58 protein-coding genes, 1 pseudogene and 1 riboswitch (2 of these 60 cut by a window edge) are annotated in these 55,923 nt (G+C 54.9%); of the genes and pseudogenes, 32 read left to right on the top strand and 27 right to left on the bottom strand.

The window, feature by feature from the left end:
* From zwf to kdgA, 3 genes are all read left to right on the top strand, one after another.
* Positions 1–497 carry the 3' portion of a glucose-6-phosphate dehydrogenase gene (gene zwf / locus ACOTYN_RS12275; RefSeq protein ID WP_332956923.1) on the top strand. It extends 979 nt beyond the left edge of the window, so only the last 497 of its 1,476 coding nucleotides appear in the window; its start codon lies beyond the left edge, outside the window; its stop codon occupies positions 495–497.
* Between the two features lie 234 nt (positions 498–731).
* Positions 732–2,543: a phosphogluconate dehydratase gene (gene edd, locus ACOTYN_RS12270; protein WP_063666335.1), complete on the top strand. Its 1,812-nt coding sequence runs from the start codon at positions 732–734 to the stop codon at positions 2,541–2,543.
* A 39-nt stretch (positions 2,544–2,582) separates the two neighbouring features.
* Positions 2,583–3,224: a bifunctional 4-hydroxy-2-oxoglutarate aldolase/2-dehydro-3-deoxy-phosphogluconate aldolase gene (kdgA, locus tag ACOTYN_RS12265; protein WP_014884307.1), complete on the top strand. Its 642-nt coding sequence runs from the start codon at positions 2,583–2,585 to the stop codon at positions 3,222–3,224.
* 43 nt (positions 3,225–3,267) lie between these two features.
* Here kdgA and purT read toward each other — a convergent pair whose 3' ends face one another.
* A complete protein-coding gene (purT, locus tag ACOTYN_RS12260) occupies positions 3,268–4,446 on the bottom strand; it encodes a formate-dependent phosphoribosylglycinamide formyltransferase (protein ID WP_063666336.1) in 1,179 nt (392 codons plus the stop codon).
* Between the two features lie 169 nt (positions 4,447–4,615).
* On the opposite strand from purT, the gene ACOTYN_RS12255 reads away from it, so the two are divergent.
* On the top strand, positions 4,616–5,266 hold the full coding sequence (locus ACOTYN_RS12255; protein WP_023338434.1) for a tellurite resistance TerB family protein: 651 nt from the start codon (positions 4,616–4,618) through the stop codon (positions 5,264–5,266).
* An 85-nt stretch (positions 5,267–5,351) separates the two neighbouring features.
* On the top strand, positions 5,352–7,412 hold the full coding sequence (gene ptrB / locus ACOTYN_RS12250; protein ID WP_032636201.1) for an oligopeptidase B: 2,061 nt from the start codon (positions 5,352–5,354) through the stop codon (positions 7,410–7,412).
* On the opposite strand, the gene exoX is transcribed toward ptrB, so the two are convergent.
* From exoX to ACOTYN_RS12235, 3 genes are all read right to left on the bottom strand, one after another.
* The gene (gene exoX, locus ACOTYN_RS12245) at positions 7,409–8,071 is read right to left on the bottom strand and encodes an exodeoxyribonuclease X (protein WP_014884303.1); all 663 of its coding nucleotides are present in this window, start codon (positions 8,069–8,071) and stop codon (positions 7,409–7,411) included. The genes ptrB and exoX overlap by 4 nt on opposite strands.
* Before the next feature lie 24 nt (positions 8,072–8,095).
* Positions 8,096–8,746 carry a carbon-nitrogen hydrolase family protein gene (locus ACOTYN_RS12240; RefSeq protein ID WP_014884302.1) on the bottom strand — a complete coding sequence of 217 codons (651 nt, stop codon included), beginning with the start codon at positions 8,744–8,746 and terminating at the stop codon, positions 8,096–8,098.
* A 110-nt stretch (positions 8,747–8,856) separates the two neighbouring features.
* Complete coding sequence (locus ACOTYN_RS12235) at positions 8,857–9,087, bottom strand: DNA polymerase III subunit theta (RefSeq protein ID WP_013096102.1); 231 nt, start codon at positions 9,085–9,087, stop codon at positions 8,857–8,859.
* A 137-nt stretch (positions 9,088–9,224) separates the two neighbouring features.
* Between ACOTYN_RS12235 and yobA the strand changes: the two genes are divergently transcribed.
* The 3 genes from yobA to ACOTYN_RS12220 are packed head-to-tail and all read left to right on the top strand — an operon-like array spanning position 9,225 to position 10,822.
* Complete coding sequence (gene yobA / locus ACOTYN_RS12230; protein WP_032636204.1) at positions 9,225–9,596, top strand: CopC domain-containing protein YobA; 372 nt, start codon at positions 9,225–9,227, stop codon at positions 9,594–9,596.
* Between the two features lies 1 nt (position 9,597).
* The gene (gene copD, locus ACOTYN_RS12225) at positions 9,598–10,467 is read left to right on the top strand and encodes a copper homeostasis membrane protein CopD (RefSeq protein WP_023330712.1); all 870 of its coding nucleotides are present in this window, start codon (positions 9,598–9,600) and stop codon (positions 10,465–10,467) included.
* A 16-nt stretch (positions 10,468–10,483) separates the two neighbouring features.
* Complete coding sequence (locus ACOTYN_RS12220) at positions 10,484–10,822, top strand: YebY family protein (protein ID WP_071922110.1); 339 nt, start codon at positions 10,484–10,486, stop codon at positions 10,820–10,822.
* A 405-nt stretch (positions 10,823–11,227) separates the two neighbouring features.
* Here the strand turns inward: ACOTYN_RS12220 and ACOTYN_RS12215 are convergent, their stop codons facing one another.
* Complete coding sequence (locus ACOTYN_RS12215) at positions 11,228–12,169, bottom strand: VirK/YbjX family protein (RefSeq protein WP_071922111.1); 942 nt, start codon at positions 12,167–12,169, stop codon at positions 11,228–11,230.
* Between the two features lie 167 nt (positions 12,170–12,336).
* Here ACOTYN_RS12215 and pphA point away from each other — a divergent pair, with 167 nt between their 5' ends.
* Entirely contained in the window at positions 12,337–12,981 is a 645-nt protein-coding gene (pphA, locus tag ACOTYN_RS12210) for a protein-serine/threonine phosphatase (protein ID WP_014884297.1), read from the top strand.
* A gap of 34 nt (positions 12,982–13,015) precedes the next feature.
* Here the strand turns inward: pphA and ACOTYN_RS12205 are convergent, their stop codons facing one another.
* From ACOTYN_RS12205 to yebS, 4 genes are all read right to left on the bottom strand, one after another.
* Complete coding sequence (locus tag ACOTYN_RS12205) at positions 13,016–13,255, bottom strand: YebV family protein (protein WP_008500472.1); 240 nt, start codon at positions 13,253–13,255, stop codon at positions 13,016–13,018.
* Positions 13,256–13,361: 106 nt separating this feature from the next.
* Positions 13,362–14,804 (bottom strand): 16S rRNA (cytosine(1407)-C(5))-methyltransferase RsmF, encoded by a 1,443-nt coding sequence (rsmF, locus tag ACOTYN_RS12200; RefSeq protein ID WP_045134186.1) that lies wholly within the window; start codon positions 14,802–14,804, stop codon positions 13,362–13,364.
* Positions 14,805–14,881: 77 nt separating this feature from the next.
* Positions 14,882–17,515 carry a PqiB family protein gene (locus tag ACOTYN_RS12195; protein ID WP_014884295.1) on the bottom strand — a complete coding sequence of 878 codons (2,634 nt, stop codon included), beginning with the start codon at positions 17,513–17,515 and terminating at the stop codon, positions 14,882–14,884.
* Entirely contained in the window at positions 17,484–18,767 is a 1,284-nt protein-coding gene (gene yebS, locus ACOTYN_RS12190; protein ID WP_023330643.1) for a membrane integrity lipid transport subunit YebS, read from the bottom strand. Before yebS ends, ACOTYN_RS12195 begins: the two co-directional genes overlap by 32 nt.
* Before the next feature lie 132 nt (positions 18,768–18,899).
* Between yebS and ACOTYN_RS12185 the strand changes: the two genes are divergently transcribed.
* The 4 genes from ACOTYN_RS12185 (at position 18,900) to htpX (ending at position 23,323) form a co-directional block, all read left to right on the top strand.
* Positions 18,900–19,397, top strand: coding sequence for a GAF domain-containing protein (locus tag ACOTYN_RS12185; protein ID WP_014884293.1), 498 nt, complete (start codon positions 18,900–18,902; stop codon positions 19,395–19,397).
* Positions 19,398–19,493: 96 nt separating this feature from the next.
* Entirely contained in the window at positions 19,494–20,180 is a 687-nt protein-coding gene (gene proQ / locus ACOTYN_RS12180; RefSeq protein WP_332956928.1) for an RNA chaperone ProQ, read from the top strand.
* 19 nt (positions 20,181–20,199) lie between these two features.
* Positions 20,200–22,248, top strand: a complete 2,049-nt coding sequence (prc, locus tag ACOTYN_RS12175; RefSeq protein ID WP_014884291.1) for a carboxy terminal-processing peptidase — start codon at positions 20,200–20,202, stop codon at positions 22,246–22,248.
* Positions 22,249–22,441: 193 nt separating this feature from the next.
* Positions 22,442–23,323, top strand: coding sequence for a protease HtpX (gene htpX, locus ACOTYN_RS12170; protein ID WP_014884290.1), 882 nt, complete (start codon positions 22,442–22,444; stop codon positions 23,321–23,323).
* Between the two features lie 50 nt (positions 23,324–23,373).
* On the opposite strand, the gene ACOTYN_RS12165 is transcribed toward htpX, so the two are convergent.
* The gene (locus tag ACOTYN_RS12165) at positions 23,374–24,747 is read right to left on the bottom strand and encodes an MFS transporter (RefSeq protein WP_014884289.1); all 1,374 of its coding nucleotides are present in this window, start codon (positions 24,745–24,747) and stop codon (positions 23,374–23,376) included.
* A 178-nt stretch (positions 24,748–24,925) separates the two neighbouring features.
* On the opposite strand from ACOTYN_RS12165, the gene kdgR reads away from it, so the two are divergent.
* Positions 24,926–25,717, top strand: a complete 792-nt coding sequence (kdgR, locus tag ACOTYN_RS12160) for a DNA-binding transcriptional regulator KdgR (RefSeq protein ID WP_014884288.1) — start codon at positions 24,926–24,928, stop codon at positions 25,715–25,717.
* Between the two features lie 66 nt (positions 25,718–25,783).
* Here the strand turns inward: kdgR and ACOTYN_RS12155 are convergent, their stop codons facing one another.
* Positions 25,784–26,023, bottom strand: a complete 240-nt coding sequence (locus tag ACOTYN_RS12155) for a YobH family protein (protein WP_014884287.1) — start codon at positions 26,021–26,023, stop codon at positions 25,784–25,786.
* A gap of 160 nt (positions 26,024–26,183) precedes the next feature.
* On the opposite strand from ACOTYN_RS12155, the gene mgrB reads away from it, so the two are divergent.
* From mgrB to rlmA, 6 genes and pseudogenes are all read left to right on the top strand, one after another.
* Complete coding sequence (gene mgrB, locus ACOTYN_RS12150) at positions 26,184–26,327, top strand: PhoP/PhoQ regulator MgrB (RefSeq protein ID WP_014884286.1); 144 nt, start codon at positions 26,184–26,186, stop codon at positions 26,325–26,327.
* 74 nt (positions 26,328–26,401) lie between these two features.
* Entirely contained in the window at positions 26,402–26,692 is a 291-nt protein-coding gene (locus ACOTYN_RS12145; protein WP_014884285.1) for a YebO family protein, read from the top strand.
* A 671-nt stretch (positions 26,693–27,363) separates the two neighbouring features.
* A pseudogene (locus tag ACOTYN_RS12140) lies at positions 27,364–27,508 on the top strand (DUF2627 domain-containing protein).
* Positions 27,509–27,520: 12 nt separating this feature from the next.
* Complete coding sequence (gene cspE / locus ACOTYN_RS12135; RefSeq protein WP_001062678.1) at positions 27,521–27,730, top strand: transcription antiterminator/RNA stability regulator CspE; 210 nt, start codon at positions 27,521–27,523, stop codon at positions 27,728–27,730.
* Between the two features lie 218 nt (positions 27,731–27,948).
* Complete coding sequence (ftsI, locus tag ACOTYN_RS12130) at positions 27,949–29,667, top strand: peptidoglycan glycosyltransferase FtsI (protein WP_332956931.1); 1,719 nt, start codon at positions 27,949–27,951, stop codon at positions 29,665–29,667.
* Positions 29,668–29,734: 67 nt separating this feature from the next.
* On the top strand, positions 29,735–30,550 hold the full coding sequence (gene rlmA / locus ACOTYN_RS12125; RefSeq protein WP_058690978.1) for a 23S rRNA (guanine(745)-N(1))-methyltransferase: 816 nt from the start codon (positions 29,735–29,737) through the stop codon (positions 30,548–30,550).
* Here the strand turns inward: rlmA and mntP are convergent.
* From mntP to manX, 5 genes are all read right to left on the bottom strand, one after another.
* Positions 30,547–31,113 carry a manganese efflux pump MntP gene (gene mntP, locus ACOTYN_RS12120; RefSeq protein WP_332956933.1) on the bottom strand — a complete coding sequence of 189 codons (567 nt, stop codon included), beginning with the start codon at positions 31,111–31,113 and terminating at the stop codon, positions 30,547–30,549. The genes rlmA and mntP overlap by 4 nt on opposite strands.
* 10 nt (positions 31,114–31,123) lie before the next feature.
* Positions 31,124–31,314, bottom strand: a riboswitch (yybP-ykoY riboswitch).
* 199 nt (positions 31,315–31,513) lie between these two features.
* Complete coding sequence (locus ACOTYN_RS12115) at positions 31,514–31,972, bottom strand: DUF986 family protein (protein WP_332956935.1); 459 nt, start codon at positions 31,970–31,972, stop codon at positions 31,514–31,516.
* Between the two features lie 61 nt (positions 31,973–32,033).
* On the bottom strand, positions 32,034–32,885 hold the full coding sequence (locus tag ACOTYN_RS12110) for a PTS mannose transporter subunit IID (protein ID WP_006810994.1): 852 nt from the start codon (positions 32,883–32,885) through the stop codon (positions 32,034–32,036).
* Between the two features lie 12 nt (positions 32,886–32,897).
* Positions 32,898–33,698 (bottom strand): PTS mannose transporter subunit IIC, encoded by an 801-nt coding sequence (gene manY / locus ACOTYN_RS12105; RefSeq protein ID WP_008500490.1) that lies wholly within the window; start codon positions 33,696–33,698, stop codon positions 32,898–32,900.
* A 47-nt stretch (positions 33,699–33,745) separates the two neighbouring features.
* Positions 33,746–34,708, bottom strand: a complete 963-nt coding sequence (manX, locus tag ACOTYN_RS12100) for a PTS mannose transporter subunit IIAB (protein WP_014884279.1) — start codon at positions 34,706–34,708, stop codon at positions 33,746–33,748.
* Between the two features lie 264 nt (positions 34,709–34,972).
* Between manX and ACOTYN_RS12095 the strand changes: the two genes are divergently transcribed.
* On the top strand, positions 34,973–35,182 hold the full coding sequence (locus ACOTYN_RS12095; RefSeq protein WP_370991304.1) for a protein YoaL: 210 nt from the start codon (positions 34,973–34,975) through the stop codon (positions 35,180–35,182).
* On the top strand, positions 35,170–36,729 hold the full coding sequence (yoaE, locus tag ACOTYN_RS12090; RefSeq protein WP_014884278.1) for a CNNM family cation transport protein YoaE: 1,560 nt from the start codon (positions 35,170–35,172) through the stop codon (positions 36,727–36,729). Before ACOTYN_RS12095 ends, yoaE begins: the two co-directional genes overlap by 13 nt.
* Positions 36,730–36,735: 6 nt before the next feature.
* Here the strand turns inward: yoaE and ACOTYN_RS12085 are convergent, their stop codons facing one another.
* The 4 genes from ACOTYN_RS12085 to pabB all read right to left on the bottom strand — a co-directional run bounded on the left by ACOTYN_RS12085 (position 36,736) and on the right by pabB (position 41,923).
* A complete protein-coding gene (locus ACOTYN_RS12085; protein WP_332956938.1) occupies positions 36,736–38,334 on the bottom strand; it encodes a cyclic diguanylate phosphodiesterase in 1,599 nt (532 codons plus the stop codon).
* Between the two features lie 130 nt (positions 38,335–38,464).
* Positions 38,465–39,829 (bottom strand): L-serine ammonia-lyase, encoded by a 1,365-nt coding sequence (gene sdaA, locus ACOTYN_RS12080; protein ID WP_023330634.1) that lies wholly within the window; start codon positions 39,827–39,829, stop codon positions 38,465–38,467.
* 184 nt (positions 39,830–40,013) lie between these two features.
* Positions 40,014–40,592, bottom strand: coding sequence for a CoA pyrophosphatase (locus ACOTYN_RS12075; protein WP_193970483.1), 579 nt, complete (start codon positions 40,590–40,592; stop codon positions 40,014–40,016).
* 2 nt (positions 40,593–40,594) lie between these two features.
* A complete protein-coding gene (gene pabB / locus ACOTYN_RS12070) occupies positions 40,595–41,923 on the bottom strand; it encodes an aminodeoxychorismate synthase component 1 (protein WP_213782715.1) in 1,329 nt (442 codons plus the stop codon).
* A gap of 61 nt (positions 41,924–41,984) precedes the next feature.
* On the opposite strand from pabB, the gene ACOTYN_RS12065 reads away from it, so the two are divergent.
* Positions 41,985–42,179: a YoaH family protein gene (locus ACOTYN_RS12065; protein ID WP_014884273.1), complete on the top strand. Its 195-nt coding sequence runs from the start codon at positions 41,985–41,987 to the stop codon at positions 42,177–42,179.
* Positions 42,180–42,185: 6 nt separating this feature from the next.
* Here ACOTYN_RS12065 and ACOTYN_RS12060 read toward each other — a convergent pair whose 3' ends face one another.
* Entirely contained in the window at positions 42,186–42,530 is a 345-nt protein-coding gene (locus ACOTYN_RS12060; protein WP_014884272.1) for a RidA family protein, read from the bottom strand.
* Between the two features lie 133 nt (positions 42,531–42,663).
* Here ACOTYN_RS12060 and ACOTYN_RS12055 point away from each other — a divergent pair, with 133 nt between their 5' ends.
* The 5 genes from ACOTYN_RS12055 to rnd all read left to right on the top strand — a co-directional run bounded on the left by ACOTYN_RS12055 (position 42,664) and on the right by rnd (position 49,043).
* Positions 42,664–44,574, top strand: a complete 1,911-nt coding sequence (locus ACOTYN_RS12055) for an ATP-dependent DNA helicase (RefSeq protein ID WP_232932658.1) — start codon at positions 42,664–42,666, stop codon at positions 44,572–44,574.
* Positions 44,575–44,640: 66 nt separating this feature from the next.
* Entirely contained in the window at positions 44,641–45,336 is a 696-nt protein-coding gene (gene tsaB, locus ACOTYN_RS12050; RefSeq protein ID WP_014884270.1) for a tRNA (adenosine(37)-N6)-threonylcarbamoyltransferase complex dimerization subunit type 1 TsaB, read from the top strand.
* A 37-nt stretch (positions 45,337–45,373) separates the two neighbouring features.
* Positions 45,374–45,955, top strand: coding sequence for a Slp family lipoprotein (locus tag ACOTYN_RS12045; protein WP_332956940.1), 582 nt, complete (start codon positions 45,374–45,376; stop codon positions 45,953–45,955).
* Positions 45,956–46,158: 203 nt separating this feature from the next.
* Positions 46,159–47,844, top strand: coding sequence for a long-chain-fatty-acid--CoA ligase FadD (gene fadD / locus ACOTYN_RS12040; RefSeq protein ID WP_014884268.1), 1,686 nt, complete (start codon positions 46,159–46,161; stop codon positions 47,842–47,844).
* Between the two features lie 83 nt (positions 47,845–47,927).
* The gene (gene rnd / locus ACOTYN_RS12035) at positions 47,928–49,043 is read left to right on the top strand and encodes a ribonuclease D (protein ID WP_162184518.1); all 1,116 of its coding nucleotides are present in this window, start codon (positions 47,928–47,930) and stop codon (positions 49,041–49,043) included.
* A 74-nt stretch (positions 49,044–49,117) separates the two neighbouring features.
* Here rnd and minE read toward each other — a convergent pair whose 3' ends face one another.
* The 3 genes from minE to minC are packed head-to-tail and all read right to left on the bottom strand — an operon-like array spanning position 49,118 to position 50,934.
* On the bottom strand, positions 49,118–49,387 hold the full coding sequence (minE, locus tag ACOTYN_RS12030) for a cell division topological specificity factor MinE (protein WP_008500504.1): 270 nt from the start codon (positions 49,385–49,387) through the stop codon (positions 49,118–49,120).
* A 3-nt stretch (positions 49,388–49,390) separates the two neighbouring features.
* Entirely contained in the window at positions 49,391–50,203 is an 813-nt protein-coding gene (gene minD, locus ACOTYN_RS12025) for a septum site-determining protein MinD (RefSeq protein WP_014884266.1), read from the bottom strand.
* A gap of 23 nt (positions 50,204–50,226) precedes the next feature.
* The gene (gene minC / locus ACOTYN_RS12020) at positions 50,227–50,934 is read right to left on the bottom strand and encodes a septum site-determining protein MinC (RefSeq protein WP_023330629.1); all 708 of its coding nucleotides are present in this window, start codon (positions 50,932–50,934) and stop codon (positions 50,227–50,229) included.
* 123 nt (positions 50,935–51,057) lie between these two features.
* On the opposite strand from minC, the gene ACOTYN_RS12015 reads away from it, so the two are divergent.
* The 3 genes from ACOTYN_RS12015 to ACOTYN_RS12005 all read left to right on the top strand — a co-directional run bounded on the left by ACOTYN_RS12015 (position 51,058) and on the right by ACOTYN_RS12005 (position 52,573).
* Positions 51,058–51,333: a YcgL domain-containing protein gene (locus tag ACOTYN_RS12015; RefSeq protein ID WP_014884264.1), complete on the top strand. Its 276-nt coding sequence runs from the start codon at positions 51,058–51,060 to the stop codon at positions 51,331–51,333.
* A 46-nt stretch (positions 51,334–51,379) separates the two neighbouring features.
* Entirely contained in the window at positions 51,380–52,039 is a 660-nt protein-coding gene (locus ACOTYN_RS12010) for a fumarylacetoacetate hydrolase family protein (protein ID WP_332956942.1), read from the top strand.
* 93 nt (positions 52,040–52,132) lie between these two features.
* Positions 52,133–52,573 (top strand): YcgN family cysteine cluster protein, encoded by a 441-nt coding sequence (locus ACOTYN_RS12005; RefSeq protein ID WP_332956944.1) that lies wholly within the window; start codon positions 52,133–52,135, stop codon positions 52,571–52,573.
* 99 nt (positions 52,574–52,672) lie between these two features.
* On the opposite strand, the gene dsbB is transcribed toward ACOTYN_RS12005, so the two are convergent.
* Complete coding sequence (gene dsbB / locus ACOTYN_RS12000; RefSeq protein WP_032641201.1) at positions 52,673–53,203, bottom strand: disulfide bond formation protein DsbB; 531 nt, start codon at positions 53,201–53,203, stop codon at positions 52,673–52,675.
* A 143-nt stretch (positions 53,204–53,346) separates the two neighbouring features.
* The gene (gene nhaB / locus ACOTYN_RS11995; protein WP_023330627.1) at positions 53,347–54,885 is read right to left on the bottom strand and encodes a Na(+)/H(+) antiporter NhaB; all 1,539 of its coding nucleotides are present in this window, start codon (positions 54,883–54,885) and stop codon (positions 53,347–53,349) included.
* Between the two features lie 200 nt (positions 54,886–55,085).
* On the opposite strand from nhaB, the gene fadR reads away from it, so the two are divergent.
* Entirely contained in the window at positions 55,086–55,805 is a 720-nt protein-coding gene (gene fadR / locus ACOTYN_RS11990) for a fatty acid metabolism transcriptional regulator FadR (RefSeq protein WP_014884259.1), read from the top strand.
* Between the two features lie 110 nt (positions 55,806–55,915).
* Here the strand turns inward: fadR and ACOTYN_RS11985 are convergent, their stop codons facing one another.
* On the bottom strand, positions 55,916–55,923 hold the 3' portion of the coding sequence (locus ACOTYN_RS11985; RefSeq protein ID WP_014884258.1) for a SpoVR family protein. 1,525 nt of this gene lie beyond the right edge of the window; only the last 8 of its 1,533 coding nucleotides appear in the window; its start codon lies off the right edge, out of view — the gene reads right to left on this strand; it ends in the stop codon at positions 55,916–55,918.

Raw genomic sequence — 55,923 nt, 5'->3', positions numbered from 1 at the left:
GCTGGGCGGGCGTGCCGTTCTACCTGCGTACCGGTAAACGTCTGCCAACCAAATGTTCCGAAGTCGTCGTCTACTTCAAAAACCCGGAACTGAACCTGTTCAAAGAGTCCTGGCAGGAGCTGCCGCAGAACAAACTGACCATTCGTTTGCAGCCGGACGAAGGGGTTGATATCCAGATCCTCAACAAAGTGCCGGGCCTGGATCACAAGCATAACCTGCAGACCACCAAACTGGATCTGAGCTACTCCGAAACCTTTAACCAGACGCACCTCGCGGATGCTTATGAGCGTCTGCTGCTGGAAACCATGCGTGGTATCCAGGCGCTGTTCGTGCGTCGCGATGAAGTGGAAGAGGCGTGGAAATGGGTCGATTCCATTACCGAAGCCTGGGCAGCCGATCAGGATGCGCCAAAACCGTATCAGGCGGGCACCTGGGGGCCGGTTGCATCGGTGGCCATGATCACCCGTGATGGCCGCTCCTGGAACGAGTTTGAGTAGGATAATCCACTAGCCCGAAAGTGTTATTTTACCGGTAACATGATCTAACACAGCTAGTGGCACAATTTTTATTCTTTTAAGCGCCGCGTGGATTTCCCCGCGGCGCTTTTTTTATTACACTGCCGGAAGTGATTTTGACCCAGAGCTCCGGACGGCAAGCGTTTCAGCGGTGTTAACAACTGCCAGCGACGTTGTAAACTCCTGAGCCCGGACAGATAAATTAGAGGAGCTTTTATGAATCCGACATTGTTACGCGTAACACAACGCATTATTGAGCGCTCGAAGGAGACCCGTTCGGCCTACCTCGCCCGGATTGAACAGGCAAAGAGCAATACCGTCCATCGCTCCCAGCTGGCCTGTGGTAACCTGGCGCACGGCTTCGCGGCCTGCCAGCCCGATGATAAAGCCTCCCTGAAAAGCATGTTGCGTAACAATATCGCCATTATTACCTCCTATAACGACATGCTCTCCGCCCACCAACCGTATGAGGTCTATCCCAATATCATTCGTAACGCGCTGCACAGCGTGAATGCGGTAGGTCAGGTCGCGGGTGGCGTGCCGGCAATGTGCGACGGTGTGACCCAGGGGCAGGATGGTATGGAGCTGTCGCTGCTCAGCCGCGAAGTGATTGCGATGTCTGCTGCAGTAGGCCTGTCACACAACATGTTTGATGGCGCACTGTACCTGGGCGTGTGCGACAAGATCGTTCCGGGACTGGTGATGGCGGCGCTGTCGTTTGGCCATCTGCCCGCGATCTTTGTGCCGTCTGGCCCGATGGCAAGCGGCCTGCCGAACAAAGAAAAAGTGCGTATTCGCCAGCTGTATGCGGAAGGAAAAGCAGACCGTCAGGCGCTGCTGGAGGCGGAAGCCGCGTCCTACCATGCGCCGGGTACCTGTACATTCTACGGCACGGCCAACACCAACCAGATGGTGGTGGAATTTATGGGCATGCAACTGCCGGGCTCGTCCTTTATCCAGCCGGATGCACCACTGCGTCAGGTCTTGACTGAGGCCGCAGCACGTCAGGTGACGCGTCTGACCGGAAACGGCAATGAATGGATGCCGATGGGCAAAATGGTCGACGAAAAAGTGATCGTCAACGGCATCGTGGCTCTGCTGGCCACCGGCGGTTCGACCAACCACACCATGCACCTGGTTGCCATGGCGCGCGCGGCGGGCATTCTGATCAACTGGGATGATTTCTCTGAGATCTCTTCCGTGGTGCCGCTGATGGCACGTCTTTACCCGAACGGTCCGGCGGACATCAACCACTTCCAGGCTGCGGGTGGCGTACCGCTGCTGATGCGCGAGCTGCTGAAAGGCGGTTTGCTGCATGAAGACGTCAACACCGTGGCAGGCTTTGGCCTGCAGCGCTATACCCAGGAGCCGTGGCTGAACAATGGCGAGCTGGACTGGCGCGACGGGGCGACCGCCTCTCTCGATGCGCAGGTGATTGCCACCATCGACAAACCGTTCTCTCCTCATGGTGGCACCAAAGTGCTGAGCGGCAACCTCGGTCGTGCGGTGATGAAAACGTCTGCTGTACCGGAAGAGAACCAGGTTATTGAAGCGCCGGCTGTGGTGTTTGAAAGCCAGCACGACGTATTACCCGCTTTTGACGCGGGTCTGCTTGATAAAGACTGTGTGGTGGTAGTGCGTCATCAGGGGCCAAAAGCGAACGGCATGCCAGAATTACATAAACTTATGCCACCACTTGGTGTATTATTGGACCGCTGTTTCAAAATTGCATTAGTGACCGATGGCCGCCTCTCCGGTGCATCCGGCAAAGTGCCTTCAGCCATCCACGTCACGCCGGAAGCTTATGACGGCGGTTTGCTGGCGAAAGTGCGCGACGGTGACATGATCCGCGTGAACGGTCAGACAGGTGAGTTAACCCTGCTGGTGGATGAAGCAGAGCTGGCAGCACGTCAGCCACATATTCCTGACCTGAGCGCATCGCGCGTGGGAACCGGACGCGAAATGTTCAGCGCGCTGCGTGAGAAACTCTCCGGTGCGGAGCAGGGCGCAACCTGTATTACGTTTTAAGACGACTTGATTTTAACGATCTGGCGAGAGAAAACTCTGATGAAAAACTGGAAAACAAGTGCAGAAGCAATCCTGACCACTGGCCCTGTCGTGCCGGTTATCGTGGTAAACAAGCTGGAGCACGCTGTGCCAATGGCGAAAGCGCTGGTTGCGGGTGGCGTTCGTGTTCTGGAAGTGACCCTGCGTACCGCCTGCGCGATGGATGCGATTCGCGCTATCGCCAAAGAAGTGCCGGACGCCATCATCGGTGCGGGCACTGTTCTCAACGCACAACAGCTGGCAGAAGTCACGGAGGCCGGAGCTCAGTTCGCTATCAGCCCTGGCCTGACCGAGCCGCTGCTGAAAGCAGCGACCGAAGGCACTATTCCTTTGATCCCGGGTATCAGCACCGTGTCTGAACTGATGCTGGGCATGGACTACGGCCTGAAAGAGTTCAAATTCTTCCCGGCAGAAGCCAACGGTGGCACCAAAGCGCTGCAGGCGATTGCAGGTCCATTCTCTCAGGTGCGTTTCTGCCCGACGGGCGGTATCTCTCCGGCGAACTACCGTGACTACCTGGCGCTGAAAAGCGTGCTGTGCATCGGGGGTTCATGGCTGGTGCCAGCGGATGCGCTGGAAGCGGGCGACTGGGATCGCATCACGAAACTGGCTCGCGAAGCGGTTGAAGGCGCGAAGCAATAAGTTTTTTTATCGTATGAAAAACGGGCCTTTCGGCCCGTTTTTTTTATCCTGCTACCTTAACGTTCGCTGCCGCCGCTTTTGCGCGTGCGATGGCCTCGTCGACGTTATTCCCGGTTGCTAACGCCACGCCCAGACGACGGGTGCCGTCGATCTCCGGCTTACCGAACAAACGTACCTGTAACCCGGCGCCCGTTGCGCCCTCGACGTTATCAAACGTCACGTTCTGACTGGTCAGCTGCGGCAGGATCACCGACGAGGCCGCCGGGCCGTACTGACGAATACCGCCAACCGGCAGGCCAAGGAAGGCGCGAACATGCAGGGCGAACTCGGAGAGATCCTGCGATATCAACGTCACCATCCCGGTGTCATGCGGGCGAGGGGAGACTTCGCTGAAAATCACCTCGTCGCCGCAGACAAACAGCTCCACGCCGAACAGACCGTAACCACCTAACGCCAGAACGGTTTTACGGGCGATATCCTGGGCACGTTCCAGCGCCAGGGCGCTCATCTGCTGTGGCTGCCAGGATTCGCGGTAATCGCCATCCTCCTGGCGGTGACCGATCGGGTCGCAGAAATGGACGCCATCCACGGCGCTGACGGTAAGCAGGGTGATTTCGAAATCAAACTTCACCACCCCCTCGACGATCACGCGGCCAGCTCCGGCACGGCCACCCTGTTGCGCATAATCCCAGGCTTTGTCCAGCGTGCTGCTGTCGCGGATAAAACTCTGCCCTTTTCCGGAGGAGCTCATCACCGGCTTAATGATGCACGGGTAACCCATCTCATTGACGGCCTGCAGGAATGCGGTTTTATCGCCCGCAAAACGGTAGCTTGAAGTGGGCAGCCCCAGCTCCTCTGCCGCCAGGCGGCGAATGCCTTCGCGGTTCATGGTCAGTTTCGCTGCGTTGGCGCAAGGCACCACGCGCTGACCTTCCTGCTCAAGCGCGATCAGCGTATCGGTCGCGATAGCTTCAATCTCCGGCACCACAAAATCCGGTTTCTCCTGCGTGATGAGTGTCCGCAGAGTTTCTCCGTCCAGCATGTTAATCACATAAGAACGATGGGCAACATGCATGGCGGGCGCGTCGGCGTAGCGGTCTACGGCAATCACTTCTACCCCTAAACGCTGGCACTCAATGGCGACTTCTTTCCCCAGCTCGCCCGATCCTAACAGCATCACACGCGTCGCCGCAGGTCGCAGCGCGGTTCCTAAACGAGTCATAACATTCCCCCTGAAAAAGATGCGCGCAGTATAAACGAAAACGTTTGCGTCTGTCTTGCGCAGGGCAAAAGGGCCGACGAGAAATTTGCGCTTCTTTAGCCTCGACGGACATTTCCTGACGCCTGCTCGCTTACGCTGTGGAAATGTTAACCGTTAAGTGAGGGAAACCATGTCAGGCTGGTTAAATCAACTGCAATCCATGTTAGGGCAGAAAACATCAGGTTCCGGCGACCAGGGGCTCAGCAAACTGCTGGTACCGGGGGCGCTCGGAGGGCTGGCAGGGCTGCTGGTCGCCAATAAATCCTCACGTAAGCTGCTGGCAAAGTACGGTACCGGCGCGTTGCTGGCCGGTGGCGGCGCTATCGCCGGTACCGTGCTGTGGAACAAGTACAAGGACAGGGTACGCGCGGCGCACCAGGATGAACCCCACTTTGGGGAGGAGACTTCGCCGCTGGATCTGCGTACGGAGCGGCTCATTCTTGCGCTGGTGTTTGCCGCAAAAAGCGACGGGCATATTGATGATAAAGAACGAGCGGCTATCGAGCAGCAGATGCGAGAAGCCGGCGTGGAGGAGCAGGGCAGAACGCTGGTGGCGCAGGCCATTGAGCAGCCGCTCGATCCGCAGCGTCTGGCGCAAAGCGTACAGAATGAGGAAGAGGCGCTGGAACTCTATTTCCTGAGCTGTGCCGCCATTGATATTGACCACTTTATGGAACGCAGCTATCTCAACGCCCTGGGCGATGCGTTGAAAATTCCTCAGGATGTTCGCGAGGGGATCGAGCAGGATATCCGGGAGCAAAAACAGACGCTACAGGGCTAGCTATCGCTGATGTAGCCATGTTTCGCTTGCATCATGCGCGGGTTTTGCCAACCTTATAGGGTGTAAAACTTAAAAGAATGATGTCATGCCACCGAAAGCCCGACGTACTCCGTATGCGATCACCACCCATGGCGATACGCGTATAGATAACTATTACTGGCTACGGGACGATTCACGTTCCCGCCCAGAGGTACTCGACTACCTGCATGAAGAAAACGATTACGGTCGCAAGGTCATGTCCAGCCAGCAGGCGCTTCAGGACCAGCTGCTGAACGAAATGGTGCAGCGCATTCCTCAGCGCGATATCTCCGCGCCCTGGACCAAAAACGGCTATCGTTATCGGCATATCTACGAGCCCGGCAGTGAATATCCCATCTATCAGCGACAGTCGGTATTAAGCGCCGAGTGGGATGAATGGGATATTCTGCTGGATGCCAACCAGCGTGCCGCCCACAGCGAGTTTTATACGCTGGGCGGTATGTCCATCTCCCCGGATAACACCATTATGGCGCTGGCGGAGGATTATCTCTCCCGTCGTCAGTATGGCCTGCGATTCCGCAATCTGGAAACCGGTAACTGGTATCCGGAAATGCTGGAAAACGTCTCCCCGGATTTTGTCTGGGCGAACGATTCCGAGACGGTCTACTACGTTAAAAAGCACGCCGCCACGCTGCTGCCTTATCAGGTGTGGCGCCACAGTGTAGGCACGGACTCTGCCGATGACGAACTGGTGTATGAGGAGAAAGACGAAACGTTTTATGTCAGCCTGCATAAAACGTCCTCGCGCCACTATGTGATTATCTTTCTTGCCAGCGCAACCACCTCAGAGGTGCTACTGCTGGATGCCGAGCTGCCTGATGCCCAGCCGCTCTGCTTTCTGCCACGCCGAAAAGACCATGAGTACAGTCTGGATCACTTCCAGCACAGCTTTTATCTGCGCTCAAACCGCGAGGGGAAAAACTTTGGCCTGTATAAGACCAAGGTGCGCGACGAGCGCAAGTGGGAGGTGCTTATTCCCGCGCGGGAGCAGGTGATGCTCGAAGGGTTCACGCTGTTTACCGACTGGCTGGTGGTGGAAGAGCGTCAGCGGGGGTTGACCAGTATCCGGCAAATCAACCGCAAAACGCGCGAGGTGATAGGGATCGCGTTTGACGACCCGGCCTACGTCACCTGGATTGGTTTTAATCCTGAGCCTGAATCGTCCCGGCTGCGCTATGGCTACTCGTCGATGACCACGCCGGATACGCTGTTCGAACTGGATATGGATACCGGCCAGCGCCAGGTGTTGAAGCAAACAGAAGTGAAGGGATTTGAATCCGACAATTATCGTAGCGAACACCTGTGGGTTACCGCGCGCGATGGTGTCGAGGTGCCGGTTTCGCTCGTGTATCACAAGGCGCATTTTCAGAAAGGTAAAAACCCTATCCTGGTTTACGGCTACGGCTCCTATGGTTCCAGCATGGATGCCGACTTCAGCAGCAGCAGATTAAGTCTGCTCGATCGCGGCTTTGTTTTTGCCATCGCTCATATTCGCGGCGGCGGTGAGCTGGGCCAGCACTGGTATGAAGACGGGAAGTTCCTGAAAAAGCAAAACACGTTCAATGATTATCTCGACGTTTGCGACGCCTTAATTGAACAAGGCTATGGCGATCCGCAGCTCTGCTTTGGCATGGGCGGCAGCGCGGGCGGCATGCTGATGGGCGCTGTGATCAATCAGCGTCCCGAGCGTTTTAAGGGCATCGTTGCGCAGGTACCGTTTGTTGATGTGGTCACCACCATGCTCGACGAATCTATTCCGCTGACGACCGGGGAGTTTGAAGAGTGGGGGAATCCACAGGATGAAACCTATTATCGCTATATGAAAGCGTACAGCCCGTACGATAACGTGGAAGCGAAAGCCTACCCGCACATGCTGGTGACCACCGGTTTGCACGATTCACAGGTGCAGTACTGGGAACCGGCGAAATGGGTGGCGAAGCTGCGGGAACTGAAAACCGACGACAACCTGCTGCTGCTCTGTACCGATATGGACTCCGGGCACGGAGGGAAGTCGGGGCGGTTTAAATCTTATGAAGGGGTGGCGCTGGAATACGCCTTTTTGATCGGCCTGGCGCAGGATACGCTTCCAGGCCAGGCTGAACGTTAAGCTTCACCCAGATAATGCTTCAGGGTTAAGCGTAGCTCCGGGCTCATCTTGTCGAGGTTGTTATACAGCCAGCGCAGATAGCCCGGATCTTTATCCGCAATATCCGATACTGCTCTCCCGCGGTATTTTCCGAAGGTGAACGTCGTCAGCAGTGCAGGACGGCCGGTAATCGTCGCCATATCATCCGGTGTCCAGCCGGAAGTATTCATAATATCGATCAGCAGCGCAGCGGTGATATAGCAGTCATACAGCGCGCGGTGATGGTGAAGCCCTTCAGGCGTTCTGACGCTGAGCTTGCGGGATTTATACAGCGCCATATTGCTGTATTTGATCCCCGGCCACAGGCGACGCGCCAGCTTCATGGTGCAAATCCACTCCCCGGGCATGTCGGGGAGAACCCGACGGTCGAAGCTGGCGTTGTGGGCGACATACCACGGGCTGCCATAGTAGTGCGGGATAATGTCTTCTATCCAGGGTTTATCCGCCACCATTGATTCAGTGATGCGATGGATAGCCATGGCCTGCGGGCTAATAGGGCGATCGGGCCGCACCAGATGGCTCATCGGGTTGACTATTTTTCCGTCAACGACGTCGACCGAGGCCACCTCCACAATTCCGCCCTGAAGATCGCAAGTTTCGGTATCAATGACGCGCAGCATGAAAATCTCCTGAGCTTAAAACGCTTAGCCTAAAGGAATGATATCGCCTTGCCAACCCTGTCGGTTAAGCGTGCCGGTTAACAGCAGCTCGCCTTTATCCGCCCGCACGATCAACTGGCCTTTTTCATCCCATAATGCGCTGCCGGTGCTGGCGTTCGCCATTAATACCGCAATGGCATATTTGTGTGCAAAGCGTTGCAGGGTGCTGATGGACTGCCGCCAGCGGTTGTCCCTTACCGACTGGCTGCTGGTGAACAGCGTTGCTTGCGGATCGAGATTGGGGGAATCGCCCTGCGCATCAATGATGGTGAGCTGTTTATCCCCCGGAACCAGGCTCGCACCGCCGCCTTGCGGATAGCGCACGATGCTCGGCCGAGAGGGCGTAAAGAGCACGAGACCTTTCTGACGCTGGCCATTCCGCTCAAGGGGAAGCCCGGCAATAACGCTAATCTGGTAAAAATGTGCCGCATCAAGCAAGGGTTCCAGCTGTGCGTCGCACGGTGGGGGAGGTAACGTCGTTGTGCCTGAGCCGGTTAAGGAGAGTTCCGGGAAGACCAGCAGATCGCACTGCTGCTGTGCCGCTTCGGCAATGAAGCGTAGGTGGTGGGTAACGTGTTCATCAACACTGTGATACTGCCCGCCATACTGGGCTGCCGCTATATTCCATTGTGACATCGTGACTTCCTTATACACTGAGTCGCAGGGATTTAAGAATACACCTAATTTAATCAGGGTTTTCTTATCCTGCCAGATTTCGCGTAAGGAAGTGTAACGACTCGTTAAGCTTATTTAACTTTAGGCTCGTACGGCAGACGAGAGAGGTTGACCGAAGCGAGACGGTGAGCAATTAATCTTTCCCGGAACCAGTCGCGCAAATGGGCGGGTTGTTCCCGTTCCACAACTTCAGCCACGATGGGCATGTTGTAACGCTCTTTGAACGCAACGCCAGCGGCTGCGAGATCGACATTCACTTTATCCATCTCGTCCTGAGGAAGGGCGGCCAGATTGATTTTCATTTCCTTCTCCTGTTTATGCGGCGGCAACGTTACCGCGATTGCGCGACGATGACAAGCGGAGGTGGGATGATCCTCGACTCGTCTATTATACAGCGTTATTCTTTAGCATACAGACATAACAAAAAGGAATGATCGCGATGGGATTATCCACTTCACGCACGGTATGCGCGCTGGTTTTTCTGGCATCAGTCGTTATCTCACCTACTGTGCTGGCGCATGCGCATCTTAAACAGCAGAGCCCGGCAGCAGACAGCGTGGTGAGCGCTCCGCAGTCACTGACGCTGAATTTTTCGGAAGGTATCGAACCGGGATTTAGCGGTGTGGTGGTGACGGATGCGCACAAGCAGGTCGTCAAAACGGGAGCCGTAACGCGAGACGAAAAGAACAAGGCTCAACTGATCGTTCCGCTGGCGCAAACGCTGGCGACCGGAACCTACCGGGTGGACTGGCATGTGGTTTCCGTCGACGGCCACAAAACCAAAGGCAGCTATCACTTTAGCGTGAAATAGCATGCTGGCACTGGTCTATGTTGGGTTGCGCTTTATCCATTTCGCGGCGCTGATGCTCGTTTTTGGTAATGCGCTATACAGCGTCTGGTTGGCGCCTTCCTCTCTCCACCGTCTGATGGCTCTGCGTTTCGCGCTACAGCAGCGGGTGGCATCTTTAATCAGCCTGGCCGCTGCGCTTCTGATGTTCATGCTTCAGGGCGGATTAATGGGCGATGGCTGGGGAGATGTGTTTAACCCGCAAGTCTGGCACGGCGTACTGGGGACGCAGTTTGGCAGCGTCTGGCTGTGGCAAATTATCCTGGCTTCCATTACGGTTGCTGCCGCGTGGCTTGCGCCGCTGAAAGGCTCCCGGCTGCTACTGCTCGCAATGGGGCAGTTTGTCCTGCTGGCAGGGGTAGGCCACGCGACGATGAACGAAGGTCCGTTGGGGGCTGTGCAGCGTCTCAATCATGCCGTTCATCTGTTATGTGCCGCAACCTGGCTCGGCGGATTACTGCCGCTGCTGTTCTGCATGCATCTGGCAAAAGGGCGCTGGCAGAACGCGGCCATCTACACCATGATGCGTTTCTCGCGCGTAGGCCACTATGCCGTCGCGGGCGTGCTGCTCACAGGGACGATCAATTCGCTCTTGATTCTGGGCGTCCATATTCCCTGGCAGGCTGGCTACGTGCAGCTTTTATTGTTCAAATGTGCGCTGGTGGCGTTGATGGTGGCAATTGCGCTGGCAAATCGGTATTTTCTGGTGCCACGGTTTCGTCCGGATTCCGGGTGGGCACAACAGCTTTTTATCAGGATGACACAGGCAGAAGTGGTGCTGGGAGCGCTGGTTCTGGCAGCGGTCAGCCTGTTCGCCACCTGGGAACCCTTCTGACAAGGTTAACTAACATATGAAAAAAACAGTACTTTCGCTCTTATTGCTGGCCTGCACGGGGAGCGCTCTGGCCGCGCCGCAGGTGATCACCGTCAGCCGTTTTGAAGTGGGTAAAGACAAGTGGGCGTTTAATCGCGAAGAGGTGATGCTGACCTGTCGTCCGGGCCATGCGTTATACGCGATCAACCCGAGTACGCTGGTGCAATACCCGTTGAATGAGGTTGCAGAGCAGCAGGTGGCCAGCGGCAAGAGCAGCGGCCAGCCCATCAGCGTGATCCAGATTGATGACCCGGCTCACCCGGGGCAGAAGATGAGCCTGGCACCGTTTATCGAACGCGCTGACAAGCTCTGCTAGCGTTCAGGTTTCTAATAAAAAACCGCAGATGCTCGCGAAAGCACTGCGGTTTTTTGTTTTTGATGATGATTTAACGCTTTTTTTCTGGCCGCTTTAACTGTGGACTGGAAAACCTGGCGTCGTCATCTATTCTTAAAAGGCAAGGCGACTTAGCCTGCATTAATGCCAACTTTTAGCGCACGGCTCTCTCCCAAGAGCCATTTCCCTGGACCGAATACAGGAATCGTATTCGGTCTCTTTTTATCTGTATGAAAGACAATACGTTACGCCTTTTATCATCTTTATGCAGCGGATGCATCCTGTGCGACTTCGTAAAACATATCACAACACCGCAGGCGGAAGTCCAGCCCTTTTTGCCTGTTTTGTTAAATTTTTGTGAGCAATTAAGGAAAGTCAGCGCCGTGCTTAAAAGCGGGATTTTACCGACGCCTCAATTTCATCAAGCAATTCAAAACGACGGCGGTATTCCGCACGCTTCTTGCTCGCGATCTCGTCGAGAGATTTGCGTTCCATCTGCAGCGGGAGTTGCCAGCAGAAGCCGGAGACCTTTTTACCGCCCAGAGAATCCCAGAATTCGTCATAGCTGGCGTGGAAATGGCGGCCTTTGCTGAGGCGATAGCGCAATGCGCGGAAAACGTGTCCCTCGTCGCTGACGGCAAAAATCGCCTTAACAGATGACTGTAAGGCCAGCTGGAAAAGAACTTCCATCAGCACGCGTTTTGGGAACAGGCCGTGACAGGCGCGGGTGGATTGTTTAATGACGTCCCGCGACACGCAGCGGCGGGGGCCCTGAAGCCCGCCAATCACTATTACGCGTTGTCCGTTGCTGCGGGCTACGCTAAAGGTCAGGCTGGCAAGCAGCGTATCCTCGTTATCGCGCAGCCACAGCGTGCTCTCACCTTCGCGCTCGGCTTTCCCGGCAGAGGATGCATTAACCGTATAGATCACCCCCTCTTTTGCATGGAACTGAACAACGGTTTGTTCCTGCGGGCTGGTCAGCGCCTGGGCGAGGGCGCGCTCTTTCAGGCTATCGATCCAGTAATAATGGTTAACGATAGCGTCGGCGCGATCGTTCGCGGTCAGGCCACGCATCAGATACTGCCGATGGGTCTTGCTGGGCAATGTAATTTGAGCGGAGAGCAGTTTGTCGAAATCGTCACGCCCTGAAAGGGCTTCCAGCATGCGACGGGTGGAAGACCAGAACAGAAGCGAACGTAAAAGGAACTTCAGCCGATAATCGCGTTTCCGCCAGATGGGTCCCGGGACACGTTCGCCGTTCACCAGCTCGGAAATTATATTTGTGCGATGTGGGTAGAACACATCGTTATGCAGGTGTGTATTAGACACGTGAAGATCCCTCGTTTTTTTCTGCCTCTATTCTAAGGAGCCAGGAATAAGGGATTAATAGCGTGAGGATCTTTATTTCTGGTTGGTTTACCGTTTGTTTGACTTTGTCAGGACCGCTCCCGTCTTTTGCTTTTTATACGGCGGCTATACTGTTTAAAGGAGGCCTTATGTATCAGCGAATAGAGGGTGGGATGTGGCGTCACGTCTGGGTTGTCAGCGATATACATGGCTGTTATCAGTGGCTTATGGACGAACTGAAACGCCGCCATTTTAATCCGTATGAGGATTTGCTTATTTCCGTTGGCGATTTGATCGATCGCGGTCCTGACAGCGTAAAAACACTGCAGCTCATCAATGAGAAATGGTTCAGAGCCGTGCGGGGTAACCATGAGCAAATGGCAATGGATAGTCTGGACAATAATGATTCTGCGCTGTGGGCGATGAATGGTGGAGTGTGGTTTACGCGCCTTGATCGCGAGCAGCAGGCGCTGGCGCGAACGTTACTAAACGCCTGCCGCGAATTGCCGCATATTATCGAGATAACCTGCGCAAACGGCCTCAATGTTATTGCGCACGCAGATTACCCCGCCGCGGAATACCGCTGGCAAAAACCGGTGAGCGCCCAGCGCGTGCTGTGGGATCGCGACAGGTTGATGGGCTTTATGGTGGGCAAAGGGCAGGGGATTAGCGGTGCGGATCATTTCTGGTTCGGGCATACGCCCGTCGACAGGCGGTATGATTTTGATAACCTGCACTATATTGATACCGGAGCGGTGTTCGACGGTTACTTCACGCTGGCACAGCTACAGTAATAAATAACCCGCCTTCGGGCGGGTTCTCTTTAGGTCAGGCAAGGCGCATGACCCAGGCATCGGTTTTGCTATCGTAATGCTCACGGTAAAGAACAGAGTGTTCGCCATCAAGTATCGCCGGGACGCTGGTATCCGCATCCCATGCGTCGAGTTGCATGCACAAATCCGGGTCGGACTTGCAGGGAATACTTAACGTTCGATCGCCTTGTGCTTCGCCGCGAAGCTCTGCGTCGTCGATCTCAAAAGCGCCAATACGCACGCTGGTTTTCGTCATAGTGCTCTCCGGGTCGGTTTTCAGAATCTGGTATGACCAGTATGGGCATCCATTTTTGATCGTAGACAAGGAGAGCAAAATCGCCAGTAAAAAAATGCGCTTTTTTTTAGTCGGTGGGACTGTTACCCGTAAACAACCGGCCATCGCGGACCAACTCCCGCGGATAACTATTTTTCAGCCGCGAGCCGACCTTTTTCGCCAGGCCCAACGGGAAGCCCTGATACGTCACAATAACCTCATCCTGAGACGGGGTGGTTTCCGGGTAAACGTCGCGACCACGATACCACTCTTCGGCTTCCTGATGCGTCAATTCAAACGTGTTATCGCTGTCCGCCAGGGCGATGACCGCTTCGTGCTGCCAGCGGTAACCTTTATTATGCACTTCCGCCAGGCGGATCCCGATACGTGAAAAACGGACTTTGCCAATAAGCGGCTCAATGGGTGCCGGGAACAGCCATATCTCTTTATCACGCATCCAGAGGTGCAGATTCTCATCCCAGATCAGCCCAACCTTGTTGGCGGCGGCTTTAAGTTGCACAGCATCGCGGCCTTTCAGCGGGGCGAACGGGAAATTGCCGACCTTGAATTTCGGGGCTGGCAGGGGAGCCACCGCCTGAGTTTTGCGCAGACGAGCCACAAAGAACCCTTCGCAGTCGTAAATCTGCGGGAACACGTGCAGGAAACCTTCCGGCGTGGCGGCCTCATCTGCCGTGGCAAACAGATCGTTAAGTGGCAGGAACTCAACGGCATCCGGGTATTGCGCTTTCAACCACAGACAGACGTCTTCGTTTTCATCGCGGTTGAGGGTACAGGTGGAGTACACCAGCGTGCCGCCGGGGCGCAGGGCGTGAAAGGCGCTGTCGATCAGTTCGCGCTGCGTGGCAGCGATCTCAAGATTGCTTTCCACAGACCAGTTCTTTAACGCATCGGGATCTTTACGCACCACCCCCTCGCCGGAGCAGGGGGCGTCGAGCAGAATGGCATCGAACGCTTCCGGCAAGGCGGCGCCAAACACGCGTCCGTCAAAATGCGTCAGGGCGACATTCTGGATACCGCAGCGGCTGATGTTGGCATGCAAGACTTTCACGCGGCTGGCGGAAAATTCGTTGGCAAGAATCGCCCCGTGATTACCCATCCGGGCGGCAATTTGTGTTGTTTTGGAGCCGGGCGCGGCGGCAACGTCCATCACGCGTTCAGGTGCGTTGCCTTCTGCGAACAGGGCGGCAACCGGCAGCATCGAACTGGCTTCCTGAATATAAAACAGACCGCTCAGATGTTCTGCGGTACTTCCCAGCGGCACGGCATCTTCGTCATCGCGCTCGATCCAAAACCCCTCTGCACACCAGGGCACCGGCGTAAGCTGCCAGTTGTAGGGGGAAACCAGCGTCAGAAAATCATCGACGCTGATTTTCAGCGTGTTGACGCGAATGCTCCGGCGTAACGGACGCTGGCAGGCGGCGATAAAATCATCTAACGACAGATGAGAGGGGAGCGCCTCGCGCATTTGCGCAAGGAATTGTTCAGGAAGAAATACGGAGTTTTGAGCCACGTGCACACCACAGGGAAAAGTTCAGGTCCGCAGTGTAACATAAAGGCTCCGGCGCGTTGACACCGGAGCCTTTCAGATTAACGCGGCAGGGCCGTTCCCCATTCACGCCACTCTTTCGGTTCGCTTTCGAGCAGCAGGAAGTGTTTCCCTGACTGCGCTTTTGGCGCCAGTGGCGTGCCCGGCGGGGTGGCAAACGCAATACCGCCACGGATGAACTGGTTGAAGGTACCGGTTTTAACCACGCCCCCCGTCAGGCCGAAGTCCAGTGAGTAGCCAGAGGCCAGCCAGAATACCGAGTTATTTCGTACCAGGTGCTGGTAACGATCGCTGATACGTAACGCCACCATCACGCGATCGGAGAGCGTACCAAGCGTCAGACCCGTTACCGTACCCACCTCAATACCGCGGAACAGAACCGGCGTGCCGATGCCTAGTGAGCCTGCTTCCGGGACTTCCACCACAATGCTCAGGCCACCGAGGTAGCGCGAATCGGTGATGGTGGCTTCCTGCAGTTCGAAATCACGCCGTGCATTGCCCTGGCCGGGTTCGACGTTGATATAGGGCTGCAGAATAGTGTCGAGATGTTCAACGCCTGCGGCCGAAATCTGCGGCGTCACCACCGAGAAGCGGGAACCGGTGCGGGCGAAGGTCTGCACATATTCCGGGTAGAGCACCGCGGTGGCCTGTACCTCGTTGCGGGAGGTGATCAGCGTCAGCTTCTGGATCTGGCCGATATCAATGCCCAGGTAGCGAATCGGCATGCCTTCCGCCAGCTTACCGGCATCAAACGCATGCAGGGTAATCTGCCCACCCACGGCACGCGCGGCGGTTTCGGACGGGAAGAGAATACGCTTATCGCCCTTACGCAGGTTTGCGCCTGCACCGCTGAGGTTATCGAAGCTAATGGCGCCGCGCAGCGCGCGTGAGAGCGGGGAGGCCTGCACGGTCAGCCCGTTACCGTTAAGCTGAACTTTCGCGCCGCCTTCGGCCCAGAAGACGCTGTTTGGCGTCAGCAGCTTGCGATACTCCGGCTTGATATGCAGTTCGATATCAAACGCGTCCGCACGCGGGCGAACGGCGATCACTTCCCCGACTTCAAACTTGCGATACAGCACCACAGAACCCGCCTGGACGTCCGGTAGCGTCTCGGCGCTCAAGGTCAGCGTGGTCGTCGGCAGATCGCTCAGGCTGTTTTCAATCGCTTTGTCCAGGTTGGCATACAGCGGGTAATTTTCGCGGATGGGGCCTTTATCGCCCGGCAAAATGCGAATGCCGCCGTTAACCCATTCGCTGGCACTGGCACCAAGGAACTCTACGCCGTCCAGGCCTACCTTCACATCGACGCGGCTGTTTACCACGAATTTACTGTCGCCATGGACAAGGTTGCTGTATTGCGGATCGATCGCTACCGAGAAGCTCACGCCGTTTTCGGAAAGCGTTCGCTCCAGAACCTGACCCACCTGGACACCGTGGAGGATTAGCGGCTGACCGGCTTCAATACCATAACTTTCGGGTGCATTTAGCGTAACCGTCACAACGCCCGGTTTTTGCAGCAGGGCTTTATCCGCCGGGGCGATCACGAAGTTGTTGCTTGGCTTTCCTTCTCCGGGGATCAGTTCAAACGTGTTGCCGGTCAGCAAAGTGCTGAGACTGGCATCGTTCAGAGAGAGCTTCGGACTGCGCATCTCGATACGCGTTTTCTCGCGCAGGAGATCGACCACGCTGGGGTCGACGGTCATTTCGCCCGTCACCGAGCCGCCAGGGTTGAGCGTCATTTTGGTGAGCTGACCTACCTGCAGACCCTGATACATCAGCGGTGTTGATCCGGCTTTCAGACCTTTCGCATCGGGCAGAACAAGTTTGACGATCACCCCTCGCTGGCTGTGCGCCAGATCAGCGTACAACCCGAACGTATCATCGGCAGCAGCAGGGCTGGAGTTCTCCGGGGAGTCAAAGGCAATCGCCCCGTTTACCAGCGCGGCCAGGCTCTCCAGCTTCACTTTAGCACCGCTCAGGCTGAGGTCGGCATCTACGCCAGACACGTTCCAGAAGCGGCTGCCTTTTTTCACAAGGTTGGTGAATCGGCGTTCGATCAGCACATCGATGGTCACGCCCTGTTTGTTCGGATTGATGGCGTAATCGTAAACGCGACCCACCGGAATTTTTCGGAAATAGACCAGCGAGCCACTGTTCAGTGAGCCGAGATCCGGCGCCTGCAGATGGATCATCAGATCGCCGTTATTGAGACGGTATTTTGGCTGCGTATCCAGCGCGACAAAGTGATCCTGCGGTTCGCCCTTGCCTGGCATCATACCGATGTAGTTACCGCCAACCAGCGCATCCAGCCCCGAGACACCCGCCAGAGACGCCTTCGGCGTGACCAGCCAGAACTGCGTTTCGCTGCGCAGCGCGTCCTGCATGTCCGATTTAATGCTGACCCGCACCTGAATTTTGTTCAGCCCTTTTCCGAGTGAGATGTCCTGAACCGTACCGACTTCAACCCCCTGAAAACGAACGGGGGTTCGTCCGGCGACGATGCCGTCGGCGGTCTGGAAATCAATGGTGACGGTACTTCCGCGATCTTCATAGCTCGTCCAGATAAGCCAGCCTGCAATCATCAGGGCGATGACAGGCAGCAACCAGAATGGCGAAATGCGGCGTTTAGTTTTAATTCTCGCTTCAGTCGGCGAAGCGGGGGTTTCCTGACTCATGTGCATCCCAAAGTAAGCGGCTATCCAGCCATTCCACAGCAAGAATAGTCAATATCACCGCAGAGCCGAAATAAAAAGCTGCGGGTCCCATAGTAAAAGCAAGTAACTGGTCGCGGTTGATCAGCGACATCATCAGCGAAATCACAAACAGATCCAACATGGACCAGCGGCCAATCCAGGTGACAAATCGCAGAAGCAGTATTCGGGTTCGTAATCCTTGTTCACACTTAAAGTGAATGCTGATGAGCAGGGTGAACATCACCACGACTTTGGTAAAAGGAACCAGGATACTGGCGATAAAGACGATGGCCGCCACCCCAACGTTGCTGTGCGCCAGGGAGATAATGCCGGAGAGGATTGTATCCTCCTGACGGGCACCATTCACGTAAATGATGGAAATCGGCAGCATATTGGCGGGGATCAAGAACACCAGGGAGGCAATCAGCGCCGCCCAGCATTTTTGCAGACTGTTATTGCGTCGATGCAGCAAGGGTATGTGGCAGCGCGGACAGCGCCCACGGGGATCGGGCAACCCGGTGTAATGGCATCCCAGACAGACGCGGAGATTCTCATCCGGACGGGTGGCAGGGCGCTGAGGGTAAAAACGCTCCCAGAGTTGCTCAACGTTCAGGTGGATCAGCGTCAGGATGCTGAGCAGCACCAGGCAAATAAAGGCAAAAAGCCCGACGCCCGGCTGCAGAAAAGCATAATCCTGCACTTTAATTGATGCCACGCCCACACCGACCAGATAGATATCCAGCATCACCCACTCTTTGAGTTTATCCAGCATCAGCAGCACCGGGCGAAGATTCATCCCCAGGATGTTGCCAAACCACAGATAGGCAATGGCTGCAACCAGCACCAGTGGCGCGCCAACGGCGCAAAACAGCACCATGGCAGCGGTAATCGGATCGCCCTGGCGGGTCATCTGCCAGATCCCCTGCAGCACGTTGGCATCAATGCGTACGCCAAGCAGGTAGAGCTTCAGCAGGGGCTCGGTCCAGGCGAAGGGCATCAGCAGCAGCATGGTGACGGCCATGGCGGCCAGACGGGTTAACGACCAGTCTCGGCCGTCACGAATTTTCGCGTCACATCGGGGGCAAAAGGCACTTTGGTGCGATTTCATCTTCGGCAACATAAAAAGCGTATCGCACTGGGGGCAACGCTGATAATGTGCACGAGGCAAAGCGTCTCTTACAGTATGGACCGTTATCTTTTTTGTCGGCGTAATTTTGGTTGTTTTTAAGGCCATCAGCTGCGCACAAATAAGTATTGTTGAACGTTATATTAACTCATGAACGGATTCATCTTGAGCATGAGCGCATTTAATGCTTATTTTAATAGGCTATGCGGTAATTTTGTAAGACAACTAAGTGATTGAATAATGAACAAAACAGAATTCTACGCGGATCTGAACCGCGATTTTAAGGCATTGATGGCGGGTGAGACCAGCTTCTTAGCCACTCTGGCAAATACTAGCGCATTGTTGTTCGAACGTCTCTCTGACGTGAACTGGGCTGGCTTTTACCTCCTGGAAGGTGACACGCTGGTACTTGGCCCGTTCCAGGGAAAACTGGCTTGCGTGCGTATTCCGGTCGGGCGCGGTGTATGCGGTACTGCGGTGGCCGAGAATCAGGTACAGCGTGTGGAAGATGTTCATGCGTTTGACGGGCATATCGCCTGTGATGCCGCCAGTAATTCTGAGATCGTACTGCCGCTGGTGGTAAGAAATCAGATTATTGGCGTTTTGGATATCGACAGCACCGTCTTCAGTCGCTTCACAACCGAGGACGAGCAAGGGCTGCGCGAGCTGGTGGCGAATCTGGAAAACGTCCTTGCCGGCACCGATTATCAAAAATTCTTTGCGAGCGTCGCAGGATAATCAACGGATAACGTAGCATTTACTGATAGCGTCATTATAATGACGCCTGTTCATGCCTGCGCTTGTTGGCAACGTCCGTTGTAATCAGGAAATTTCATGGAAAATCAACCTAAGTTGAATAGCAGTAAAGAAGTTATCGCATTTCTGGCCGAGCGTTTCCCGCAGTGCTTCAGCGCGGAAGGTGAAGCTCGTCCCCTGAAAGTCGGTATTTTTCAGGATCTGGTAGCGCGCGTTGAGGGGGAAATGAACCTCAGCAAAACTCAGTTGCGTTCTGCCTTACGTCTTTATACTTCGAGCTGGCGTTACCTGTACGGTATCAAACCGGGCGCGACTCGCGTGGATCTCGACGGCAACCCTTGTGGTGAGCTGGACGAGCAGCACGTTGAACACGCACGCAAGCAGCTTGAAGAAGCCAAAGCACGCGTTCAGGCACAACGTGCAGAACAGCAAGCGAAAAAACGCGAAGCCGCAGCGGCAAACGGCCAGGAAGAAGCGCCTCGTCGTGAGCGTAAACCGCGCCCTGCGCTGCGTCGTCACGATAATAACGATCGCAAACCGCGTGCAGACAAACCAGCAGCCAAAGCCCCACGTGCGCCTCGTGAAGAGCCGCGCCATACCCCGGTTTCTGACATCAACGCGCTGAGCGTGGGTCAGGCGCTGAAGGTCAAAGCGGGCAACAATGCTATGGACGCCACCGTACTGGAAATCACCAAAGATGGCGTTCGTGTACAGCTGACTTCTGGTATGTCAATGATTGTACGCGCAGAACACTTGTTGTTCTGAAACGGAGGCCAAGCCTGGCATGAACACTTTTTTTAAGCTCACCGCGCTGGCGGGTCTGTTTGCTATAACAGGCCATGCTTTCGCAGTGGACGATATCACGCGTGTTGATCAAATTCCGGTACTCAAGGAAGAGACGCAGCACGCGACGGTGAGCGAGCGCGTGACGTCTCGTTTCACCCGCTCGCACTATCGTCAGTTCGATCTCGATCAGGCCTTTTCGGCCAAAATCTTTGACCGCTATCTGAACTTGCTGGATTACAGCCATAACGTTTTGCTCGCCAGTGATGTCGAGCAGTTCGCTAAGCGCAAATCCGAAGTGGGTGATGAGTTGCGGTCAGGCAAGCTGGATCTTTTCTACGACCTCTACAACCTGTCGCAAAAGCGCCGCTTTGAACGCTATCAGTACGCCCTGAAAGTGCTCGAACGTCCGATGGACTTCACCGGCAACGACAATTTTAATCTTGATCGCAGCAAAGCGCCGTGGCCGAAAGATGAAGCCGAGTTGAATGCGCTGTGGGACGGAAAGGTCAAATACGACGAACTGAGTCTCAAGCTGACCGGCAAAGATGAAAAAGAGATCCGTGACACGCTGACGCGTCGTTACAAATTTGCCATTCGTCGTCTGGCGCAGACCAACAGTGAGGATGTCTTCTCTCTGGCAATGACGGCCTTTGCGCACGAAATCGATCCGCACACCAACTATCTCTCCCCGCGCAACACCGAACAGTTCAATACCGAAATGAGCCTGTCTCTGGAAGGTATCGGTGCGGTACTGCAGATGGACGATGATTACACCGTGATCAATTCCATGGTGGCGGGTGGCCCGGCCTCCAAAAGCAAAGCGATCAGCGTAGGTGACCGCATTGTCGGGGTCGGACAAACCGGTAAAGGCATGGTCGATGTCATTGGCTGGCGTCTTGACGACGTGGTTGCGCTGATTAAAGGTCCGAAAGGCAGCAAAGTTCGTCTGGAAATTCTACCAGCGGGTAAAGGCACTAAAACCCGTATCGTTACCCTGACCCGTGAGCGTATCCGTCTGGAAGACCGCGCGGTGAAAATGTCGGTGAAAACCGTGGGTAAAGAGAAGGTGGGTGTCCTGGATATCCCTGGCTTCTACGTAGGGCTGACCGACGATGTGAAGGTTCAGCTGCAGAAACTTGAGAAACAGAACGTCAGCAGCGTCATCATTGACCTGCGCAGCAACGGCGGTGGTGCGCTGACAGAAGCGGTATCGCTCTCTGGCCTCTTCATCCCGTCTGGCCCTGTGGTTCAGGTGCGTGATAACAACGGTAAAGTCCGTGAAGATGCCGACAACGACGGTGTGGTCTACTACAAAGGCCCGCTGGTCGTGCTGGTCGACCGCTTCAGTGCGTCTGCGTCTGAGATCTTTGCCGCGGCAATGCAGGACTACGGCCGTGCGCTGATCGTGGGTGAGCCAACCTTTGGTAAAGGCACCGTTCAGCAGTATCGATCGCTGAACCGTATCTACGATCAGATGCTGCGTCCGGAATGGCCTGCGCTGGGTTCAGTGCAGTACACCATTCAGAAGTTCTACCGCGTCAACGGCGGCAGTACGCAGCGTAAAGGCGTCACGCCGGATATCATGATGCCGACAGGTACGGAAGAGACCGAAACGGGCGAGAAGTTTGAAGATAACGCGTTACCGTGGGACAGCATCAATGCTGCGACCTACGTGAAAGCGGGTGATATGACGCAATTTGGCCCTGAACTGCTGAAAGCGCATAACGACCGCATCGCGAAAGATCCGGAATTCCAGTACATCATGAAGGACATTGCGCGTTTCAATGCCCTGAAGGATAAACGGAATATTGTTTCTCTGAACTACGCCCAGCGTGAGAAAGAGAACAACGAAGACGATGCCACGCGTCTGGCCCGTATCAACGACCGCTTCAAGCGTGAAGGTAAGCCTCTGCTCAAGAAACTGGACGATCTGCCAAAAGATTACCAGGAGCCGGATCCTTACCTGGACGAGACGGTGCATATTGCCCTCGACCTGGCGAATCTGGAAAAAGATAAGCCTGCCGAGCAACCCGCTCCGGCGAAATAATCCCCCAACAGGCACAAGAAATTGTGCCTGTTTCTTTTTGTTCCGCATCCTTCCGTCAGGCAGATTTCCAATTGTGTAAAGTTGTGTCTTTCTGGTGACTTACGCCCTCCGGATGCTTGAAAATAGCCGCAATACCCATACGATGTGGGTAATCGCATAGTGCGCTTTGTTAAACTGAGGTTAAAAGAAAATTATGATGCGAATCGCGCTCTTCCTGCTCACCAACCTGGCGGTGATGGTGGTTTTCGGGCTCGTGCTAAGCCTGACAGGAATTCAGTCGAGCAGCGTTCAGGGTCTGTTGATTATGGCGCTGCTGTTTGGTTTTGGTGGCTCGTTCATTTCCCTGCTGATGTCAAAGTGGATGGCGCTGAAATCCGTCGGCGGTGAGGTGATTGAGCAGCCGCGTAACGATATGGAACAGTGGCTGATGAATACGGTGGCTCAGCAATCCCGTCAGGCCGGGATCGCCATGCCGCAGGTGGCCATTTATCATGCGCCCGATATTAACGCGTTTGCCACGGGTGCCCGTCGTGATGCATCGCTGGTTGCTGTCAGCACCGGGTTGCTGCAAAACATGAGCCGTGACGAAGCCGAAGCGGTCATCGCTCACGAAATCAGCCATATTGCCAACGGCGACATGGTGACCATGACGCTGATTCAGGGCGTGGTGAACACCTTCGTTATCTTTATCTCCCGTATCCTGGCGCAGATTGCGGCGGGCTTTATGGGCGGCAACCGTGATGAAGGTGAAGAGAGCAACGGTAACCCGCTGATCTACTTCGCCGTGTCGATGGTGCTGGAACTGGTGTTCGGTATTCTGGCGAGTATTATCACCATGTGGTTCTCGCGCCACCGTGAATTCCACGCGGATGCCGGCTCTGCGAAACTGGTGGGACGCGAGAAGATGATTGCTGCCCTGCAGCGCCTGAAAACCAGCTACGAGCCGCAGGAAGCGAACAGCATGATGGCCTTCTGCATCAACGGTAAATCAAAGTCGCTCAGTGAGCTGTTTATGTCTCACCCGCCGCTGGATAAACGTATTGAAGCGCTGCGCAGTGGGGAATACCTGAAGTAACGCGAAGCGTCACAATAAGCCGGGCAGGCGTATTCTCCGCCCGGCTTTTTTTATGCCTGAACCCTGGGCTGGGTAACGCGCAGACCGCTGACGATGGCCGCGAGGGTGGCAAGCGCGCCGGCGGTGAGCAGCGCAACGTGGTTACCGTTTTGCCCGGCAAGGTTAAACATCAGGGCAACCAGCGCCGCGCCGCTGCTTTGCCCCAGAAGGCGCGCAGTTCCCAACATCCCGCTGGCGCCGCCACTGCGGTGACGGGGCGCAGAGGTGATGATGGTGTGATTATTGGGGGACTGAAACAGGCCGAACCCCGCACCACAGAGGATCATGCGCCAGACGATGTCCAGATCGCTGGGTGATGACGGTAACAGTGCCAGCGCGAAAAGGCCGGTTGCCATGACGGCCAGTCCCACCGCACCCAACAAACCGGCATGGATACGTTCAATTAAGTAACCCGCCAGCGGCGCCATCACCATCGTCGCCAGTGGCCAGGGCGTTAGCAGCAGCCCGGTCTCCACCTCCGAACGTCCTACCACGCTTTGCAGAAAGAAGGGCAGAGAAACCAGCGCCAGCATCTGAGCGCAGAACGAGCAAATGGACGTACAGATGGAGAGCGAAAAGAGGGGGATACGCAGCAGATCTACCGGCAGCAAAGGAACGGGCAGGGCGAGCTGACGGCGAACAAAGAAGAATCCTGTTACCAGCAGGGCGATAAGCTCGATGCCGGTAAGCGCCATGGATTGCCCCTGAGCAAAGCCGCTCAGGGCTGTAATCAGCAGACCAAAGGTCAGTGCATTCATCACTGCGCTGGGGACGTCAAAACGCGGCATGGTACTTTTGGGGCCGTTAGCAGGAAGAAAACGCAGGGCAAAGAAGATAGCCACGATACCCAGCGGCACGTTTATGGCAAAGAGCCATTGCCATGAGGCGACAGAAAGTATGGCTGCTGCAATTGTTGGTCCGGCGGCGGAGGAAACCGCGACAATAAACGAGTTTATCCCCATCCCGCGTCCAAGGTGGCGCTGCGGATAGATCAAGCGGATCAATGCCGTATTTACACTCATCAGCGCCGCACCGCCAAAGCCCTGCGCTATGCGCGCCAGCGTCAGCGTGTGCAATGAGTCAGACAGGGCGCATAACAGCGAGGTAAAGGTGAACACCACCAGGCCGCACTGATAGACCCGACGGTGGCCGAACATGTCGCCGAGGAAAGAGAAGGAGAGCAGGGAAATCACAATCGCAATCTGATAGGCGTTAACAATCCATATCGAGCTGGCCGGGGAGGCCTGCAGGTCGCTGGCGATAGTGGGCAGGGCAACGTTCGCAATCGCGCCATCGAGGACGGCCATTGAGATCCCAATAATAATCGTAGCAATGGCGCCGTACCGCAAGGGCAAAGGCAGACCATCGGAAAGGTTCTTTTCCATTGGGGATAAAAAGCTCAGGGTGAAATTATTCTCAGGGTAATGATTCTAGCACTGTCAACGCCGTTATATGTCGCAGATTTGTAACGAAACAAACGCGCATTGATTGCAGGTAACATCACAGGAATTTATAATAAAAACCGGTTCTGATTTTTATAAAACACTCTCTATGAGGTGGTAAATGGCAATTGCGGATTTGGATAAACAGCCAGATTCTGTTTCTTCCGTGCTGAAGGTGTTTGGCATCTTACAGGCGCTCGGAGAAGAGCGTGAAATTGGTATTACAGAGTTGTCGCAGCGTGTGATGATGTCGAAAAGCACCGTTTACCGCTTTTTGCAAACCATGAAGTCACTGGGTTATGTAGCGCAGGAAGGAGAGTCTGAAAAATACTCTCTGACGCTAAAGCTGTTCGAACTGGGTGCCCGGGCGCTGCAAAACGTTGATTTGATCCGCAGCGCGGACATTCAGATGCGTGAGATCTCCCGTCTGACCAAAGAGACCATCCACCTGGGTGCACTGGATGAAGACAGCATTGTTTACATCCATAAAATCGACTCCATGTACAACCTGCGTATGTATTCGCGCATTGGCCGCCGCAACCCGCTTTATAGCACGGCAATTGGCAAGGTTCTGCTGGCGTGGCGCGATCGCGAAGAGGTGAAGCAGATCCTTGATGGTGTGGAATATAAACGCAGTACGGAACGAACCATTACCAATACTGATGAACTGTTAACGGTACTCGACAAGGTGCGTGAACAAGGATACGGCGAAGATAACGAAGAGCAGGAAGAAGGGCTGCGCTGCATCGGCGTTCCGGTGTTTGACCGTTTTGGCGTGGTGATCGCGGGTTTAAGTATCTCTTTCCCAACCCTGCGCTTCTCAGAAGAGCGTCTGCACGAGTATGTGGCTATTCTGCACACTGCCGCGCGTAAGATTTCCGAGCAGATGGGCTATCACGACTATCCCTTTTAACGCGTTTTAGCATAAAAAAACGCCGCATTTTCTGCGGCGTTTTTCGTCAGTGGTTAACCAGGCCAGTTAGCCATTATCAACCACGACGGACATCTTTCTCAGTACCGGGCAGTTGGTTAAACCAATGATGCCGCTATCAGAATGGAGATACTGCGCCGTGCTTACGCCTTGTGCTGTTACGTACTTACACTGAATACCTAAGCCTGCTGCATTTTCGGTGCTTCCCACAAGCACACCGTAGCCGGTTAACAAAAGTCCAATCCAGAGTATCGCCAGTACTATAATCGTTCGAATGATTACGCGCATTGTTACCTCTTTTATCGTTGTTATCATGAGGCTAGCCTAAACGGTTTACGTAATGAAACAAGTGCAGGATTCTGAAAAAGACCTGATGTTGGTACAGTTAGTCCTTGTTTAAGGTCACCGTGATAACCTGGCTGTATCAGGTCTTTAGACGGAGTGTGGAGTGAAAAAAATACGCTGGGTGATTCTGATTGTCGTACTGATAGCGTGCGTGGTGTTATGGACGCAGACGATCAATGTGATGTGCGATCAGGATGTACAGTTTTTTAGCGGCGTTTGCGCAATCAATAAGTTTATCCCGTGGTAGCACGCATTTTTTCTTAAGGTGATTTCCTTCCTTCGCACCAGTGGTAAAATAGGCGTTTTTATTGAGGTGGTGAAATGGGTGAGTTACTGAACTCAGGGTTGCTGAATGTAGCATCCCTGATGATCTCTTTGGTTGTTCTGCTGGTGGGTCTGGTCATTTGGTTTTTCGTGAACCGTGCCAGTTCCCGTACAAACGAGCAGATTGAACTGCTGGAAGCGCTGCTCGATCAGCAAAAGCGTCAGAATGCGCTGCTGCGTCGTCTGTGCGAGGCTAACGAACCGGAAGGGAAAGACGAGTCAAAAGAGGCTGTCGCTGAAAACAACCAGGATCAGGACGATTTTATCCGTCTGGTGGCTGAGCGCTGATTGCCGTGTCCCGGGAGGGACTGTGGTCTGGTTCAGTCCAGGTGTAATCCCTCCCTGAAAACGCGTTAAGTGGTAAGGCAGATAATTTAGCACCAGTTAATAGTACTTTCAGGATACTGAAAACTGGCGATTATTTATCCTTATAAACGAAGCGATGAATTGTTGCATATATTCTGTATGTATCTACGCTCAAAAATGTTTTATTTTTATCGAAACGTTTTGCTTGCCTTGTTTTGATGCAGCGTCATAAAAATTTCATTATTTTGGTGCATAACCCTCCTTATTACCTGCTGCATTTTAATACAGTTCGGTGCGGATTATTAACATTGAGTTTTTCCTGAAACAATACGCCCCCGTTGCAATGATTTAAGCATAAGTTTTCACAATTTGTTCTAACTCAATCAATTCCGAAGATTTCTTTTCACGGTTGCTGGACGCATTGTAATGATTGAGCTATGTTAAAAAAGTCTTAGATTACAGTGCTTGCGAAAGCATCGTAGAGCCTGTGTAAGGGCGTTAAGCTGTCTGTGTGTATCGCGCATAATTGTGCAAATCCTTACAGACAGTGTTCGAATTTGTGCGGCGGATCGAGACATGTTTAAAAATGGCTTGCCATATTAAACATAGTGTGTGATAACACGTTTTGGGTCAAACGAGGTACAGTTCTGTTTATGTGTGGCATTTTCAGTAAAGAAGTCCTGAGTAAACACGTTGTCGTTGAATACCGCTTCTCTGCCGAACCTTATATTAGTGCCTCATGCAGTAATGTCTCAGTTTTATCTCAGTCAATGCCTGCGGGCTAAGAAAACACTCTAAGGAATTTTGCAAATGGCAAAGATTAAAGGTCAAGTTAAGTGGTTCAACGAGTCTAAAGGTTTTGGTTTCATTACTCCTGCTGACGGCAGCAAAGACGTGTTCGTACACTTCTCTGCAATCCAGGGTAACGGCTTCAAAACTCTGGCTGAAGGCCAGAACGTTGAGTTCGAAATTCAGGACGGCCAGAAAGGCCCAGCTGCAGTTAACGTAACTGCTATCTGATCGAACCGCTGCTGACTGAAGCGCGTAGCACTTCAATCTCAGACATAAAGCCTCGCACAATGCGGGGCTTTTTTATGCCCTTATCTTTCAAAATATGACTATCCTCTGTCTCGTTAGCAACTTGTTGCAAAGCTGCGAGGTTAGAAGCACAGTTTCGCCTCCCTCAGCGCATCTTTTCCCGTTAAATCAGAGCGTTGTTTAACAGCTCTGGGGTTCAGGTGAAAAAGAAATTAATTATGAGCGCTGGCAATTTCACACCAGCGCGTTTTGCGCTGCTCTGTTTTGCTATTTTCTGCAGTCTGGCTTTTTTACTGGGTCGTGTTGCCTGGCTACAAATCATCAAACCAGACAACCTGGTGAAGCAGGAAGATATGCGATCGCTGCGTCAGCTGACGATTGATGCTCCACGAGGGATGATCACGGATCGTGAAGGCCGACCTCTGGCGGTCAGCGTGCCCGTCAGAGCCGTATGGGCCGACCCTAAAACGGTACTCGCAAAAGGGGGCGTTGGTTTTGACGATCGCTGGCAGGCGCTTGCGAGCGCGCTTCATCTCTCCCTGAATACCCTCTCTTCGCGCATTAACGCCAATCCCAAGGGCCGGTTCATTTACCTGGCTCGTCAGGTTGATCCTGCGCAGGCCAAATGGATTGATAAACTGAATTTGCCGGGAATTAACCTGCGTGATGAATCGCGCCGTTTTTACCCGGCAGGCCACGTGGCGGCCAATCTGATTGGCTTCACCAATATTGACGGGCAGGGCATTGAAGGGGTGGAAAAAAGCTTTAATACTCAGCTGACGGGTAAAGCGGGTGTCCGACAGGTAAGGGAGGATCGCTACGGCCGGGTGGTTGAAAACCTGACGGAAGTTGCGCCCACGCCAGCGCATAACATTCAGCTCAGCATCGACGAGCGGCTACAGACCATTACCGAAGACGCGCTGGATAATGCCGTGGCCTGGAATAAGGCCGAGTCAGGGGCATCGGTATTGATCAATATCCCAACCGGCGAAATACTCGCCATGGCGAGTTACCCGGACTTCAACCCCAATAACCGGGAAGGCGCGACAATTAACGATTTTCGTAACCGGGCTATTAGCGATACGTTCGAACCCGGTTCGACCGTTAAACCGCTGGTGCTGATGACGGCGCTGCAGCAGGGGCTGGTCCAGCCGGACAGCGTGATTGACACCCATCCTTATACACTTGATGGACACCGTATTCGCGACGTGGGCTACTACCCGGAGCTGACGATGACCGGGATCCTGCAGAAATCGAGCGATACCGGAGTCTCCCGGCTCTCGCTGGCGATGCCCATACAGCACCTTCTTGATACCTACCGGAACTTTGGTTTTGGCACGAACACGGGTCTTGGCTTAACGGGGGAGAGCGCGGGCCTGTTGCCACAGCGTAAGTACTGGAGCCAGCTCGACCGCGCGACCTTTGCCTTCGGCTATGGCCTGATGGTGACGCCGCTCCAGCTTGCCCACGTCTATGCGACGATTGGCGGATTTGGACTGGAGCGTCCCCTGTCGATCACCCGCGTCGATCCCCCCGTTATCGGGCACCGCGTTATGCCGGAGGAGATCGCGCATGAGGTGGAGCATATGATGGAGAGCGTTGCGCTACCCGGTGGCGGTGGCGTTAAGGCCGCGGTGCGTGATTACCGCGTGGCGGTAAAAACCGGTACGGCGAAGAAGATTGATGACAGCGGCAAATATGTCGATAAATATGTCGCCTATACCGCGGGCGTCGCGCCTGCGAGCGATCCGCGTTTTGCGCTGGTCGTGGTGATTAACGAGCCTCAAAACGGGGCGTACTACGGTGGAGCGGTTTCAGCGCCGGTTTTCAGCGAAATCATGGGCAACGTGCTGCGCCTGGAGAATATAAAACCTGATGGCCTCCCGGCCGGTTCTGACCACCTTATCGTCATGCGGTAATCCAGCCGTTTTATAGCGGGGCGAATAGCGGTACACTTCGCGCTTTGGTTTATGCCCCGGAGTTGCCATGTCCTTCAGTTGCCCCCTTTGTCATGCGTCGCTGATGCGCTCAGATAAAAGTTATCGTTGTCCGCAGGGACATCAGTTTGATATGGCGAAAGAAGGATATGTGAATCTTCTGCCGGTGCAGCATAAGCGCTCCCGCGATCCGGGCGATAGTGCGGAGATGATGCAGGCACGCCGTGCATTTCTCGATGCCGGACACTATCTGCCGCTGCGGGAGACAGTTGCGCAGATGCTGGATGATATGTTGCCTGATTCGGCGTCCGCCATGCTGGATATCGGTTGTGGAGAAGGATACTACACCGCGCGGTTTGCGGAAGTGGTGCGTGAGAAGGGGGCCTTAACATTCGGTCTCGACGTGTCGAAAGTGGCCATTCGCGCGGCGGCAAAGCGTTACGCGGACGTGACGTTCTGCGTGGCATCCAGCCACCGGCTGCCGTTTGACGATGCCAGCATGGATGCTGTTATCCGCATTTATGCGCCCTGCAAGGCGGAAGAGCTGGCTCGCGTGGTGAAGCCGGGCGGATGGGTCATCACCGTCACGCCGGGCCCGCGTCATCTGATGGAGCTGAAAGGGCTCATCTATGATGACGTGCGTCTGCATGCCCCCCATTCTGAACAGCTGGCCGGTTTTACGCTGAAGCAGGAGAAGTCAGTGGCGTATCAAATGGATCTGGAGGGGCAGGAGGCGGTAGCACTGTTGCAGATGACGCCGTTCGCGTGGCGGGCAAAACCGGAAGTTTGGGCGGCGCTAGCGGCCCGGACGACGTTTAGCTGCCAGACAGATTTCAGTATCCATGTCTGGCAGCGCGACGCTTAACCCGCGAAGTGTGCCCAGAGGATCTGGGCACCAATGCCGATCAAAACGATACCGCCTAAGATCTCGGCGCGTTTACCCAGTAGCGGGCCGATAAAGCGTCCGACCATTATGCCCAGCGTGGACATAATCAGTGTTGCACAGCCAATGGCCAGCGCAGTGGCGATAATGTTAACCTGCAGGAAAGCCAGACCCACCCCGACGGCCATGGCGTCAAGGCTTGTGGCGATAGCGGTTGTCACCAGCAGCCAGAATCCATGGCGGTATTGCGGTTCCGCATCTTCATCATCCCCGCCGCGAAAACCCTCGATGACCATTCGGCCACCGAGAAACACCAGCAGAACGAACGCGATCCAGTGATTCCACTCGAGCACGAACTGGCTGGCGAGCATACCCAGACCCCAACCGATGAGCGGTGTCAGCGTTTCGATGGCGCCAAAAATCAGCCCGGTACGCAGTGCTTCTGAGAATCTAGGTTTGTGGAGCGTGGCACCCTTGCCAATGGAGGCGGCAAAAGCGTCCATGGACATGCCAAAAGCGAGAAGGATCGTAGCGGAGATATTCATAACAGCGTCCAGACCGGGGATATCCATATGACACATCACTGCCCCCAGTAAACAGCAGTTGATGTATCTATGGTCTCGCCTGATCTCTTTTGCACCGTAAGCGTGCTGAAAGCGATCCGTACGTGCCACGTTTTTCAACGAGTATGTTGACACGTACATTTCCTGCGTGCAGGAAATCGGCTACTCCCCAACGACGGGCGCAACCTTAACATATTTTGAGAATATAAAACAACATCGAGGAAGGCTTAATTTACTCGCTTTCTTGATAACGATTTTCATTTAGGTTTATGCGTGAAAATATCGTTAATGAATATAAGTAAAAAGAGGATAGCAGATATAGCAACGGCTATATTCGTGGTGAGAAAATAGCGTAATATATAGCCGATGCTATAAATTTAACTCATTGAGTTTTAAGGATTAATGTGTATATTTTCTCAAGGTCATCAATATTCTTGACCCGGATGAGCAGGCGGCGTTGTTCTAATTGCATCACTAACACACCGTCTTCGGATAAATTCATCTCTTTAATGCGGTTATATTCTATCCATACGTTGGCGAAGAAGAATCCGTGTTTTTTAAAAATGAGTTTTGGCGAACGGATCCAGAAAAGGTAAATCGCCATTAATGCCAGCGCACATAATAACCATGTGGTTAATATTGCACCGTGGCTGGTGACGTTATTGTAGATCAGAATGACCACCAGACCCGCGAAGATAAACGCATCAATGCGTCCGCGGCGTAAGAGGGGAAGGGTCAGTAGCGTCTCGCCGTGGCGGCGAGGCATAATGAACTCGTCATAGATAGCGTAAGCCAGAAGGGCAACAATAAATAAAACCAGTACGATGTCCGTGACAGTCATTCATCCTCCGGATAACCGATAAAAAACCGGGGGCAAGCCCCCGGCGTCTCACGTTACTGCTTTACAGACCCAGCAGGCCGACAGCGTAGCCCGCGATACCGATGACGAAGAAGCCAACGATGATCCACAGCGGGTTCACCTTCTTACGCAGCAGCCACATACAGGCGAAGGTCAACAGCAGCGGTACCAGGCCCGGCATCAGCTGATCCAGGATAGTCTGCACGGTGGTGACGCGGGTCTGACCATCCTGGCCGGTGATGGTCGATACCACCAGCGGGATGTTCACGTGCGTCCACTTGTTCACCAGTGCCCCCATCACAAACAGGCCCAGGATTGACGCCCCCTCGGTCAGTTTCTGCAGGAAGCCGCCGCCCATATCCTTAACAATATCCACGCCCTTGCGGTAGCCGTAGGCCACGCCGTAGTAACGTGTCAGCAGTCGCACTGCGTTGAACAGGATAAAGAACAGCAGAGGACCGAGCAGGCTGCCGCTCATGGCGATCCCCGCCCCCAGTGCTGCAAAGACCGGACGAACCGTACCCCAGAAGATAGGGTCACCTACACCGGCCAGAGGACCCATCAGACCGACTTTGATACCGTTGATCGCACCATCGTCAATCTCTGCGCCGTTGGCACGCTGCTCTTCCATCGCCAGCGTTACGCCCAGAACCGGCGCGGCTACATATGGATGGGTGTTGAAGAATTCCAGGTGACGCTTAATCGCCTGACGTCGTGCTTCGTTATTTTCCGGGTACAGGCGCTTGATCGCCGGTACCATGGAGAAGCAGAAGCCCAGCGCCTGCATACGTTCGAAGTTCCATGAACCCTGAAACAGGTTAGAACGGATGAACACGCCACGAATATCACCCGGAGTGAGTTTTTTCTCGGTGGTAGTTTTTGTCATATCAACCATTTCGCTCACCTGTTAGTCCAGTTCGTTATCGAGATCGTTGTTACCAGCAGCCTGCGCTGGGGCACCCGCAACGCGGTTATATTTCGGGCTGAGCTGGATGTAGAGAATTGCCATGACGGCACCAATGACACCCAGTGCAACCAGGTTGAAGTTGGTGAATGCTGCGGTCACGAAGCCGAGGTAGAAGAACGGCATCAGGTAGCCTGCGCGCATCATGTTAATGACCATCGCATAACCAACGACCACGATCATACCGCCCGCGATGTTCAGACCGCCGGTGACCACTTCTGGAATGGCGTTCAGCATGCTCTGGACTTCACTGGTACCGACTGAGATCGCAACGATAACCGCCGGAATGGCGATACGCATCGCCTGCAGGAACAGGGATGAAACGTGGATCCAGGAGAGTGCCGTGAGGTTGCCGTTTTCGGCCGCCTTATCCGCCGCGTGCTGGAAAGCAACGGTGATGGTACGTACGATAATGGTCAGAACCTGGCCTGCTGCGGCCAGAGGGATGGCCAGAGCGATACCTGCACCGATACTCTGATGACCGGCAATAACCAGAACGGTCGAAATGATGGAGGCCAGCGCGGCATCTGGCGCAACGGCAGCACCGATGTTCATCCAGCCGAGGGCGATCATTTCCAGCGTACCCCCGATGATGATACCGGTTTTCATATCACCCAGTACGGCACCAATCAACGTACAGGCCACCAGAGGACGGTGGAACTGAAATTCATCAAGTACGGATTCCATACCCGCAATACATGCGACGACGAACACCAGCACAATCTGAAGAGTGGTAATCTCCATTGTACTTCTCCTATTACATAAGCTTTATGTGAAAAACCGGCGCGGGCTTATTTCCCAACTTTACCGATCAAATCCATCATTTTCAGTTTCTGGTCAGTGGAAACTTTACGGGCTTCCAGCTCAATACCGCGCGCATTCAGCTTGTTGAATGCCTCGATATCTTTCGCATCGACTGAAATGGCGTTGTTGACCTGCGTTTTGCCCTGACGGAACGCCATACCCCCAATGTTCACGGAGGTGATTTTCACGCCGCCTTCAACAATGCGCTCAACGTCTGTCGGGTTAGTAAACAGCAGCATTACGCGTTCACCCGCGTATTTCGGGTTGTTGTAAACGCGGATCATCTTGGCGACATCCACCACGTGCGCGGTGACGCCAGGAGGAGCAACCTGAGTCAGAAGGGTTTTACGTACTGTGTCGGCGGCAACTTCGTCGCTGACGACGATAATGCGGCGAACGTTGGTCTCTTTAGTCCAGCGCGTTGCCACCTGGCCGTGGATTAAGCGGTCATCAATACGTGCAAGGCCGATGACCATATAATCATTCGGACCCATGGGTTTTGCCGGTGTAGCCACTTTCGGTGCTGCTGCCGCGGGAGCGGGTTTCTCAACCGGCTGTGCTTTCAGGGCTTTCACGCCTTCACGGCCCGTTTCAACCGCCAGGGCGACAAGCTCATCAAACGTCGGGTTGTCGTCGCGCGCCATAAAGGTTTCCACCAGCATGGGAATATTAACGCCGGCGACGACTTCATAATGCTCTTTATCGACGACAATACGGCTGGCAGCATTGAACGGGCTGCCGCCCCATGTATCAACGAGAAACAGCACGCCTTTGCTGGTATCCAGCTTCGAGAGTTGAGCGTTGTACTTTTCAATCAGCGTCTCGGCGTTTTCACCGGGAACGAAATCGATCCAGCCGACGTTTTCCTGCTCGCCCAACAGCATCTCTGCCGTTTTGAGTAGCTGCTCAGCAGCCCAACCATGTGTGCCTATGACAATAGCAATGGTCACTTGCTACCTCCTTTTATTATCATTAATACGCCTGCCGGGCAGACGTACTGAGAATCGTATTGGCGAACCGAATCGATTCAGATAAGGGTTAGAGTTCAAAAAACTAAGACTTCCGCGAATTATTTTAGACAGTGAAAAAATAATTTATGTGATGAAGATCCGTAATTTAGCTTTCCCGATCGAGAAAATTCTCAACACAAATTTAGTCTTATTGCGTTTTTGCAAAAGAACGTAAATCTTTGCTTAAAACCTGGTGTCTCTGATATGTTTAGCCTCCGTTTACCTGTTCAGGAGTATAGGGCTACAGCCCACTATATGGACCGTCACCGACGTCAGTCATCTTTCAGGCCAATTTGCGCCTTTTTCACCGGCGATCCTCGCCATGTACCGACTCTGTCTTCCTCTGTTTTGCCCACGTTGAGTGGGGCACCGTTTCGTCATTCCTTTAGCAGGAGCTTGTCATGGAATTCTTAATGGACCCGTCAATCTGGGTGGGATTGCTCACGCTGGTGGTGCTGGAGATCGTTCTCGGCATTGATAACCTGGTGTTTATCGCCATCCTTGCGGATAAGCTGCCGCCAAAACAGCGTGATAAAGCGCGTCTGATTGGCCTCTCGCTGGCGCTGGTCATGCGACTGGGACTGCTTTCCGTCATTTCCTGGATGGTCACGCTGACAAAACCGCTGTTCTCCGTCATGGATTACACCTTCTCCGGGCGTGATTTAATCATGCTGATCGGGGGGATATTCCTGCTCTTTAAAGCGACCACGGAACTCCACGAGCGGCTGGAAAACCGTCAGCACGACGATGGACACGGTAAGGGCTACGCCAGTTTCTGGGTGGTGGTGCTGCAGATCGTCGTGCTGGATGCGGTCTTCTCGCTGGATGCGGTAATCACGGCGGTCGGCATGGTGAACCATCTCCCTGTGATGATGGCGGCTGTGGTCATTGCTATGGCGGTAATGCTGCTGGCGTCGAAACCGCTGACGCGTTTCGTCAACCAACATCCGACGGTGGTTGTGCTCTGTCTGAGCTTCCTGCTGATGATTGGTCTGAGCCTGGTAGCGGAAGGTTTTGGCTTCCATATTCCGAAAGGTTATCTGTACGCCGCGATTGGCTTCTCGATCCTGATTGAACTGTTCAACCAGATTGCGCGCCGGAACTTTATTAAGCAGCAGTCGAATCAGCCGCTGCGTGCCCGTACCGCGGATGCCATTCTGCGTCTGATGGGCGGTCGTCGCCAGGTGAACGTTCAGTCTGATACTGAAAACCGTAATCCGGTGCCGGTTCCGGAAGGGGCGTTTGTAGAAGAAGAGCGCTACATGATCAACGGCGTGCTCTCCCTTGCTTCCCGTTCGCTGCGCGGAATCATGACCCCGCGCGGGGAAATCAGCTGGGTCGATGCGAACCTGAGCGTGGATGAAATTCGTCAGCAGTTGCTCTCTTCACCGCACAGCCTGTTCCCGGTGTGTCGCGGTGAGCTGGATGAGATCATCGGCGTCGTGCGCGCGAAAGAGATGCTGGTGGCCCTGGAAGAGGGCGTCAACGTCGAAGCCATTGCGGCTGCATCGCCTGCGATTGTCGTGCCGGAAACGCTGGATCCGATCAACCTGCTGGGCGTGTTGCGACGCGCACGCGGCAGCTTCGTTATCGTCACCAACGAGTTCGGTGTGGTGCAGGGGCTGGTCACGCCGCTGGACGTGCTGGAAGCGATTGCCGGTGAGTTCCCGGATGCCGACGAAACGCCTGAGATCGTCGCCGACGGCGAAGGCTGGCTGGTTAAAGGCACGACCGACCTGCACGCGCTCTCGCACACGCTCGGGGTGGAAAACGTGGTCAACGATGAAGAAGACATCGCGACCGTTGCCGGTCTGGTTATCGCCGTGAACGGGCAAATCCCGCGTATCGGGGATGTGATTGAGTTGCCGCCGCTGCACATTACCATTGTTGAAGCCAACGACTATCGCGTTGATATGGTCCGTATTGTTAAAGAACAATCTGTCCACGATGAAGAAGAATAGCTCTGCTTAACGCAGGGGCATTAAGGGCACAATGTGTCCGTTATGCTGTGCTGGCGGGGGAGCACTTCCCGCCAGCCATTGTGGAAAGTCTCTCAGCGGCATCGGCCGCGCATAGTAAAATCCCTGCAGGACCGATACACCATGGCGGCGCAGATATCGCGCCTGCTCCTCTGTTTCGACCCCTTCAGCCACCAGTTCGATATTGAGTCGCTGACCCAGTGCAATGATGATATCCGTCACCGTTGAATTCACGGCGTCGGTGCCAATGGCGGTGATAAACGACTGGTCGATTTTTAGTACGTCCGGGTGCAGCTTTTCAAGCCAGGAGAGGGAGCTGTTTCCGGTACCAAAATCGTCGATGGCAAGCTTCACCCCTTTGCGATGCAGTTCGCGCACAATACGATATTCCGCATCCGGAAGGGCATCCCGTTCCGTTAATTCAATCACCAGCTGCTGACGCGGGTTAGTGCTGAACCAGAGGCGGTTCAGGTCCTGTAACAACACCGCGTGACGGAAATGGCTGGCTGCGACGTTAATGCCGATGTGAAAACCGGCGCTGGAAGGAAAGTAGCCTATCTGACGTACGGTTTCGGCGAGGACATAGCGTGTCAGAGGGACAATCAGATTATGTTCTTCCGCCAGAGGAATAAACACTTCCGGGGAGATCCACCCCTGTCGCGGGTTATTCCAGCGCAGCAGAATTTCAACGCCGACGCACGCCTGACTACGGGCATTCACCAGCGGCTGGCAGAAAAGCTCGAATTCCCGGGCCGCAATGCCCATATCAATCTCCCACGTGAAACTCATCCTGTTCGCCGTCGCCAGCCAGGCGAGATAGCCCAGCAGCAGGCTCAGCATAAGACCCAACGGAAGCTGCGCGGCCAGGGTCTTCAGGGCCAGCTCTCCTGGACCTGGCCCGCTGACGATGATGGAGAAGGGGTTGTGGGTGGATGACAGCTGAACAAGCGCGCCAGCCTTTCCGAAAGTCAGGCTATCGGTGACCCGTTGACCATAGCGCAAAAAACGATCGCCCACGGATAACGCCACATCATCAATAAGTGGACGCTCGGGCTCCAGTATCATTCTGGTGATCAAATCAATATTAATGATCTCTATGACGCCATCTTCCCCGTCCTGGGACACCGGGTTCCACTGGATCAAGATCGGACTGCCCTTCATCAGCCACCGATCGGTCGATAAAATCAGCTTCGGCGTTCTGGCGGGTAATTCCGGGAGAAAGTCGCGGATGGGAATATTACGGCTGCCGAAAACACTGGAGCAATACAGGATACCGTCTTTAATCAGGGCAATGGAGCGTACCGTTTGCAAAATGGCCGCCTGTTTTCGCAGGGCCAAATGTGCCTGAGGGCAGGGCTGACCCACCAGCTGCTGGAACACGCTGCGGCGTTTTTCCAGCGAAAGGAGAAGATTATCCAGAGAGCGAACGGTATGGCTGCTGAAGTCGAGTACCCGCTGCTGGTTAACGTTGCGCTGAGAAATAAAGCGAGCGCCCAGGGTCAGAATGAGCGTAAGGATCGCAACCGTCACACAAACGATAACGCGTTTTCGGCGGTAATGTTTAATGATCGTTTGTGCAGTTTGCATGAACGGTCGCCTGATAAGCCACCAGCCCCAAAAGCCGGACGCAACAGTAAAAGTGTAGTGGGGAAAGCGAAAGGAGACGAGAAAGAGGGGGGAAATTCGCCCATCCGTTGCAGATGGGCGAAAGCGAGTATTAGTCGCACTGCACCTTAATAGCCAGACCACCACGCGACGTCTCACGGTACTTCGCGTTCATGTCTTTGCCGGTTTCGTACATGGTTTCGATGACCTTATCCAGCGACACGCGCGGTTCGCTGGTACGGCGCATCGCCATGCGTGAGGCGTTGATCGCTTTGACAGAGGCAATCGCGTTACGCTCAATGCACGGTACCTGTACCTGGCCCGCGACAGGGTCACAGGTCAGACCGAGGTTATGCTCCATACCAATCTCTGCCGCCACGCAAACCTGTTCAGGGCTTGCACCCAACAGTTCAGCCAGACCGGCGGCAGCCATCGAGCAGGCAACGCCCACTTCACCCTGACAGCCCACTTCCGCACCGGAGATGGACGCGTTCATCTTGTACAGCGCGCCGATGGCCCCTGCCGCGAGGAAATAGCGGATGTAGATATCGGGCGTGACAGGCTCAATAAAGTGATCGTAGTAGGCCAGTACCGCTGGAACGATGCCGCAGGCACCGTTGGTTGGCGCCGTCACGACACGGCCACCGGCGGCGTTCTCTTCGTTAACCGCCAGGGCAAACATGTTTACCCAGTCGACCACGTTCATCGGGTCATTCGAGAATTTATCCGTGGTCACCAGCATACGGCGCAGGGCAGAGGCACGACGCGGCACGCGCAGTGGCCCAGGCAATACGCCTTCGGTGTTCATCCCGCGGTCAATACAGGCGCGCATGGTTTGCCACACGTTAGCAAAATAGTCTTCAATTTCTTTTTTGCTGTGCAGCGCCAGTTCGTTCTGCATAACCATACCGGACAGGGAAAGACCGGTCTCTTTGCAGTACCCCAACATCTCGGTAGCCGACTTAAACGGATACGGGACGCTGACGTCGCCAACGCTGTCTTTGCCAAAATGCTCTTCATCGACGATGAAGCCACCGCCGATGGAGTAGTACGTTTTGCTGTAAATCTCTTTTTCACCGCTCCAGGCATGAATGGTCATGCCGTTTTCATGCAGCGGCAGGTTGTCGCTGCGAAAACGCATGCCGTCATCCTGCGGGAAATCCACTTCATGCTGGCCGTTAGCCAGCAGCAGGCGTCCGCGCGTTTCCACGTCGCGGATAAATGCCGGGATGGCATCAATATCAACAGTGTCCGGCATATTGCCTGCCAGACCCATAATAATGGCGATATCGGTGTGGTGGCCTTTACCCGTTAATGACAGTGATCCGTAAACGTCTACGGCGACACGGGTAACGCTTTCCAGTAATCCTTTTTCGACCAGATCATCGACGAACTGTTTACCGGCCTTCATAGGCCCAACAGTATGGGAAGACGAAGGGCCAATTCCCACTTTAAACATGTCGAATATACTAATCACTTTCACACTCCTGACAGGGTTACCGGGGTTCCAGTAACGATGTTATAACTGCGCATAGTGTAAGAGGGAACACCGACCTCGGCTTAACTATTCACATGAATTAAACTAATGGTTAACGATGGGTTTTGCTAATAGCGCGACGCGGATCGCAAACCTGCAAAAAAAGATGGAATGTAAAGTATAGTCAAGGTTTCAGGCCGATTTGCAGCGCCAGTTCACGAATGATCCCCGCCGTCATGCCCCAGACAAAATAATGCTGATACCAGGACAACCAGACCCGATGATCATGCCCTCGACGCTGAATATCCAGCGGATGATAACGGCTAAGCCGGAGCGCCTCTTCAAGCGGCATCTCAAACACGGCTGACACTTCATCGACGCTGGCGTGATACTGCAGGCCCGGCGGGATAATCCCCACCACGGGCGTGACCTGAAAACCGGTCACGCTGTCGACCGGCGGCAGCACGCCTATCACCTCGACCGCCTCAGGCGGGATGGCCACTTCTTCCTGGGCTTCCCGCAGCGCGGCGGCGATCAGCGACGCATCGGTGCTGTCCACCGCGCCTCCGGGAAAGGCAACCTGACCGGCGTGTTTACGCATATGCGGCGAGCGCTGCGTCAACAACAGCCCCGGCTGCTCCCGGCGCACCACCGGGAGCAGCACCGCCGCCTGACGTTGATTCAGCGTGGCGCGGTTGACCTGCGGTCGCAAAAGCTGAAAGCGCGACAGAAAATCATCCAGCGTCAGGTTCTCTTTCTCCACCGTTAGTTCTCCAGTTGTTTCAGAATACGGTTAACTTTATCAAAGGTTTCCTGATATTCCGCCTCGACCTGGCTATCCGCCACAATGCCACCGCCTGCAGAGCAGTACAGATTGCCGTCGCAGGCCGTCAGGGTACGAATGGTGATGCTGGTATCCATGGTGCCGCACAGGCTGATATAGCCGATACTGCCGCACCAGGCGTTGCGGCGGTGCGGTTCCAGTTCGTCGATGATCGCCATCGCGCGAATTTTGGGGGCTCCGGTGATGGAGCCGCCCGGAAACGCGGCGCGAAGCAGATCGCAGGCGGTGCGCGTGGCGGGCAGGCGCGCGGTAATGGTGCTGACCAGATGATGTACCGCCGGGAAAGGCTCGACGACAAACAGCTCCGGCACGCGCACGCTGCCGGGTGCGGCGACGCGGCCAATATCGTTACGCATCAGGTCGACGATCATCAGGTTCTCGGCGCGATCTTTCGGCGATGCGGCGAGTTTCTCCGCCTGCTGGCGATCGGCGTTGGGGTCCGCCAGACGCGGTAGTGTGCCTTTAATCGGGCGGGTTTGAATGACCCCTTCGGCCAGATGAATAAAGCGCTCTGGCGACAGGCTGAGGATAGCGCCCTGAGGCAGACGTACGAATGCGCTGAACGGCGCCTTGTTGCTGGCATTAAGACGGGAAAACGCCTGCCACTCATCTCCGTGATAAGTCGCCTGGAAACGCTGGGCAAGGTTCACCTGGTAACAGTCGCCGCTTTGCAGATACGCCTGAACGCGCGCGAATTTTTCAGCGTATTCCGTCTCGCTCATATTCGAGCGCCAGCCAGAGGTCAGCCTGAACGTCTGGGCCGGGGCGGGCTGTTGCGCTTCAAGCCAGGCCAGTCGCGCCTGCACGTCACTATGGCTCAGCAGAGAAACCGTTTTTTTCTGGTGATCGACAATTAACGCCCAGTCATACAGCCCCACGGCCATGTCTGGCAGGGAAATATCAGCCTGCGCATGCTCGGGCAGCGTTTCGAAACGGCGACCCAAATCGTAGCCAAACAGACCAAGCGCGCCACCCTGAAAAGGGAGATCCGGGTCTGGGGTGGCGGATAAGCCCAACGCGTTGAGCGCTTGCTGAAGCTGCATCAGGGGATCGTCCGTCGGCGCCAGGTCATTGGTTGTCAGCGTTTTAAGCGGGTCGGCAACCAGAATATCAAAGCGGCTGTAGGGGTGATCCGCATGGCCAGAATGCAGCAGCATGGCAAAGGGAAGGTGGCTTATGCGGGCAAACCAGAACTCCGCGGCGTCAGCACGCCAGGGCAACGTCAATACAGTGGGGAAGCGCATGTTCATGTTTGGCATACTACCGGGCAGCGTGAAATAATTAGCGCGAATAATTTAGCAGGAGTTGACGATGTTTGCAGGTTTACCTTCTCTGAGCCATGAACAGCAGCAGAAAGCGGTTGAGCGAATTCAGGAACTGATGTCCCAGGGAATGAGCAGCGGACAGGCGATTACCGTCGTCGCTCAGGAGATTCGCGCCAGTCATTCCGGCGAGCGGATTGTGGCGCGATTCGAAGATGATGATCCAGAAGATCAAGAGGAGTGATCGGGCTTAAACCGCCGCGATAATCTTAATTTCGACCTTATACTCCGGTTTCATCAGCGTGGCCTGTACAGTGCAGCGTACAGGCGCGTGACCCGCCACCACCCATGCATCCCAGGCTTTGTTCATCGCCGCAAAATCATCTTTATTGGCCAGAAAAATGGTCGCATCCAGAATGCGGGATTTATCGCTGCCCTGTTTTTCCAGCACGGCATCAATTTGCGCCAGCGTGTTGGCCGTTTGCTCGAAGGCATCCGCGTCCAGGTTAGCCGGTACGCCAGTGTAGTAGAGCGTCTGGTTGTGGATCACCACATCAGACCAGCGGGCTTCGGCATCAATGCGCTTAATCGTCATAAACGTTTCCTCGTTATTTTTCGTCATCAGGCGGCAAGACTGCCATATTGTGCCGGCGTCGTCACTATTTGGGGTGGCACTGGAGAGGCGGGACTGACATAATCCCTGTGCAAAAATACAGTGAGAGAGCACCGTGGCAGACGATTTTTCCCCTGAAGGTCAGTTAGCACAAGCGATTCCCGGCTTCAAACCGCGTGAACCTCAGCGGCAGATGGCGCATGCCGTAGCGCACGCTATCGACAAGGCGCAGCCGCTGGTGGTTGAGGCCGGTACCGGCACGGGGAAAACCTACGCGTACCTCGCTCCGGCGCTGCGGGCGAAAAAGAAGGTCATTATCTCCACCGGTTCAAAAGCGCTGCAGGATCAGCTCTACAGCCGCGATTTGCCCACCGTGGCGAAAGCGCTGAAATACAAGGGGCGTCTGGCCTTGCTGAAGGGGCGCTCCAACTATCTCTGCCTGGAACGTCTTGAGCATCAGGCGCTGGCGGGCGGCGATCTGCCGGTTCAGACCCTGAGCGACGTGATTATCCTTCGCGCCTGGGCCAACCAGACGGAAGAGGGGGATATCAGCACCTGTGCGAGCGTGCCGGAAGACTCTCCTGCCTGGCCGCTGGTGACCAGCACCAACGACAACTGCCTCGGCAGCGACTGTCCGCTGTATAAAGACTGCTTTGTGGTGAAAGCGCGTAAAACGGCAATGGATGCCGATGTGGTGGTGGTCAACCACCATCTGTTCCTCGCAGATATGGTGGTTAAGGACAGCGGCTTCGGTGAGCTGATCCCTGAAGCGGATGTCATGATCTTCGATGAAGCCCACCAGCTTCCGGATATCGCCAGCCAGTATTTTGGCCAGTCGCTCTCCAGCCGCCAGCTGCAGGACCTGGCGAAAGATTTCACCATCGCCTACCGGACCGAACTCAAAGATACCCAGCAGCTGCAGAAGTGTGCCGACCGCCTGGCGCAAAGCGCGCAGGATTTCCGTTTACAGCTTGGTGAACCCGGCTATCGCGGTAACCTGCGCGAGCTGCTGGCGGACAAAAACATCCAGCGCGCGCTGCTGCTGCTCGACGATGCCCTTGAACTCTGTTATGACGTCGCGAAGCTGTCGCTTGGTCGCTCCGCACTGCTGGATGCCGCCTTCGAACGCGCCACGTTGTACCGCGGACGGTTGAAACGGCTGAAAGAAATCAACCAGCCAGGGTACAGCTACTGGTATGAATGCACCTCGCGCCACTTCACCCTGGCGCTTACGCCGCTGACCGTGGCCGATAAATTTAAAGAGGTGATGGCGCAGAAACCGGGAAGCTGGATCTTTACCTCGGCAACCCTGTCGGTGAATGACGATCTGCACCACTTTACCGAGCGCCTCGGCATTGAGCAGGCGGAGTCGCTGCTGCTGCCAAGCCCGTTTGATTATGAAAAGCAGGCGCTGCTCTGTGTCCCGCGCAATTTACCGCTGCCAAACCAGCCGGGCGCCGCGCGTCATCTGGCGGCGATGCTAAAGCCTATGATTGAGGCCAACAACGGCCGCTGCTTTATGCTTTGCACGTCGCACGCCATGATGCGTGACCTCGCCGAGCAGTTCCGTGCCACCATGACTCTGCCGGTGCTGTTGCAGGGGGAAACCAGCAAAGGACAACTTCTCCAGCAGTTTGTCAGCGCCGGTAATGCCCTGCTGGTTGCCACCAGCAGCTTCTGGGAAGGGGTGGATGTGCGTGGCGATACGCTCTCGCTGGTCATTATCGACAAACTGCCGTTTACCTCCCCGGATGACCCGCTGTTGAAAGCGCGGATGGAAGACTGCCGCCTGCGCGGAGGCGATCCGTTCGACGAGGTTCAGCTGCCTGAGGCGGTCATCACGCTCAAGCAAGGGGTAGGGCGCTTAATCCGCGACGTGACCGATCGCGGCGTGCTGGTTATCTGCGATAACCGGCTGGTCATGCGCCCATACGGCGCAACCTTCCTTGCGAGCCTCCCTCCAGCGCCACGGACGCGGGATATAAAACGCGCGGTGCGTTTTCTGGCAAACCCAACGGCGGAGTAATTTGCCCCGGAGTGTGCTAAGATGCGCGCCATTTTGTGACTGACCCTTGCGAGAGCGCGACGACTGATGCGAATTCTGGCTATTGATACCGCAACAGAGGCTTGCTCTGTTGCTCTGCTGAGTGATGGTGCTGTTTCTGCTCATTTCGAAGAGTGCCCACGGGAACACACCCAACGTATTCTGCCCCTGGTAAAAGACATTTTAACTCAGGGCAACACCGCCTTAACCGACCTTGATGCCCTGGCCTTTGGCCGCGGGCCCGGCAGCTTTACGGGCGTCCGTATTGGTATTGGCATTGCTCAGGGACTGGCGCTGGGCGCTGACCTGCCGATGATCGGCGTCTCTACGCTTGCGACGATGGCGCAGGGGGCCTGGCGTATGACGGGCGCCACCCGCGTGCTGGCCGCCATTGATGCCCGCATGGGGGAAGTTTACTGGGCGGAATATACCCGTGATGAGAACGGCGTCTGGCACGGCGAAGAGACGGAGGCGGTACTTAAACCTGATGCGGTCACTGAACGTCTTAAGCAGCTGTCCGGCGAGTGGGCGACCGTGGGGACGGGCTGGCCGGCATGGCCAGACATGGCGAACGACACTGGCGTGACGCTGGTGGACGGCAACATGCTGCTGCCAGCGGCGGAAGACATGCTTCCGATTGCCACTCAGCTGCTCGCAGCAGGAAAAACCGTTGCCGTTGAACACGCGGAGCCGGTTTATTTGCGAAACACCGTCGCGTGGAAGAAACTTCCGGGCCGCGAGTGAATCTCAGTAACAGGAACTGAGAAAAAGGAGTCGCATCATGGCGGTTCAGACTAAAGTAGTACGCCTTTTTATGGCAGGCGCGGTTGCCATAGCACTGAGCGGATGCGTATCCGTCCCTGATGCGATCAAGGGCAGTAGCCCGACGCCCCAGCAGGATCTGGTTCGGGTGATGAATGCGCCTGAGCTTTACGTCGGCCAGGAAGCGCGCTTCGGCGGGAAAGTGATCGAGGTGCAGAACCAGCAGGGGAAAACCCGGCTGGAGATTGCTACCGTGCCGCTGGACAGCGGTGCGCGACCCGTACTGGGTGAGGCCTCCCGGGGACGCATCTATGCGGATGTCAGTGGTTTCCTCGATCCCGTTGATTTCCGTGGGCAACTGGTGACCGTCGTCGGACCGATAACCGGCGCCGTGCAGGGTAAAATCGGCAACACGCCTTATAAATTCATGACCATGCAGGTCAATGGGTATAAACGCTGGCGTCTGGCACAGCAGGTGATCATGCCGCCTCAGCCGATTGACCCGTGGATGTGGGGTCCGCATCCTTATCGTTATGGTTACCCGGGTTGGCGCTGGTATAACCCCGGTCCTGCGCAGGTCCAGACGATCGTAACTGAGTAACTTACTGTTATTGCTAGGAAAGAGACAGCGGCTTAGCCGCTGTCTCTGTTTTTTTACGGATAATACGAAAAAAAAGAGTGACGCGCTTCGCAACCTTAAATCTGAACAATTAATAAACTGGTACGCTGAGTTAATATAATGTTAAAAAACTGTTTATTATCGGGGTTGTGATGACGACGAACACTCATTTCAGAGGTGATGCATTGAAAAAGGTTTGGCTTAACCGTTATCCCGCAGATGTTCCTGCCGAGATCAATCCTGACCGTTATCAATCCCTGGTTGAATTATTTGAACACTCGGTAAGGCGTTACGCAGACCAGCCCGCATTTGTGAATATGGGCGAGGTAATGACGTTCCGTAAGCTTGAGGAGCGTAGCCGGGCGTTTGCGGCCTATCTGCAGGAAGGGCTTGGGCTGCAAAAAGGAGACCGCGTCGCGCTGATGATGCCGAACCTGCTGCAATACCCGGTCGCGCTGTTCGGCATCCTGCGTGCCGGGATGATTGTCGTCAACGTCAACCCGCTTTACACCCCGCGCGAGCTGGAACACCAGCTCAACGACAGCGGTGCGGTGGCGATAGTTATTGTTTCTAACTTTGCCCATACCCTGGAAAAAGTGGTCGACAAAACCCAGGTTAAACACGTCATCCTGACGCGCATGGGGGATCAGCTGTCCACCGCCAAAGGGACGCTGGTTAACTTTGTGGTTAAATACGTCAAGCGCCTGGTGCCAAAATACCATCTGCCGGATGCCATCTCCTTCCGCCGCGCGCTGCATGCGGGCTATCGCATGCAATACGTCAAACCGGAAGTGGTCTCTGAGGACCTCGCTTTTCTGCAATACACCGGTGGCACAACCGGCGTGGCCAAAGGGGCGATGCTAACCCACCGCAACATGCTGGCAAACCTTGAACAGGTCAATGCCACCTACGGGCCGCTGCTGCATCCGGGCAAAGAACTGGTGATCACGGCGCTACCGCTGTATCACATTTTCGCGCTGACCATGAACTGCCTGCTGTTTATCGAGCTGGGCGGTCAAAACGTCCTGATCACTAACCCGCGAGACATTCCGGGGCTGGTGAAAGAGCTGGCAAAATACCCCTTCACCGCCATGACCGGGGTAAATACCTTGTTCAACGCGTTGCTCAACAATAAAGAATTCCAGCAGCTGGATTTCTCAACGTTGCACCTCTCTGCGGGAGGCGGTATGCCGGTTCAGCAGGCGGTCGCCGAGCGCTGGGTGAAACTCACCGGGCAGTATCTGCTGGAAGGTTATGGCCTGACGGAATGCGCACCGCTGGTCAGCGTCAACCCGCATGACATTGACTACCACAGCGGAAGCATTGGCCTGCCGGTTCCCTCCACGGAGGCCAAACTGGTCGATGACAACGATAACGAAGTCGCGCCGGGCGAACCGGGCGAGCTATGCGTGAAAGGGCCGCAGGTGATGCTGGGCTACTGGCAACGCCCGGATGCAACAGACGAAATCATTAAAGACGGCTGGCTGCATACCGGCGATATTGCGGTGATGGATGACGAAGGCTTCCTGCGCATCGTCGATCGCAAAAAAGATATGATTCTGGTCTCCGGTTTTAACGTCTATCCGAACGAAATCGAAGACGTGGTCATGCAGCACAGCGGCGTGCTGGAAGTTGCGGCGGTGGGCGTGCCTTCCGGCAGCAGCGGGGAAGCGGTGAAGATATTTGTGGTCAAAAAAGATCCTTCACTCACCGAGGAAGCGCTGATAACGTTCTGTCGTCGTCAGCTGACGGGCTATAAAGTGCCGAAGCTGGTGGAATTCCGCGATGAGCTGCCGAAATCCAACGTCGGGAAGATATTACGACGAGAATTACGTGACGAAGCCCGTGCCAAAGTAGACAATAAGGCCTGAGCTTCACGTTAATCGCCCTGACGCCGGTTAAACCGGCGTTTTTTATGGGCGCAAACAAAAGAGAATCCGATTTGAATTACCAGATGATCACGACCAACGACGAGCTGGCTTCGCTGTGCGAAGTGACGCGCGACTTTCCTGCCATCGCTCTGGATACCGAGTTTGTCCGTACCCGGACGTACTATCCGCAGCTGGGTTTGATTCAGATGTATGACGGCAAGCACGTCTCGCTGATCGACCCGCTCGGCATCACCGACTGGACGCCGATGCGTGACCTGCTGCTGGATACGGCAGTAACGAAATACCTGCACGCAGGCAGTGAAGATCTGGAAGTTTTTCTGAATACCTTTGGCATCATGCCTCAGCCGCTGATCGATACGCAGATCCTTGCGGCTTTTAGCGGTCGTCCGCTCTCCTGGGGCTTTGCCGCCATGGTGGAGGAGTATACGGGCCTGACGCTGGACAAAAGTGAATCCCGTACTGACTGGCTGGCGCGCCCGCTTACCGAACGTCAGCTGGAATATGCGGCGGCAGACGTGTTTTACCTGCTGCCGATTGCCGGGCAACTGATGAAAGAGGCGGAGGCCTCCGGCTGGCTCTCTGCCGCGCTGGACGAGTGTCGTATGACGCAGCTGCGTCGCCAGGAAGTGGTTGATCCGAAAGACGCCTGGCGTGATATCAGCAACGCCTGGCAGCTGCGTACGCGTCAGCTGGCGTGCCTGCAGCTGTTAGCGGACTGGCGTTTACGCAAAGCGCGCGAGCGCGATCTGGCGGTTAACTTTGTGGTGCGCGAGGAACATCTCTGGGCAGTTGCGCGCTATATGCCGGGCAGCCTGGGGGAGCTGGACAGCATTGGGCTTTCGGGCAGTGAGATCCGTTTCCACGGTAAAACCCTGCTGGCGCTGGTCGCAAAAGCGCAGGCGTTGCCGGAAGATGCGCTGCCGGAACCGCTGTTGAACCTGATGGATATGCCGGGTTACCGCAAAGCGTTTAAGGATATCAAAGCGCTGGTGCAGAACGTTGCCACTGAAAGTAAGCTGAGTGCTGAGCTGCTGGCATCGCGTCGTCAGATTAACCAGCTGCTGAACTGGCACTGGAAGCTGAAACCGCAGAATGGCCTGCCGGAACTGATGGCGGGCTGGCGTGGGGAATTGATGGCCGATCGTCTGAATACCCTGCTGGAAGGGTATCCGCGGTAAAAAATATGCCGGGCGATATACCCGGCATATTCCCCCGGTGGCGCTGCGCTTACCGGGGCTACAAAATCACAACCCTACGGGCGCGACTCTTCCGCTTCCGGTAGCGTCACGTTCAGCTCCAGAATCGAAATATCCCCGTCTTTTTGCTCCAGCTGCACCGTGACCATCTCCGGGTCAATCTGTACGTACTTACAGATCACTTCCAGGATGTCCTTACGCAGCTGCGGCAGGTAATGAGGCTCGGCGTCGCTACGACGACGCTCCGCAACGATGATTTGCAGACGTTCTTTTGCGATGTTGGCGGTGTTCTTTTTCCGCGAGAGAAAAAAGTCCAGTAATGCCATAACTTATCCTCCGAACAGGCGTTTGAGGAAACCTTTCTTCTCTTCTTCAATGAAGCGGAAAGGACGTTCTTCTCCCAGCAGACGGTCAACAGTATCAGCATACGCTTTACCTGCATCTGCCGTCGTATCAAGGATCACGGGCTCGCCCTGGTTAGAGGCGCGCAGCACGGACTGGTCTTCCGGGATGACGCCCACCAGCTTAATGCGCAGGATCTCCAGTACGTCTTCCATGCTCAGCATGTCACCTTTGTTGACGCGACCCGGATTATAACGGGTCAGCAGCAGGTGCTCTTTGATCGGCTCTTCGCCATTTTCCGCACGACGGGATTTGGAGGCGAGGATGCCGAGAATACGGTCGGAGTCACGCACGGATGAGACTTCAGGGTTGGTGGTGATGATCGCTTCATCAGCAAAGTAGAGTGCCATCAGGGCACCGGTTTCGATGCCGGCAGGAGAGTCACAGACAACGAAGTCGAACTCCATTTTTCTCAGCTCCTCGAGTACCTTTTCGACACCTTCACGGGTCAGGGCGTCTTTGTCACGCGTCTGAGAGGCCGGGAGGATGTAGAGGTTCTCGGTGCGCTTGTCTTTAATCAGCGCCTGGTTCAGCGTGGCATCGCCCTGAATGACGTTGACGAAGTCATACACGACGCGACGCTCACATCCCATAATCAGGTCGAGGTTACGCAGGCCGATATCGAAGTCGATAACGACGGTTTTCTTTCCCTTCTGGGCCAAACCAGTAGCGATGGCCGCGCTGGAGGTGGTCTTGCCAACGCCTCCTTTACCCGAAGTAACAACAATAATGCGTGCCATAGAAATTCCTTGTTAAAAAGGGATCAATTCAACGGTTGAACGGTCAACGCGTCGTCTGCCAGTCGCAGACGAGCCGCTTTGCCATAAAATTCGGCTGGGATCTTGTCGCTCAGCCAATATTCACCTGCGATGGACACCAGTTCCGCCGTCAGGTGAGTACAAAATATTTGCGCGTCCCGATCGCCACTTGCGCCTGCGAGCGCACGTCCACGCATCATACCGTAAACGTGAATATTGCCATCTGCAATAAGCTCTGCGCCAGCACTGACGTGGCTTGTAACAATCAGATCACAGTTTGGTGCATAAATGCGCTGACCGGAACGAACCGGTACGTCAATCATTCGCGTTTTTGTAACGGGAGTAACGTTTTGCACCACAGGAGGGGGCGCCTGCACGGCAGCAGGCGCTGCACGCGGGGCTTTTTCTTTACCTTCATTAAGAAGGGGCAGCCCGGCACGGTCGATTTCCGCTTTCAGCTCGCTATCTTTACAGCCACTGATGCCGACAATTCGCAGGCCAGTAGAGGAGACGGCCTGCTGGAGAAGTTTCCAGTTAACCGGAGCCTCAAGACCACTCACGTTGATAACAACAGGGGCGTGTTTCAGAAAAGCGGGAGCCTGCGCGATTTTGTCTTCTAACGCCTGACGAATAACCTCGGGTTTTGCATCATGCAAATGTACCACTGATAAGGTGAAGCTACTGCCTTTAAGCTCGATGGGCGTGTTTGACATCCTGGCCTTACTCAATTTGCTATTAACCGCAACCATTCGCTGCGATATTCCGAAGAGTATCAGGCATGTTATAGTCAGGAGTATATTGAGGCAAGCAACCACCCATTAATTCAGAGTAAAAACATGTTTTGTGTGATCTACAGAAGTACAAGCCGTGACCAGACCTATCTTTATGTCGAAAAGAAAGACGATTTTTCACGCGTGCCTGAAGAATTAATGAAGAGCTTTGGCCGACCACAGCTGGCGATGCTGCTGCCGCTGGATGGTCGTAAGAAACTGGTCAATGCCGATCTGGATAAAGTGAAAACGGCATTAGCCGAGCAAGGCTATTATTTACAGCTTCCACCACCGCCTGAGAATTTATTAAAACAGCACCTTGAGGCGAACGGGAAGAAATAGTCTCAGCTGTTTCGGGCGCATCACATCAACCGATTAGGGGTCGAGCATGTATCAACATCATAACTGGCAAGGTGCGTTACTGGATTATCCCGTCAGCAAAGTGGTCTGCGTGGGCAGTAACTACGCAAAGCATATTCAGGAGATGGGCAGCGCAACACCAGAAGAGCCGGTTCTGTTTATTAAGCCAGAGACGGCGCTTTGTGATATCCGCCAGCCGCTGGCGTTGCCGCAGGGGCTGGGGTCGGTGCATCACGAAGTTGAGCTCGCGGTGCTGATCGGCGCCACGCTGCGCCAGGCCTCCGAAGAGCATGTCCAGAAAGCGATTGCTGGCTACGGCGTCGCGCTGGATCTGACGCTGCGTGATGTGCAGGGAAAAATGAAGAAGGCCGGGCAGCCGTGGGAAAAAGCCAAAGGCTTTGACAACGCGTGTCCGATTTCGGGATTCATTCCGGTCAGTGAATTTACCACCGATCCACAGGACACGCCGCTCAGCCTGAAGGTGAACGGTGACATCAGCCAGCAGGGCAGCACGGCAGACATGATCCATAAGATTGTGCCGCTGATCGCCTACATGAGCCGCTTCTTCACCCTGAAACCCGGAGATGTGATCCTGACCGGTACGCCTGAAGGGGTTGGCCCGCTCCTCAGCGGCGATGAACTGGAGGTCGGTTTTAACGGCCTGTCGCTGAAAACCCGCGTGCTGTAACCACATCTTGCCGCCTGAAGAGGGCGGCAAAACTTGCAACAACGTGCCAGACTCGTTATAAGGTGCGCTTTCTTTTGACGTGTGGACATCCTGATGAACGACATCCCTTTCTGGCAAAGCAAAACTCTTGACGACATGACTGACGCGGAATGGGAATCATTGTGCGACGGCTGCGGGCAGTGCTGCCTGCATAAGCTGATGGATGAAGATACGGACGAAATCTACTTCACCAACGTGGCCTGCAAGCAGTTGAACATTAAAACCTGCCAGTGCCGCAACTATGAGCGTCGGTTCGAATTTGAGCCGGACTGCATCAAGTTAACCCGTGATAATCTGCCCACCTTTGAATGGCTGCCCCATACCTGCGCGTATCGCCTACTGGCGGAAGGGAAAGGGTTACCAGACTGGCATCCGTTGCTGACCGGTTCGAAAGCGGCGATGCACGGCGAGCGCATTTCGGTGCGCCACATCGCGGTGAAAGAGTCCGAGGTGCGGGAATGGGAAGACCATATTATGAATCACCCTAATCGGTGATAATAAAAAACCCGCCTCGGCGGGTTTTTTATTATGCGCTGTTGTGTCGGGTGGCGCTGCGCTTACCCGACCTACAAAACTGACGTTGCCGTTTTGCTTTTACCTTCCGAACAAATCACGTTTCTTCGGCTTGAACGGCTGGGCAATCAGCACCAGCAACGCCACGACGAAGTAGGCGACAAAAATCCCCACCAGCCACTGTGGCATCTCCAGCGTCAGGAATTCCCACTGACGGACAGAGCAGTCACCGGATGCGACAAACACCTGCGGCAGCCATTTATCCAGCGGCAGCCAGCTCGGGAAGCGGGCGGCAAAATCACAGGTCATAAACGGTGACGGATGCAGCTGCATCATGGTGTGCTGCCAGGAGAGTTCAATTCCTTTCCAGGCGCTGTACAGCCAGATTGCAATACCCGCGTAGCGCAACGGCGATTTCGGGGCGATGGCGCCTACCAGGCCCGCACCCATAATGCCAAACAGGGCGCAGCGCTCGTAGATACAGAGCACGCAGGGTTTCAGCCCCATCACGTGCTGGAACCACAGCGCGACCATTTCCAGCGCAAAGGCGGTCAGGGCCATCAACAACCACGCTCCGCGACCGCGAGAGCACTGGTTTAAAAATCTCAACATAATCATTTCCCTGGAACATGCTTAGAAAGCGCAGTGTAAACGAATTCGTTTTTCGCGCCACCTGTACCTGACGAAATAAAACGTAATCGGATGTTTATCGTGCGAAAAGGCAAACGGGCAGCGAACTGCCCGAGAGGCCTCATTTAGTGCGCCGCAAGTATACCCGCTTGTATCAGCCATTGCGTACAGGGAATGAGGGTAATTTTGACGCAAAGCAATCCCACAATTGTGAGTACCAGCGTATAGGGCAGCGCCATCCAGACCATTCTTCCATAAGAAAGACGTATGAGTGGCGCAAGGGCAGAGGTCAGCAGGAACAGGAAGGCGGCTTGTCCATTTGGCGTCGCTACCGACGGCAGGTTAGTGCCGGTATTGATGGCCACGGCCAGCAGCTCAAACTGTCCTGCGTTAATAATGCCTTCTTCCATCGCGGATTTGGCTTCGTTGATGTAGACCGTCCCGACAAAGACGTTATCGGAGATGGACGACAGGAGGCCGTTGAACAGATAGAAGAGCGTAAGCTGCGCGTCTGGTGCAGCCTGCAGCACAAAGGTAATTATAGGGGCAAACAGATGCTGGTCGATAATCACCGCCACAACCGCAAAGAAGACCGCCAGCAGCGCGGTAAATGGCAGGGCTTCCGTAAACGCTTTGCCGATAGCATGCTCATCCGTTACGCCGCTAAAGGTGGTCGCAAGAATAATGACGGAGAGGCCAATCAATCCAACCTCTGCAAGATGCAACGCCAGCGCGACGATAAGCCAGACGCCAATGATACCCTGCGCAATCAGACGCAGCGTCTCTTGCCGCGTGCGCTGCTTGCGGCTCTGCTCGTCAAATTTATGCAGCTCACTGCGGACCGGCTCAGGCAGTTGCGCGCCGTAGCCGAATACCCTGAACTTTTCGACCAGAATGCAGGTTGCTAACCCGCAGATAAGGACAGGCACGCTCACGGGGGCCATGCGCAGGAAAAACTCGCCAAAATGCCATTCAGCCGCTTTGGCGATGATCAGGTTTTGCGGCTCACCCACCATGGTCATCACGCCGCCCAACGCAGTCCCTACGCCAGCATGCATCATCAGACTGCGCAGAAACGCGCGGAACTGCTCCAGCACCTCACGGTTATGCGCCTCAACGTGGCTGTCATCCTGCAAGTCTTCGCCCGGGCGGGACGAGGCCACGCGGTGATAAATCCCGTAAAACCCGACGGCGACGCTGATCACCACCGCAACAACGGTCAAGGCATCCAGGAAGGCCGAAAGAAAGGCAGCAGCAAGGCAAAACGCCAGCGACAATACCGTTTTAGACGGAATGCTGAGCAACAGGCGAGTGAAGATAAACAGCAGCAGCTGTTTCATAAAGTAGATCCCGGCCACCATAAATATCAGCAGCAGGAGCACTTCCAGATTTGACGCCAGCTCTGCTTTGACATGCTCAGCAGACGTCATCCCGATGACCACTGCTTCAAAAGCCAGCAGACCGCCAGGTAGCAGAGGGTAACATTTTAGCGCCATTGCCAGGGTGAAGATAAACTCCGCGACCAGCAGCCATCCGGCGATAAACGGGTTCACGCTAAAAATAAGGGGGTTAACGACCAGGAAAACCAGCAGTATCAGTTTGTACCAGTCAGGAGACTGACCTAAAAAATTGCGCCACAGCGCGCGCCCAAAAGAAATTTCCACAACAGACGTCCTTCCCCGTCACGTAAAACAAAACATCAGTATACGCAAAATTGCGGCCCGGCGGCGGATAAGCGAGCATTGTAAATTTCATAAAAATGAAACGGCGATCCCTCTTTTCTCTCTTTACCGCGCTACCTGCCGCTGCATGCCTCTGGTATGATGAGTGCAATTTGCTAAAGCTGTGTAATGGAAATCTCACTATGGTCATTAAGGCGCAGAGCCCGGCGGGTTTCGCGGAAGAGTACATCATTGAAAGCATCTGGAATAATCGCTTCCCTGCAGGGTCCATTCTTCCAGCTGAACGCGAACTCTCTGAACTGATTGGCGTCACTCGCACCACGCTGCGTGAAGTGCTTCAGCGACTGGCGCGTGATGGATGGTTGACGATCCAGCACGGCAAGCCAACAAAAGTAAACAACTTCTGGGAAACCTCGGGGCTGAACATTCTTGAAACGCTGGCGCGCCTCGACCACGAAAGCGTACCGCAGCTCATTGATAATCTGCTCTCAGTGCGTACCAACATCGCGACGATCTTTATTCGTACCGCTTTCCGTCAGCACCCGGAAGATGCGCTTGCAGTGCTGGCCAGCGCAAACGAGGTCGAAGATCATGCCGATGCCTTTGCCACCCTCGATTACAACGTTTTCCGCGGTCTGGCGTTTGCCTCCGGCAACCCGATTTACGGTCTTATCCTCAACGGGATGAAAGGGCTCTATACCCGCATTGGTCGTCACTACTTTGCCAATCCCGAAGCGCGCAGTCTGGCACTGGGTTTCTACCATAAGCTCAGCAAGCTCTGCACCGAAGGGCTGCACGATCAGGTTTATGAAACCGTGCGTCGCTACGGTCATGATTCCGGTGAAATCTGGCATCGCATGCAAAAAACGCTGCCGGGCGATTTAGCGATTCAGAGTCGCTGAAAGAAAAACCTCTCAAGTGAGAGGTTTTTTTTCGCCCGGTGGCGCTTCGCTTACCGGGCCTACAAAAACCGTAGGCCGGGTAAGGCGTAGCCGCCACCCGGCAAAAAACATTACAACG

Origin of the sequence: Enterobacter cloacae complex sp. IR5458, assembly GCF_049238025.1 — a bacterium.
GTDB classification, from domain to species: domain Bacteria; phylum Pseudomonadota; class Gammaproteobacteria; order Enterobacterales; family Enterobacteriaceae; genus Enterobacter; species Enterobacter kobei.
The sequence above is the reverse complement of the archived record's forward strand: the minus strand, read 5'-3'. Positions and strand labels throughout refer to the sequence as shown.

Excerpts from the sequence above, each read along its gene's own strand:
- edd (WP_063666335.1), top strand. The coding sequence starts at position 732 with ATGAATCCGACATTGTTACGCGTAACACAACGCATTATTGAGCGCTCG.
- kdgA (WP_014884307.1), top strand. The coding sequence starts at position 2,583 with ATGAAAAACTGGAAAACAAGTGCAGAAGCAATCCTGACCACTGGCCCT.
- purT (WP_063666336.1), bottom strand. The coding sequence starts at position 4,446 with ATGACTCGTTTAGGAACCGCGCTGCGACCTGCGGCGACGCGTGTGATG.
- ACOTYN_RS12255 (WP_023338434.1), top strand. The coding sequence starts at position 4,616 with ATGTCAGGCTGGTTAAATCAACTGCAATCCATGTTAGGGCAGAAAACA.
- ptrB (WP_032636201.1), top strand. The coding sequence starts at position 5,352 with ATGCCACCGAAAGCCCGACGTACTCCGTATGCGATCACCACCCATGGC.
- exoX (WP_014884303.1), bottom strand. The coding sequence starts at position 8,071 with ATGCTGCGCGTCATTGATACCGAAACTTGCGATCTTCAGGGCGGAATT.
- ACOTYN_RS12240 (WP_014884302.1), bottom strand. The coding sequence starts at position 8,746 with ATGTCACAATGGAATATAGCGGCAGCCCAGTATGGCGGGCAGTATCAC.
- ACOTYN_RS12235 (WP_013096102.1), bottom strand. The coding sequence starts at position 9,087 with ATGAAAATCAATCTGGCCGCCCTTCCTCAGGACGAGATGGATAAAGTG.
- yobA (WP_032636204.1), top strand. The coding sequence starts at position 9,225 with ATGGGATTATCCACTTCACGCACGGTATGCGCGCTGGTTTTTCTGGCA.
- copD (WP_023330712.1), top strand. The coding sequence starts at position 9,598 with ATGCTGGCACTGGTCTATGTTGGGTTGCGCTTTATCCATTTCGCGGCG.
- ACOTYN_RS12220 (WP_071922110.1), top strand. The coding sequence starts at position 10,484 with ATGAAAAAAACAGTACTTTCGCTCTTATTGCTGGCCTGCACGGGGAGC.
- pphA (WP_014884297.1), top strand. The coding sequence starts at position 12,337 with ATGTATCAGCGAATAGAGGGTGGGATGTGGCGTCACGTCTGGGTTGTC.
- ACOTYN_RS12205 (WP_008500472.1), bottom strand. The coding sequence starts at position 13,255 with ATGACGAAAACCAGCGTGCGTATTGGCGCTTTTGAGATCGACGACGCA.
- ACOTYN_RS12195 (WP_014884295.1), bottom strand. The coding sequence starts at position 17,515 with ATGAGTCAGGAAACCCCCGCTTCGCCGACTGAAGCGAGAATTAAAACT.
- yebS (WP_023330643.1), bottom strand. The coding sequence starts at position 18,767 with ATGGCCTTAAAAACAACCAAAATTACGCCGACAAAAAAGATAACGGTC.
- ACOTYN_RS12185 (WP_014884293.1), top strand. The coding sequence starts at position 18,900 with ATGAACAAAACAGAATTCTACGCGGATCTGAACCGCGATTTTAAGGCA.
- proQ (WP_332956928.1), top strand. The coding sequence starts at position 19,494 with ATGGAAAATCAACCTAAGTTGAATAGCAGTAAAGAAGTTATCGCATTT.
- prc (WP_014884291.1), top strand. The coding sequence starts at position 20,200 with ATGAACACTTTTTTTAAGCTCACCGCGCTGGCGGGTCTGTTTGCTATA.
- htpX (WP_014884290.1), top strand. The coding sequence starts at position 22,442 with ATGATGCGAATCGCGCTCTTCCTGCTCACCAACCTGGCGGTGATGGTG.
- ACOTYN_RS12165 (WP_014884289.1), bottom strand. The coding sequence starts at position 24,747 with ATGGAAAAGAACCTTTCCGATGGTCTGCCTTTGCCCTTGCGGTACGGC.
- kdgR (WP_014884288.1), top strand. The coding sequence starts at position 24,926 with ATGGCAATTGCGGATTTGGATAAACAGCCAGATTCTGTTTCTTCCGTG.
- ACOTYN_RS12155 (WP_014884287.1), bottom strand. The coding sequence starts at position 26,023 with ATGCGCGTAATCATTCGAACGATTATAGTACTGGCGATACTCTGGATT.
- ACOTYN_RS12145 (WP_014884285.1), top strand. The coding sequence starts at position 26,402 with ATGGGTGAGTTACTGAACTCAGGGTTGCTGAATGTAGCATCCCTGATG.
- cspE (WP_001062678.1), top strand. The coding sequence starts at position 27,521 with ATGGCAAAGATTAAAGGTCAAGTTAAGTGGTTCAACGAGTCTAAAGGT.
- rlmA (WP_058690978.1), top strand. The coding sequence starts at position 29,735 with ATGTCCTTCAGTTGCCCCCTTTGTCATGCGTCGCTGATGCGCTCAGAT.
- mntP (WP_332956933.1), bottom strand. The coding sequence starts at position 31,113 with ATGAATATCTCCGCTACGATCCTTCTCGCTTTTGGCATGTCCATGGAC.
- ACOTYN_RS12115 (WP_332956935.1), bottom strand. The coding sequence starts at position 31,972 with ATGACTGTCACGGACATCGTACTGGTTTTATTTATTGTTGCCCTTCTG.
- ACOTYN_RS12110 (WP_006810994.1), bottom strand. The coding sequence starts at position 32,885 with ATGGTTGATATGACAAAAACTACCACCGAGAAAAAACTCACTCCGGGT.
- manY (WP_008500490.1), bottom strand. The coding sequence starts at position 33,698 with ATGGAGATTACCACTCTTCAGATTGTGCTGGTGTTCGTCGTCGCATGT.
- ACOTYN_RS12095 (WP_370991304.1), top strand. The coding sequence starts at position 34,973 with ATGTTTAGCCTCCGTTTACCTGTTCAGGAGTATAGGGCTACAGCCCAC.
- yoaE (WP_014884278.1), top strand. The coding sequence starts at position 35,170 with ATGGAATTCTTAATGGACCCGTCAATCTGGGTGGGATTGCTCACGCTG.
- ACOTYN_RS12085 (WP_332956938.1), bottom strand. The coding sequence starts at position 38,334 with ATGCAAACTGCACAAACGATCATTAAACATTACCGCCGAAAACGCGTT.
- pabB (WP_213782715.1), bottom strand. The coding sequence starts at position 41,923 with ATGAACATGCGCTTCCCCACTGTATTGACGTTGCCCTGGCGTGCTGAC.
- ACOTYN_RS12065 (WP_014884273.1), top strand. The coding sequence starts at position 41,985 with ATGTTTGCAGGTTTACCTTCTCTGAGCCATGAACAGCAGCAGAAAGCG.
- ACOTYN_RS12060 (WP_014884272.1), bottom strand. The coding sequence starts at position 42,530 with ATGACGATTAAGCGCATTGATGCCGAAGCCCGCTGGTCTGATGTGGTG.
- tsaB (WP_014884270.1), top strand. The coding sequence starts at position 44,641 with ATGCGAATTCTGGCTATTGATACCGCAACAGAGGCTTGCTCTGTTGCT.
- ACOTYN_RS12045 (WP_332956940.1), top strand. The coding sequence starts at position 45,374 with ATGGCGGTTCAGACTAAAGTAGTACGCCTTTTTATGGCAGGCGCGGTT.
- rnd (WP_162184518.1), top strand. The coding sequence starts at position 47,928 with ATGATCACGACCAACGACGAGCTGGCTTCGCTGTGCGAAGTGACGCGC.
- minE (WP_008500504.1), bottom strand. The coding sequence starts at position 49,387 with ATGGCATTACTGGACTTTTTTCTCTCGCGGAAAAAGAACACCGCCAAC.
- minD (WP_014884266.1), bottom strand. The coding sequence starts at position 50,203 with ATGGCACGCATTATTGTTGTTACTTCGGGTAAAGGAGGCGTTGGCAAG.
- minC (WP_023330629.1), bottom strand. The coding sequence starts at position 50,934 with ATGTCAAACACGCCCATCGAGCTTAAAGGCAGTAGCTTCACCTTATCA.
- ACOTYN_RS12015 (WP_014884264.1), top strand. The coding sequence starts at position 51,058 with ATGTTTTGTGTGATCTACAGAAGTACAAGCCGTGACCAGACCTATCTT.
- ACOTYN_RS12010 (WP_332956942.1), top strand. The coding sequence starts at position 51,380 with ATGTATCAACATCATAACTGGCAAGGTGCGTTACTGGATTATCCCGTC.
- ACOTYN_RS12005 (WP_332956944.1), top strand. The coding sequence starts at position 52,133 with ATGAACGACATCCCTTTCTGGCAAAGCAAAACTCTTGACGACATGACT.
- dsbB (WP_032641201.1), bottom strand. The coding sequence starts at position 53,203 with ATGTTGAGATTTTTAAACCAGTGCTCTCGCGGTCGCGGAGCGTGGTTG.
- fadR (WP_014884259.1), top strand. The coding sequence starts at position 55,086 with ATGGTCATTAAGGCGCAGAGCCCGGCGGGTTTCGCGGAAGAGTACATC.